The 57,671-nt window shown below is 38.9% G+C and carries 49 protein-coding genes, 1 other RNA gene and 5 pseudogenes (1 of these 55 cut by a window edge); 17 read left to right on the forward strand and 38 right to left on the reverse strand.

Annotated features, from left to right (window positions below):
- Positions 1-1,623, reverse strand: partial view of a sigma 54-interacting transcriptional regulator gene (locus ACFX4H_RS06405; RefSeq protein ID WP_377434618.1) — the 5' portion only. The gene continues 219 nt to the left of window position 1, outside the view; the window shows 1,623 of its 1,842 coding nt (coding positions 1-1,623); the start codon lies at positions 1,621-1,623; its stop codon lies off the left edge, out of view.
- A 395-nt stretch (positions 1,624-2,018) separates the two neighbouring features.
- On the opposite strand from ACFX4H_RS06405, the pseudogene ACFX4H_RS06410 reads away from it, so the two are divergent.
- Positions 2,019-2,135 (forward strand): annotated as a pseudogene (locus ACFX4H_RS06410) (formylglycine-generating enzyme family protein); the annotation flags it as partial.
- Positions 2,136-2,647: 512 nt separating this feature from the next.
- Here ACFX4H_RS06410 and ACFX4H_RS06415 read toward each other — a convergent pair.
- From ACFX4H_RS06415 to ACFX4H_RS06470, 12 genes are all read right to left on the reverse strand, one after another.
- Entirely contained in the window at positions 2,648-4,198 is a 1,551-nt protein-coding gene (locus tag ACFX4H_RS06415; RefSeq protein ID WP_377434621.1) for a histidine kinase N-terminal 7TM domain-containing diguanylate cyclase, read from the reverse strand.
- A 219-nt stretch (positions 4,199-4,417) separates the two neighbouring features.
- Entirely contained in the window at positions 4,418-6,217 is a 1,800-nt protein-coding gene (locus ACFX4H_RS06420) for a S9 family peptidase (protein ID WP_377434760.1), read from the reverse strand.
- Between the two features lie 303 nt (positions 6,218-6,520).
- Positions 6,521-7,522, reverse strand: coding sequence for a C40 family peptidase (locus ACFX4H_RS06425; RefSeq protein WP_241636043.1), 1,002 nt, complete (start codon positions 7,520-7,522; stop codon positions 6,521-6,523).
- Positions 7,523-7,546: 24 nt separating this feature from the next.
- Positions 7,547-8,629, reverse strand: a complete 1,083-nt coding sequence (locus ACFX4H_RS06430; protein ID WP_377434624.1) for a dipeptide epimerase — start codon at positions 8,627-8,629, stop codon at positions 7,547-7,549.
- 15 nt (positions 8,630-8,644) lie between these two features.
- Entirely contained in the window at positions 8,645-9,805 is a 1,161-nt protein-coding gene (locus ACFX4H_RS06435) for a DUF819 family protein (protein ID WP_377434627.1), read from the reverse strand.
- Positions 9,806-9,966: 161 nt separating this feature from the next.
- Entirely contained in the window at positions 9,967-10,284 is a 318-nt protein-coding gene (locus tag ACFX4H_RS06440) for a DUF3870 domain-containing protein (protein ID WP_034312026.1), read from the reverse strand.
- Positions 10,285-10,603: 319 nt separating this feature from the next.
- Entirely contained in the window at positions 10,604-11,470 is an 867-nt protein-coding gene (locus ACFX4H_RS06445) for a carbon-nitrogen hydrolase family protein (protein ID WP_057277690.1), read from the reverse strand.
- 52 nt (positions 11,471-11,522) lie between these two features.
- Positions 11,523-13,007 carry a sodium:solute symporter family protein gene (locus ACFX4H_RS06450; protein WP_377434630.1) on the reverse strand — a complete coding sequence of 495 codons (1,485 nt, stop codon included), beginning with the start codon at positions 13,005-13,007 and terminating at the stop codon, positions 11,523-11,525.
- A complete protein-coding gene (locus ACFX4H_RS06455) occupies positions 13,004-13,204 on the reverse strand; it encodes a DUF3311 domain-containing protein (protein ID WP_377434633.1) in 201 nt (66 codons plus the stop codon). The genes ACFX4H_RS06450 and ACFX4H_RS06455 overlap by 4 nt, the downstream gene beginning before the upstream one ends.
- A gap of 130 nt (positions 13,205-13,334) precedes the next feature.
- A complete protein-coding gene (locus ACFX4H_RS06460) occupies positions 13,335-14,567 on the reverse strand; it encodes a Zn-dependent hydrolase (protein ID WP_377434636.1) in 1,233 nt (410 codons plus the stop codon).
- A 101-nt stretch (positions 14,568-14,668) separates the two neighbouring features.
- Positions 14,669-16,288 (reverse strand): amidohydrolase, encoded by a 1,620-nt coding sequence (locus ACFX4H_RS06465; RefSeq protein ID WP_377434639.1) that lies wholly within the window; start codon positions 16,286-16,288, stop codon positions 14,669-14,671.
- Positions 16,289-16,586: 298 nt separating this feature from the next.
- Positions 16,587-17,471, reverse strand: a complete 885-nt coding sequence (locus tag ACFX4H_RS06470; protein ID WP_098936486.1) for a hypothetical protein — start codon at positions 17,469-17,471, stop codon at positions 16,587-16,589.
- Between the two features lie 192 nt (positions 17,472-17,663).
- Here ACFX4H_RS06470 and ACFX4H_RS06475 point away from each other — a divergent pair, with 192 nt between their 5' ends.
- From ACFX4H_RS06475 to ACFX4H_RS06485, 3 genes are all read left to right on the forward strand, one after another.
- Entirely contained in the window at positions 17,664-18,395 is a 732-nt protein-coding gene (locus ACFX4H_RS06475; RefSeq protein WP_377434641.1) for a hypothetical protein, read from the forward strand.
- A gap of 556 nt (positions 18,396-18,951) precedes the next feature.
- The gene (rocF, locus tag ACFX4H_RS06480) at positions 18,952-19,902 is read left to right on the forward strand and encodes an arginase (protein ID WP_034312048.1); all 951 of its coding nucleotides are present in this window, start codon (positions 18,952-18,954) and stop codon (positions 19,900-19,902) included.
- 372 nt (positions 19,903-20,274) lie between these two features.
- On the forward strand, positions 20,275-21,711 hold the full coding sequence (locus ACFX4H_RS06485; RefSeq protein ID WP_241636026.1) for an amino acid permease: 1,437 nt from the start codon (positions 20,275-20,277) through the stop codon (positions 21,709-21,711).
- Positions 21,712-21,973: 262 nt separating this feature from the next.
- Here ACFX4H_RS06485 and ACFX4H_RS06490 read toward each other — a convergent pair whose 3' ends face one another.
- Positions 21,974-22,252, reverse strand: coding sequence for a hypothetical protein (locus ACFX4H_RS06490; protein ID WP_034312053.1), 279 nt, complete (start codon positions 22,250-22,252; stop codon positions 21,974-21,976).
- 383 nt (positions 22,253-22,635) lie between these two features.
- Here ACFX4H_RS06490 and ACFX4H_RS06495 point away from each other — a divergent pair, with 383 nt between their 5' ends.
- Both ACFX4H_RS06495 and ACFX4H_RS06500 read left to right on the forward strand, forming a co-directional pair.
- Positions 22,636-23,967 (forward strand): oligosaccharide flippase family protein, encoded by a 1,332-nt coding sequence (locus ACFX4H_RS06495; protein WP_241636024.1) that lies wholly within the window; start codon positions 22,636-22,638, stop codon positions 23,965-23,967.
- A 180-nt stretch (positions 23,968-24,147) separates the two neighbouring features.
- Positions 24,148-24,339, forward strand: coding sequence for a DUF3934 family protein (locus ACFX4H_RS06500; RefSeq protein WP_241636022.1), 192 nt, complete (start codon positions 24,148-24,150; stop codon positions 24,337-24,339).
- A gap of 224 nt (positions 24,340-24,563) precedes the next feature.
- Here ACFX4H_RS06500 and ACFX4H_RS06505 read toward each other — a convergent pair whose 3' ends face one another.
- Together ACFX4H_RS06505 and ACFX4H_RS06510 are read right to left on the reverse strand one after the other, a co-directional pair.
- The gene (locus ACFX4H_RS06505) at positions 24,564-24,929 is read right to left on the reverse strand and encodes a DUF948 domain-containing protein (protein ID WP_034312062.1); all 366 of its coding nucleotides are present in this window, start codon (positions 24,927-24,929) and stop codon (positions 24,564-24,566) included.
- Positions 24,930-25,024: 95 nt separating this feature from the next.
- The gene (locus ACFX4H_RS06510; RefSeq protein ID WP_052137419.1) at positions 25,025-25,414 is read right to left on the reverse strand and encodes a DUF948 domain-containing protein; all 390 of its coding nucleotides are present in this window, start codon (positions 25,412-25,414) and stop codon (positions 25,025-25,027) included.
- Between the two features lie 130 nt (positions 25,415-25,544).
- Between ACFX4H_RS06510 and ACFX4H_RS06515 the strand changes: the two are divergent.
- Both ACFX4H_RS06515 and ACFX4H_RS06520 read left to right on the forward strand, forming a co-directional pair.
- Positions 25,545-25,799, forward strand: a pseudogene (locus ACFX4H_RS06515) (four-helix bundle copper-binding protein).
- Positions 25,800-26,042: 243 nt separating this feature from the next.
- Positions 26,043-26,354 (forward strand): hypothetical protein, encoded by a 312-nt coding sequence (locus ACFX4H_RS06520; protein ID WP_034312065.1) that lies wholly within the window; start codon positions 26,043-26,045, stop codon positions 26,352-26,354.
- 386 nt (positions 26,355-26,740) lie between these two features.
- On the opposite strand, the gene ACFX4H_RS06525 is transcribed toward ACFX4H_RS06520, so the two are convergent.
- Entirely contained in the window at positions 26,741-27,412 is a 672-nt protein-coding gene (locus tag ACFX4H_RS06525; protein WP_249597959.1) for a hypothetical protein, read from the reverse strand.
- A gap of 314 nt (positions 27,413-27,726) precedes the next feature.
- Between ACFX4H_RS06525 and ACFX4H_RS06530 the strand changes: the two genes are divergently transcribed.
- Positions 27,727-27,936, forward strand: coding sequence for a YqaE/Pmp3 family membrane protein (locus ACFX4H_RS06530; RefSeq protein WP_377434763.1), 210 nt, complete (start codon positions 27,727-27,729; stop codon positions 27,934-27,936).
- Positions 27,937-27,996: 60 nt separating this feature from the next.
- Here ACFX4H_RS06530 and ACFX4H_RS06535 read toward each other — a convergent pair whose 3' ends face one another.
- On the reverse strand, positions 27,997-30,567 hold the full coding sequence (locus tag ACFX4H_RS06535; RefSeq protein WP_377434648.1) for a helicase-related protein: 2,571 nt from the start codon (positions 30,565-30,567) through the stop codon (positions 27,997-27,999).
- Between the two features lie 531 nt (positions 30,568-31,098).
- Between ACFX4H_RS06535 and ACFX4H_RS06540 the strand changes: the two genes are divergently transcribed.
- On the forward strand, positions 31,099-32,058 hold the full coding sequence (locus ACFX4H_RS06540) for a sensor domain-containing diguanylate cyclase (protein WP_377434650.1): 960 nt from the start codon (positions 31,099-31,101) through the stop codon (positions 32,056-32,058).
- A gap of 278 nt (positions 32,059-32,336) precedes the next feature.
- On the opposite strand, the gene ACFX4H_RS06545 is transcribed toward ACFX4H_RS06540, so the two are convergent.
- On the reverse strand, positions 32,337-32,516 hold the full coding sequence (locus ACFX4H_RS06545; RefSeq protein ID WP_034312075.1) for a hypothetical protein: 180 nt from the start codon (positions 32,514-32,516) through the stop codon (positions 32,337-32,339).
- The gene (locus tag ACFX4H_RS06550; protein ID WP_223255799.1) at positions 32,517-33,260 is read right to left on the reverse strand and encodes a type II toxin-antitoxin system SpoIISA family toxin; all 744 of its coding nucleotides are present in this window, start codon (positions 33,258-33,260) and stop codon (positions 32,517-32,519) included.
- Positions 33,261-33,520: 260 nt separating this feature from the next.
- On the opposite strand from ACFX4H_RS06550, the gene ACFX4H_RS06555 reads away from it, so the two are divergent.
- A complete protein-coding gene (locus ACFX4H_RS06555) occupies positions 33,521-34,606 on the forward strand; it encodes an MBL fold metallo-hydrolase (RefSeq protein WP_377434652.1) in 1,086 nt (361 codons plus the stop codon).
- A gap of 336 nt (positions 34,607-34,942) precedes the next feature.
- Here the strand turns inward: ACFX4H_RS06555 and ACFX4H_RS06560 are convergent, their stop codons facing one another.
- From ACFX4H_RS06560 to ACFX4H_RS06575, 4 genes are all read right to left on the reverse strand, one after another.
- Positions 34,943-35,890 (reverse strand): DMT family transporter, encoded by a 948-nt coding sequence (locus tag ACFX4H_RS06560; RefSeq protein ID WP_098184880.1) that lies wholly within the window; start codon positions 35,888-35,890, stop codon positions 34,943-34,945.
- 182 nt (positions 35,891-36,072) lie between these two features.
- Positions 36,073-37,539 (reverse strand): sodium:solute symporter family protein, encoded by a 1,467-nt coding sequence (locus ACFX4H_RS06565; RefSeq protein WP_377434655.1) that lies wholly within the window; start codon positions 37,537-37,539, stop codon positions 36,073-36,075.
- A 17-nt stretch (positions 37,540-37,556) separates the two neighbouring features.
- Positions 37,557-37,778: a DUF3311 domain-containing protein gene (locus tag ACFX4H_RS06570; protein WP_034312093.1), complete on the reverse strand. Its 222-nt coding sequence runs from the start codon at positions 37,776-37,778 to the stop codon at positions 37,557-37,559.
- A gap of 77 nt (positions 37,779-37,855) precedes the next feature.
- Positions 37,856-39,520 carry an amidohydrolase gene (locus ACFX4H_RS06575; RefSeq protein ID WP_063591188.1) on the reverse strand — a complete coding sequence of 555 codons (1,665 nt, stop codon included), beginning with the start codon at positions 39,518-39,520 and terminating at the stop codon, positions 37,856-37,858.
- 482 nt (positions 39,521-40,002) lie between these two features.
- Between ACFX4H_RS06575 and ACFX4H_RS06580 the strand changes: the two genes are divergently transcribed.
- Entirely contained in the window at positions 40,003-40,329 is a 327-nt protein-coding gene (locus ACFX4H_RS06580) for a YnfA family protein (RefSeq protein ID WP_377434658.1), read from the forward strand.
- Between the two features lie 77 nt (positions 40,330-40,406).
- Here ACFX4H_RS06580 and ACFX4H_RS06585 read toward each other — a convergent pair.
- The 5 genes and pseudogenes from ACFX4H_RS06585 to ssrS form a co-directional block, all read right to left on the reverse strand.
- Positions 40,407-41,754: pseudogene (locus ACFX4H_RS06585) on the reverse strand (IS3 family transposase).
- A gap of 109 nt (positions 41,755-41,863) precedes the next feature.
- Positions 41,864-42,052, reverse strand: a complete 189-nt coding sequence (locus ACFX4H_RS06590; RefSeq protein ID WP_034312104.1) for a hypothetical protein — start codon at positions 42,050-42,052, stop codon at positions 41,864-41,866.
- A 298-nt stretch (positions 42,053-42,350) separates the two neighbouring features.
- Positions 42,351-43,553 (reverse strand): MFS transporter, encoded by a 1,203-nt coding sequence (locus ACFX4H_RS06595; RefSeq protein ID WP_377434766.1) that lies wholly within the window; start codon positions 43,551-43,553, stop codon positions 42,351-42,353.
- 23 nt (positions 43,554-43,576) lie between these two features.
- On the reverse strand, positions 43,577-43,717 hold the full coding sequence (locus tag ACFX4H_RS06600) for a hypothetical protein (protein ID WP_377434661.1): 141 nt from the start codon (positions 43,715-43,717) through the stop codon (positions 43,577-43,579).
- A gap of 325 nt (positions 43,718-44,042) precedes the next feature.
- Positions 44,043-44,230, reverse strand: a non-coding RNA gene (gene ssrS / locus ACFX4H_RS06605) — 6S RNA.
- Positions 44,231-44,591: 361 nt separating this feature from the next.
- On the opposite strand from ssrS, the gene tatA reads away from it, so the two are divergent.
- Positions 44,592-44,798, forward strand: coding sequence for a twin-arginine translocase TatA/TatE family subunit (gene tatA, locus ACFX4H_RS06610; RefSeq protein ID WP_034312109.1), 207 nt, complete (start codon positions 44,592-44,594; stop codon positions 44,796-44,798).
- A gap of 326 nt (positions 44,799-45,124) precedes the next feature.
- Here the strand turns inward: tatA and ACFX4H_RS06615 are convergent, their stop codons facing one another.
- Positions 45,125-46,423, reverse strand: coding sequence for a protoglobin domain-containing protein (locus ACFX4H_RS06615; protein ID WP_377434664.1), 1,299 nt, complete (start codon positions 46,421-46,423; stop codon positions 45,125-45,127).
- 517 nt (positions 46,424-46,940) lie between these two features.
- Entirely contained in the window at positions 46,941-48,353 is a 1,413-nt protein-coding gene (bcaP, locus tag ACFX4H_RS06620; RefSeq protein WP_377434667.1) for a branched-chain amino acid transporter BcaP, read from the reverse strand.
- A 504-nt stretch (positions 48,354-48,857) separates the two neighbouring features.
- On the opposite strand from bcaP, the gene ACFX4H_RS06625 reads away from it, so the two are divergent.
- Positions 48,858-49,919: a DUF3900 domain-containing protein gene (locus ACFX4H_RS06625; protein WP_063593481.1), complete on the forward strand. Its 1,062-nt coding sequence runs from the start codon at positions 48,858-48,860 to the stop codon at positions 49,917-49,919.
- Positions 49,920-50,482: 563 nt separating this feature from the next.
- On the opposite strand, the gene ACFX4H_RS06630 is transcribed toward ACFX4H_RS06625, so the two are convergent.
- Positions 50,483-51,358, reverse strand: coding sequence for an acyltransferase (locus ACFX4H_RS06630; RefSeq protein WP_034312123.1), 876 nt, complete (start codon positions 51,356-51,358; stop codon positions 50,483-50,485).
- Positions 51,359-51,510: 152 nt separating this feature from the next.
- Between ACFX4H_RS06630 and ACFX4H_RS06635 the strand changes: the two are divergent.
- A pseudogene (locus tag ACFX4H_RS06635) lies at positions 51,511-51,618 on the forward strand (Rha family transcriptional regulator); the annotation flags it as partial.
- Here ACFX4H_RS06635 and ACFX4H_RS06640 read toward each other — a convergent pair.
- The gene (locus ACFX4H_RS06640; protein WP_152607985.1) at positions 51,616-51,666 is read right to left on the reverse strand and encodes a hypothetical protein; all 51 of its coding nucleotides are present in this window, start codon (positions 51,664-51,666) and stop codon (positions 51,616-51,618) included. The pseudogene ACFX4H_RS06635 and the gene ACFX4H_RS06640 overlap by 3 nt on opposite strands.
- Positions 51,667-51,925: 259 nt before the next feature.
- On the opposite strand from ACFX4H_RS06640, the pseudogene ACFX4H_RS06645 reads away from it, so the two are divergent.
- Positions 51,926-52,390, forward strand: a pseudogene (locus ACFX4H_RS06645) (DUF3898 domain-containing protein); the annotation flags it as partial.
- Positions 52,391-52,729: 339 nt separating this feature from the next.
- On the opposite strand, the gene ACFX4H_RS06650 reads toward ACFX4H_RS06645, so the two are convergent.
- The 3 genes from ACFX4H_RS06650 to ACFX4H_RS06660 form a co-directional block, all read right to left on the reverse strand.
- Positions 52,730-52,900 (reverse strand): hypothetical protein, encoded by a 171-nt coding sequence (locus ACFX4H_RS06650; protein ID WP_156319538.1) that lies wholly within the window; start codon positions 52,898-52,900, stop codon positions 52,730-52,732.
- Between the two features lie 242 nt (positions 52,901-53,142).
- Positions 53,143-53,346, reverse strand: coding sequence for a hypothetical protein (locus tag ACFX4H_RS06655; protein WP_377434671.1), 204 nt, complete (start codon positions 53,344-53,346; stop codon positions 53,143-53,145).
- 308 nt (positions 53,347-53,654) lie between these two features.
- Entirely contained in the window at positions 53,655-54,503 is an 849-nt protein-coding gene (locus ACFX4H_RS06660) for a pyridoxamine kinase (protein WP_377434674.1), read from the reverse strand.
- 205 nt (positions 54,504-54,708) lie between these two features.
- Here ACFX4H_RS06660 and ACFX4H_RS06665 point away from each other — a divergent pair, with 205 nt between their 5' ends.
- Positions 54,709-55,248, forward strand: a complete 540-nt coding sequence (locus tag ACFX4H_RS06665) for an ECF transporter S component (protein WP_328138858.1) — start codon at positions 54,709-54,711, stop codon at positions 55,246-55,248.
- A gap of 339 nt (positions 55,249-55,587) precedes the next feature.
- Here the strand turns inward: ACFX4H_RS06665 and ACFX4H_RS06670 are convergent, their stop codons facing one another.
- Both ACFX4H_RS06670 and ACFX4H_RS06675 read right to left on the reverse strand, forming a co-directional pair.
- On the reverse strand, positions 55,588-56,859 hold the full coding sequence (locus tag ACFX4H_RS06670; RefSeq protein WP_377434677.1) for an Ig-like domain-containing protein: 1,272 nt from the start codon (positions 56,857-56,859) through the stop codon (positions 55,588-55,590).
- Between the two features lie 127 nt (positions 56,860-56,986).
- Positions 56,987-57,619, reverse strand: a complete 633-nt coding sequence (locus ACFX4H_RS06675; RefSeq protein ID WP_323599650.1) for a type 1 glutamine amidotransferase family protein — start codon at positions 57,617-57,619, stop codon at positions 56,987-56,989.
- Positions 57,620-57,671: the final 52 nt, after the last annotated feature.

Here is a 57,671-nt window from a genome sequence, read left to right on the forward strand (position 1 = left end):
CTCTTCAAGTAGTACCATTCGTTCAACTATATTTCTGAGCTCCCTTATATTTCCTGGCCAGTCATATGCCTTAAATAATGTGTATACCTCTTGGTCAATACTAACGATTTGCGTTTCGCGTTTTTCGTTAAATTGATTGACTATTGCCCCCAATAGGTCAGGAATATCGATTAATCGATCGCGCAATGGTGGTAACTCAACATTCAAAACGTTAATTCGGTAATATAAGTCCGTTCGAAACCTTTTTTCTCTAATTTCTTCCTCTAATTTTCGATTTGTTGCAGCAATGATTCTAACATCTACTGGCACAACACGATCGCCCCCAACCCTTCGCACTGTTCTTTCCTGAAGAACACGCAATAATAGAGCTTGGATATGTAGAGGCATTTCACCTATTTCATCTAAAAATAAAGTGCCACCATGAGCAAGTTCAAATAGACCTGCTTTTCCTCCCTTATTCGCCCCTGTAAATGCACCCTCTTCATAGCCGAATAATTCACTTTCCAACAGGCTTTCTGGTAATGCAGAACAGTTTACAGCAACAAAAGGACCTAGTACACGTGGACTTGCCAAATGAATACCTTGTGCGAATAATTCTTTGCCAGTTCCAGATTCACCTGTAATTAACACAGTTGCATCAGTTCGAGCAAATCGTTGGGCTAAATCTTTAGCCTTTACCAATTCCGAGGATCGGCCAACTATATCACTCAGTCTATGTTTTGCTTCGAGTCCGCTTTGATGTAACATCTTTCTAAGTTTAAGCTCCATTTTTTGAATATTAGTGATTTCTTTAAAACTTGAAACTACCCCGACTATTTTACCTTTTACAATCACAGGGAATCGGTTTATGACAATTTGCCTCCCCATGACTGTTGCAATATCCCCCATTTCAATTTTTCCGGTTGCAAGAATGCGCATCAAATCGGAATGAGGGATAAATTCTGTAATCTTATGTCCTTTAACTCCATCTTGTAGACCTAATAATTTTTTCGCATGTTCGTTAGCTACTGTAATTCTTCCCTCATGGTCTACTGCCACAACTCCATCGTGAGCAGATTTAACAATAGCTTCTACCTGATACCTTTCCATAGCCATGCTTGCAGTTAATTTGTCTATGGAAATTGCCATTTGTATAGTAGAAATCAAAGAAGAAAGGGAGGGGTTGATAAGATGTACGGTTCCTGTATGTGAATGAGTGAGTAAATCTTTCATCCAATCTGGAGCTACATACACCGTATCCGGCTGTATACCAGCTGAAAAAAACTCTTCTTTACTTACAAAATGTAATGGGATTGGTGGATTCTCATCAAATTCTTTTTTTAGCCATTCAATTTCTTCATTCGATGCAACAACACAACATTTTTTGCTAGAATCATTCATTAGACCTTTTTTTTCTTTCGTTCTCTCAATATCATCCAGACGGATGGAAATCGGTAGTATTGGAACTTGAAGAGCTTCTAATTCTTTTTGGTAGATAGCCGGCGTTATAATGACCATCGGGTTCATAATCTGCTCTAACAAAGCATTCACAGAATAAAAACGAGCCGTATTGTATCCTACTCCTTGAAACAGCTTTCCAATTTGATTTTCCAATGAGTCACTCATTTTATATAAAGCAATCATTACACTTCTCCTTGTTACACAGATTTGGGAATCAACCCATTATTTTCATTACAATTATACACTCACATACAATATATGGCATTCTAACTTCATGTCCAACTATATATTTCAAAGGTTTTTTGGTGCTTTTCTTCCTCCATAAAGAAGACTGAAATGAAAAAATATGGCTTCTTTTAAGAATAAAGCTTAAGGCTAATGACATTTTTGTTTTTATTTAAGTGGTGTTTGAGTCTAAATATACTCTGTTTGAAACCAAAAACAGTTTTAGTACTTATTTAACTCCCTGAAGATATCTGTAAATATAAACATAATATTTATATTTATTTAAATGTTCTTATAGTGGTGAAATTTGCAAATCAGGTCGATAGGAGGAAGGTAGATTGTTAAAGGAATTAATGAGTTACATTGATTATCCAATGGTGAAAGTTCCAGGGGGAGAAATAGAATTAAGAGACGATAGAATTAAAAGCAAATGGAAAGCTGAAATCAGACCGTTTCTTCTTTCCTGTTACTGAGGATTTCTACTATGCCGAATCAACGACTGCATTCACTGATATACAAAAATCACTCAGTGAATTTTACAGGGTCCTTAAACTAAAAGGAACTTTGTTATCCATTGATATGACAGCGGAAACCAGCCTTGATTCTGCCTCAAAAAAGGAAATCATGAAATTTTATCATTTAAGAGAATTATTAAAATGCAACCCGAATGGTTGAATTCTTCCGACAAAACGGGTTTTTAGAGGTAAATATCTTGAGATCGAGTACCGCCTTAGAGCAATTAATGAATTCTTAAGTTTCAAATAGCCCCTTCAGCCTTTGAATGAATCTTTGAAACGAGTCATGGACGAACATTATCGCCTCATTTTTTCTTACGGAAACAGCCTCGGTTATAGAGTATACAGAGCTAGTAAAAAATAGGGCACTCATCATGAATAACGCAGCTTAAGGTGTGTCTGGAATCTTGAACACAATGAAAAAAACCTAGAACAAGTTCAAGGTTTAAAAGAAAGGCAATATAGTCTTAGGCTATGATCTGTACACAATTTCGGCCATTCTTCTTTGCGGCATATAAGGCTTGGTCGGCCCGTGGCATCAATGTTTGGATGGAATGGCCTCGATCACCAGCTTCAATTGATGCATGAGTCACACCGAAACTGCAGGTAACGGAAATCTTCTCTCCATTAACCTCTGCAATACTTTCAGAAACCTTACCCCTTATAACATCGGCCAACTCATATGCAGTGGGTAAATCGGTATTCGGCAAACATACGATAAATTCTTCACCACCATAGCGCCCTAATAGATCTCCTTCCCGAATATATTCTTTTGCAGTATTTGCAACAAGCATTATGACAGCATCCCCTGCTTCATGTCCAAAAGTATCATTAACATTTTTAAAATGATCGATATCAAACATGATGACTGAAACACTGCCGCCTTCCCTGCTTAGAGCATCGAATAAAATTTCCGATTTTTTGATGAAAAATGTTCTATTCAATATTTGGGTTAACCCGTCCAAGCTGGCAAGTTGTTTCAACTTTTCCTGCATGAGCACTCTTTCAGTTACGTCGGCGAAGGTAATGATCTGTCCGATAGGTTGGTTGCTTTTGTTGAACACGGGTGAAAAACCAATATGGTAATGTACCATATCACCATTTATGCTGCGTGTAAAATCCCTGTCTTGCTTAAGGTCGATTATTTCCCTAAGATGATGATTCCCATTTAGCACACTTGTAATCGATTTACCTATAGTATGTTCATCCAACAAAGGTATGACTTTGCGCATTCCATGGTTATAATCAACAATCAAACCATGTTGATTTAAAACGATGACACCCTCTTTCATACTTTCAAAAACAGTATCCCTGGCGATCGGTGCTATATTGAACATTTGAAAAGTCAATAGTGCCGCACCATGAAAGATAAACGTGATACTCATGGATACAGGACCAAGATCGATTCCATATGAGCTTAATCCGTTTATATAATAGTAATTTGCTATTATAGGAATAAGCAGACCTGCCACCATCATTGATATTTGCATCCTGAATCTGAATGAAGAATTTTTCAACTGCCTTAGCAATATTATTATACTTATCATCACACATAAAAAAAGAAACAGGGAGTGAACGTAAAACCAAGGGCCGCCCACCAGTTTAATTATTGGAAAAGGACTATCGCCTCTCAATCGCATTGATTTGTAATATAAGTGATGAGAATCATTTGTATAATGCATGAAAATGGTGATGAACGGTATGATGAAGAGTGCATATTTCCATACCTTCTTGAGGCTATGCCCTATATATTCGATACACATCAACAAAAGGAAGACTGGGATGAATGGCAAGGCCAAGTACTCGACCCTTAACCAAAATAAGATTTGTTCCAAAGATGTACTGGAAAGTTCGAAAGCATAGGAAAAAGTAAAAATGGAAGACAATAATGTCACGATAATATACGGTTTTGCTCCAGGTGCATCCTTGACCTTTAATAGTGCAAATAAACACAGGAACAAACTTAAAGCACCTGCCAATATAACTACGAGTAAGTATATCGATAATTCCCGTGGCATTGCGAATCAACTCCGTTAAACAAAAAATACTTTTTCCGTATATTATATAGCACTTTATAACTAGGTGACTAGCGTTTATTCGGGGAATTCCGAATTTTAAAGGAATGATTTTTTTAAACGCCATATTGGTAGCTATTTACTAACTCCCAAAACTTAAAAACCCCTGCTTCATCACTTTGAACGTGAGCGGCAGGGGTTCTTAAGTTGTAAAAATATAGATTATACCTTCTCTGTTACTGCTGTGAATCGATTTAAGAAGGAGAGTATTTTTTGATAGACGGCAATCTCATTTTCTTTTTTGGAAAATCCATGTCCTTCATTTTCTAGAAGCATATAATCGACATCCCTTCCTTTATCCTTCAACGCTTGAACGATTTGATCCGATTCCTCTTTGACGACACGGGGATCGTTTGCTCCTTGAATGACAAGCATTGGCTTTATCATGGATTCTAGATAAGTGATAGGCGAATACTCGATTAGTTTTTCTTTATCTTTTTCCGGATTTCCTACCCACTGGTCCATGACTGGCTTCCAGTCTTCAGGTACGGAATTGATAAATGAGAATAGGTTGGATGGGCCGAAAATATCGACAACCGCCTTAAAATAATCCGCATGTCGCCCGTGCAGCAGAAGGGCCATATAGCCTCCGAAGCTTCCGCCCATCAAAAGAATGTTGCCTTTTTGTGCATGCCCTTGGTCTATCAGCCAATCAAGGCCGGCTACATTATCAAGTCGCGGTCCATTTCCCCAATCTCCCTCTACCATTTTCATGAATTCCAAACCATAACCAGTAGAACCGCGGAAGTTTGGCGCGAAAATACTGTAACCGTTATTCAGGAAAAATTGAAATGAAGCTCTAAAAAACTTCCGTTCTGCCGCTTGAGGTCCTCCATGAGGCCAAAAAATGACTTCACCATTGTCATTTTCCTTTTTTGCCCTAAAAAATAACGATTCGATTTCCCGGCCATCAAAGGAAGGGTAGGTAATGATGTCCGGTTCAACCAATTCATTGGAATCGACGCCAGGAACAGTATATTTAGTTAATGATACCCACTCATCACCTGTATTTTTATAGATATTATGAGGCTTGGTTGCACTCATGCCAAATAGGTAAAGCGTGCCTGATGCAGCAACTTCAAGTTTATTAATGACACTGCATGGCACGGGGATGTTTCTCCAATTTTCATTTTGCAGATTGATTTCATATAATTGATCCTCTACACCCTTTTGACTGGTTATATATAATAATTGATTCTCTTTACTATAAGTAATGGCAGTAAAACTCTCATTCTCCAATTCTTTAACTTTACAGAACTTGTTTGTTTCAAGGTTGTATGAAGCCAAATAGGTAAAGTCCGAATCATAATCAGTCAATAAATATATCATCGAATCCGAAACAAAAACCCCATCATTCACTGTGTGTTGCTTCTCTGTCGGCGGAGTGAGCAGGATATCTTCGTTCCCTTTTTTTGCATAGAGAAGAGTATATGTATTAGCAAAGTGTTTATAGTAAAGTAAGGTTTCTTCATCAGGGCTGAAGCCAAATAAATAGGTCGCTGCATCTTTCCCCTCCAGTACCAGCCTTTCCTGTCCTGATTCTAAATCCAAACAATAGGAATTAAGAAAGGACGGATTTCCTCTGGATGTCGTGTAATAGAGCTTTTTACTGTCATTCGATAATTTTGGCATGAAATTACGTGTATTTTCATGATTAACGATTTCCTTCATTGTACCTCCATTCAAAAGAACTCCGTAAAACTGGGTATTTTCATTACCGTCTTGATCGAAACCAGCAATGATAAACCGGCTCTTCTTATCATATATAAGCCCTTGGCAGCTTTGATCGATGGATGTAAGCGGATAAGGAAAGGAGTTTGGCAAATCCATTCCCCATAAATTATACTTGCCGCTCAAATTGGTACTGAAAACCAGATGTTTTTCATCTGGACTTACAGCAAAATCAGCAATGGAAAACGTTCGTAAAAATTGCTCAACATCAGGTTTTGGAAAAGTGATCATCATTGGCATCCCCTTACTTTTATAATATTAAGAAATATCTGCAACTAATTATACCATATTTTTCCTCATCGTGGAATTCGCAACCTAAGGAAGTAGTGAAGTCAAGTTTCACTCACCAAAAAATGGATAATAATCATCCCTGAATATTTAGTCTCATTTAATCTTAACTAAACACTCTATAGGCCACCGGAACAACTTATTCAAAACGATTCCTCTTTAAAGACATCGGAGCATATTCTGAGAGAAGATCTGTTTACATATGAAAAAAGCTTAAGAGCACTGGGCTCTTAAGCTTTTTAGGCATCAATCGATATATCTTCTTGCTCCGGCATATTCCTCTCCGTATCCCGATGTTTTTATTTCATCAATCCTTACATGTGTTGAGCTGTTAGGCGAATGGATCATTTTGCCGTCACCAATATACATTCCGACATGATGGACCTTTCCTTTCCCTTTATCATGGGCAAAAAATAGTAAGTCACCTGGCTGAAGATTTTCTTGTTCAACCTTTTTGCCATGCTGGGCCTGAATGGAAGAGTCCCTTGGGATCGTTATTCCGTTAGCATGGTACATCGTATACGTAAATCCAGAACAGTCAAATCCAAAACCGGACATTCCAGCCCATAGGTAAGGTAGCCCCAAAAAACCTTTTCCTGATTCAACGATGTCCTTACCGGTTGGAGCCGGTATTTGATTTTCATTTTGATAGACTGACACGTCTTGCTTTTCCATCCATTTTGCCCCATTACCCGGTGTCATCACCTTCACTTTATCTTTTTTCACCTGCAATAGCGGAAGGCGGGTATTGAAGCTGACTTCAATGAATTTGGACCGAAGTTTCGAATCCGAATAAAGCCAGGTCTTTGGGGCATTTACAAGGGCAAATCCTCGTTTAAATTGCTTCTCAAAAGAATGTCCGTCTTTTAATTGTGCCTTTGGCATCCAACCTGGGTAACCAATATCATTGCGGGGTGTAGGTTGATTGGCAACGGCTACTTTCACCCATTCGCCACGTTCTTCAAGAATCGTCACTTTAGAACCATATAAAGCTTGTGTTTCCAGGTTACCTACAAGCCACAGCTTGTCTTCATATTTCATCGAGCCGATCCATTCATTCAAATCAGCGGGATTCGATGCAGAAGGGGCATCGATTTCCCTTAATAATCCCGGCTCAGTCCAAAGAGTGGCCACGTTCACATCAACATAGGCAATTCTCTGCTTCTCCCTGGAACTAGCTTCATTGGGACTGAATACTAAAATACCAAAAGCAAATAAAGATAACACAAAAACGGTTAACCTTTTCAAATCATTCACCCTTTCGAAATTTTTTTATTGAGCAAAAGAGGATTTCCTCTTGACTCCCAGTCCAGGTTTATCGGAAATGAGAAGTTGATCTTTCATAAATTGAATGCCTTCAAATGGCTCATTCTTAATCCATAATGGGGCATCTAAATCAATCTTCGTTATATTTGGATGGGCGGTTGCCAGATGAGCCGCGGCCGCTACACTAACGGATGATTCCATCATACTCCCGATCATGCATTCCACCCCGGCTGCTTCTGCCATATCGGCGATTTGGAGTGCACGTCGAATTCCGCCAGTTTTCATTAATTTGATATTAAGGAAATCAACGGCATGTTCATTCAGGAGCCTCATGGCATCACGTGGGGAAAACAAACTTTCATCGGCCATGATCGGCACTTGGACAGAGCGTTTTATTTCTTTCAATCCTTCGATATCATGGGCTTGCACGGGCTGTTCCACCAAATCAACGTTCAGCTTTCTTTCTTCGATTTCATGAATGATGGAAATCGCTTGTTTTGTTGTCCACCCTTGATTTGCGTCAATCCTGATCATAGCCTGTTCGCCAACAGCAGCACGAATGCAGGCAACTCGCTCCACGTCACTCTTCCAATCCTTCCCCAGTTTTATCTTCATCGTAGAGAATCCGCTTTCGATAAGGGACAATGCCGCCTTTGCCATTTCTTCAGGTTCATCAACGCTGATTGTCATATCATTTTTCAGGACATTAGATTTACCGCCAAGATATTGATATAATGGAAGCTGCCATCGTTTGCTGACTGCGTCGTACAAAGCGATTTCAACAGCAGCTTTTGCACTTGTGTTACCTACACAGGATCGTTGGATCAGCTGAGACAATGCATTGATATTCTCGATGTCGCGGCCAATTAGATGTGGTGTGATTACTTCTTCAATGACCGACATGATTCCTTTTGTAGAATCACCTGTGATGGCAACCGTAGGGGCTGCAGCCCCCAAACCTTCCGTTCCATCCTCCAATTTTACGGAAACCATGATGTTTTCAATTTCCATTGCAGTGCGTAATGCAGTCTTGAATGGCTTGATAAGTGGCAAGGTTTCCACTGATACTTGTAAACTTTCAATCTTCATATTAACAACCCTTCCTTAAAAGCTTGAGAGTATATATGATGTAAGAATTCCAAAATAGGTGCCCAGAAGACTGCCAAGTACTGCCATCAATATCCCGACCGGTATTAGCGCCCGGTTGAATGCACCTGCCAATATGGGGGCTGATGCCACGCCCCCTATGTTGGCCAAAGAGGCAACTCCCATTGTAAATAGATCCAACTTAAAGATTTTGGCCAAGATGACCATGATCAATCCATGAAAGAATAGAATCATAAAGCCGGAAATAATATAGACAGGTGCTTGAAACAGCTGTGAAAAATCGGCATGGGAAGCAATTAAACCAATGACGATATAAAGCATGACTTTGGAAATTTCCATGGAACCGGCAATACGTCCAACCTTCGTGACAGCCAGAATTAATCCTACGGTCGAAGCGATGATGATCGTCCAAGTGGTTCCATTCACAGCGGCACCGAGTACCGGCAGTCTCTCCCCAATTTGGGTTGCACCTGCTGAAACAATTAAAGCCAGCGCCAAGAAACCGATCAATTCAACGAATCCGAATTCCGTCTTGGCGGTTTCCCCCGCTTCAAGCTCGGAAGTCATCTGATCAATGAAAGATGTATCCGCTTTCGTCCAAATATTGAATTTACCAGCAAGAGGCACCAGCCAAAACAAGAACATGACCCAAATGGAATAATTAACAGTATCCATGATCAACGCATAGCCAAAAATATTTTCAGGCACATCGAGTATGCCTTGCAAGATCACCATATTGGCAGAGCCCCCTGTCCAGCTTGCGCTCAAGGCCGAGAATGCCTTCCAAGTTCCTTCCGCATAAAAGCCATTCATTAAAACGTAAGTAAGAGTGAACCCTCCAATAATACTGAATGAAGCCGCAAAAAAAGTTAACAGCATCTTTGGTCCAAGCCTGATGATTTTCCGCATATCGCATTGCAAAAGCATAAGCATCAACATGGCAGGCAAGAGGAGCCCCCGTATGGTGCTATATGCACTTTCGACTGACTCACTATCTGAAAAGACCCCGAATGTTTTCATCAGAGCCGCTCCAATATAAATAAGGACAATACCAGGAACATACTTGAAGAACTTTCCTCCTATCTTTTTTTCCACAACCGCAATCACGGCAGTAAATGCCAATAAAAAGCAGACAAACATTACACCATCTTGAATCATATTCCATACCTCCTTAAATTTTATAACAAAAGGTAATTTCCATTTTTTTCACACTCTTCTATTAATTATTGCATGGCACTACATAGAAAAATCCAGCTGCCAAAGAGCGCGTACGCACTCTTTAACAGCTGGATTTCAATTGCGACTGACAAAAGAAGCAGCTATAACTTATAAAGTTGCTGATATTTGATGCTGGCATTTCTTAGGGCGACGGTCAGTGCTTTCTGAGATGAACCAAAATACCGTTGCTCAATTTCTGTCTCCAATTCATCGGGCCGAAGAATGGATTTACCAACTAACATGGATTGAATGAAGCGTGATGTAATCGATATCGTGGTCGAGCATTCCGCATCCACTATTTCATGCGTATCACGATCAATGACAAACCCGATAAAAAAGCAGTTGAATTGCTGTGTAATTGGATTATTGGACGGTGCCTTCGATTCGCCAACTATATATACTGTATTCTGTTGAAACATGATTGTTGTGCCTCCTGCCATTACAGACATCATAACAGGTATAAATAGGGTGACTATCTATATTATTACAATATGAAATGGTTATATATATTTTAATATATATAGCAAGAATTGACAATATATTTTGTATATTTAGTCAATTACCGATTCCTTCGGCCAGAGAATAGATAAGTTCTATAACTAATACGCCAATCAAACTGAAGAATCACGAAGAATAACCAGGTATTGTTAAAGAACTCGTTTCAGGGGTCATTTTTTGACCTACCACCGCACTTTATTGGACCTTCATTCGGACGACAACGGTTCGGGATCCAACACATCATTTCAGCCCTTCGTATGGTTCATATTTCGCATACATATCTTTTCGGCGATTACGATCCTTGAAGGTGGTTGCTGCACCACTTTTTCGATTCTCATAAAGTTCGTCCATATCCACTGTACCGGTAATGATGGTATGTTCATTCATTACCGCCTCGGCCACTATTCCATTAGCAGGCCAAGCGCTGTCACAGGGGCTAAGGATACTGGCACGGCCATATCCGTTCGGCAAGGGTGATCCTGGTTCACCAACTGTGGGGCAATGAACAAAATATACCTGATTTTCTATTGCACGTGCATGTGCGCAATGGCGAACTCGCCAAAAACCAGCCTCTGTAAATGTGTATGATGGGCAAAAAATGATGTCGGCACCGTTCACTGATAATATCCTTGAAATTTCAGGTATCTCCGCTTCATAACATACCGCTATCCCTATCTTAACCGGACCCACGGAATAAACCTCCAGTTCATCGCCTTCAGAAGTATGCCAATTCGCTTCAGCAGGAAAGATATGAGTCTTTTTATGCTCAACGACTGATCCGTCTTCATCAAAAATATAAGCAATATTGTAGTATTCATTTTCGCGGCGTTCCAGATGAGTGCCTGCAATGATGACCTGTTTTCTTTTTCTTGAAATTGACCTGAAAAGATCTTTGTATTGATTGGTATATTCATCGATCCTGATAACGGACGAAGCATCCTGTTCTCCAAAGGCCGCTGATAACCCGATAGTTAACAGTTCAGGAAAAATGATATAATCCGAGTTTTCGGGAACTTGGGTGATCAAGTCTTCTACTTGTTCCTGAAATTCAAGGAAATTTGACACTTTTTCTACACGAAATTGGCAAGCCGTTATTTTAATTTTCACAAAAGCCCTCCCATATCATGTTTTATCAGTTCTTCCTGACTTTTAAAAGAAATCAGGATATCTTGTCCAGATCATTCATCTCGGTCTGTTGCAAGGAGATATGTTTAGTCAGGGCACTTACAAGGAATGTTACTAGTATATTAATCAACAAAGCTATGACGCCTGTACTGATATCGTTAATTACATGTGGGGTATTTGGCAGGAATGTAGCAACCTTCACATCTGCAATTGTCGCATATAAAACAATCAGGACACCTGCCAATATTCCAGCCATCGCACCATACTTATTGATTATATTGGTTTTTGGCAAACTGAAAAACAAGGACGGGGCCAGTTGCGTAATTAAACTGTATGACATGATATTCAGGATGGCCAAAGCCTCGCCGCCTGTAACCGTTACAATTAAAGCAATGATTGAGATACCAATAATGATTATCCTTGAGACAATCAATTGATGTGTTTCAGTCGCAGCAGGGACCAGGACTTTGAAAAAGCTATTTGTCAGACCTACCGATGCAGCCATTAGCATGACTGAAGCCGGTACTAGGGCCGTCAATAAACCTGCAGCTCCGATAACCCCTATCACCCAAGGATCGAATGTTTGTATCGCCAGCCTTAAAAGTGAGAGATCACCATCAGCTCCTTGCAAACCCGGGATTTGCATGATGGCTGTAAATCCAATGAAAAAAACGAACAGCAGCAACAATGTGTATAAAGGTAACGCAATCGCATTTTTGCGAAGGGTCCTTTCCCCATTGGACGATAAAACGACCATGAAAGTTTGTGGCAGCAAATAAAATCCTAGTGCATTCAGCAAAACGGTGGACACAAACCAGGACTGACTCAATCCCTGATCTGCCAAAACGAGCATTTCAGGTTTGGCAGCTTGCACGGTCTCGAACATTGGCTGTATGCCTCCGAAGTAATGAACTGGAATGTAAATCCCTAAAAAGATGACGACCACCAAAATCATGAAATCTTTCAGTATGGCAGTCCATGCCGAACCATGAATGCCTGAAATCATTACATAGGTAGTTACAACCACAGCACCGATCACACTTGCAGCAACTGGTGAAATGGCTCCGTATGATGCTTCTGAAACAATGATACCCAATCCTTTAAGCTGTATGACTATGTACGGGACGAGGGCTAAGCTTCCCAATACAGCAACGATCATCCCCATTGACCTGCTTTTATATTTAGATGCAAAATACTCTGGCTGAGAGATAATGGAATGTCGTTTTGAATATCTCCATATTTTAGGGACGAGCCAATATGATAGGACATAAGCTAAGAAAATATAGGCGGGAACATAATAAGCAGCGGCACCTTTTGAGTATGCCCACCCACTTCCGCCCAGGAATGTAAAAGTTGTATAAATTTCACCTGCTATCAAGAGAAAAATGAAGAATGTACCGAAGCCCCTGCCCCCTACGGCAAATTGCTCCATATCCATATCCTTCCCTTTTCTTGCTTTAATCCCTAAATAAAGTGCTAGAACCAAGAAGATGGCAATGATGAGCAATGAGATATTCAATCAGATTCACTCCCTTTATTATCAGGATCGAACTTATAGACGATCATTAAGATAATCGATGCCAGCACCATCCAAGATGCAACCCAAAATAACAAAAAAGGCATTCCCAATATGTACGGTTCTATTTTATTTGCATAGGGCAATAAACCTAAAAATCCTATAAATGGAACAAAAAGCAATAGCTTAATAGCATTCAAATTATACCCTCCCCCAAATTAGTTTCCTTACACGGGTGCATAACCACCAGTCAAGCCGACTTTCATGCTGAACTGATGGTTTGATGGCACCCTTCGGTCACTGGCTGTATACAATCAACCATATTTCCGCTTAAGATGACTGGATGGCAAGGACCGTTTCCAATATTACATTGACGCCTTTTTCACAATCTTCCCATGTAGTAAGTTCCTCTTCACAATGGCTTTTCCCGTTGATGCTTGGGACGAAAACCATGGCAGTAGGTATATAACTGGCTATAAACTGTGCATCATGTCCTGCACCGCTTACCATTCTTTTATATGGTAGTCCTAATGAATTGCTCGATTGCTCGAGCAAATTGCAAATGGATTTGTCGAACCACACGGTATCCCTGTCCCACAATTTTTTCGCTTGGATGTCGCAGCCGTCTTCTGAACCTGCAGTTATAAGGCTTTTTATGACTTCCTCCACCTTTTCGATGACTTTGGAATCCTTATGTCTCGCTTCAAGCGAAAAAACCACTTTATTAGGGATGACCGTATGGATATTCGGAAACACATTCACCCTTCCCATCGTAAAAACCAAATCGTCATCAAGCATGCCTAGCTTCTGACGGGCTTCCATGATTAAGCTATTCGCGGTGAAGAAAGCATCTTTTCTCATATTCATCGGGGTGGTTCCTGCATGATCGGATTCTCCTGTAATTTCTATCTCATAGCAAACCATACCTAGGACACATTCAACGACACCGATCGTTAGTGATTCCCGTTCAAGAATGGGCCCTTGTTCAATATGCAACTCTAGAAATGCAGTTGCTTCTTTTAAACGAGACTCTTGATCCCCTGCATATCCAATGGCACTCAAGGCACTTTCGAAAGTGGTTCCTTCACTATCCGTCTTTTGCAGCATGACGGATTTTTCAAATTTACCCGAAAGAACTCCCGAAGACATCATGGAAGGTTCGAATCTGGCTCCCTCTTCGTTCGTAAAATTGACGATCATTACCGGAATTTTAGGCTGGATATTATTATCGACCAGAGTACGCACGACTTCCAAGCCTGCAGCTACACCCAAGATACCATCAAACCGCCCGCCCTTTTTTACGGTATCCATATGCGATCCCATTACAATGGGTGGTTTGTTTTCAAGTCCCGCTAAAGTGGCGTAAATATTCCCCATATCATCAATCTTAATGGTCATACCCAATTCTTTGCAGCAAGCGCAAAAATAATCACGGACTAATCGATCTTCGTCGGAAAGGGATAGCCGTGTGACCCCGTTGTTTTCTGTGCGTCCAAAATCAGCAAATTTCTCTAGCGTACGACTCAGCCTCTCACCATTAATTAATAATTTTTGCTTTTTCATAGCAAATATCCCCCTTTTAGATAACCTGCTAAATCCTCTTCGTTCGCTTAAGCCAAAAAATTGTAAGTGAAGGTCTTGTTGTTTTAGAATAGTCACGTAGATTATATTTCCACCATTGTTTCCCTATGATAAAGAATCTCCCCATTCAGAATCGTCGATTCAACTTTCAAATCCTTGATATTTTGGGAATCCACTTTCAATATACTATCATTCAATACTACTAGATCGGCCAGCTTTCCTGCCTCCAGGCTGCCTTTGACATCTTCATCGAAACTAGCAAACGCGCCATTCCATGTATATAGTTTAATGGCTTCCAATACGCTAATCGATTGAATCGCACCTATTTTCATACCAGACCTGCTTGTTCTATTAACAGCAACGTGTATGCCTAATATAGGGTCGTGATCAGTAACGGGAGCATCTGAACCGGCTGCGGCCAGGATGCCATTATCAATAAAATCACGGGCAGCGTACATATGGTTGACCCTATTGCCGTAATGTTCAATATATATATCACCGAATTCATAAGGAAATGGGGGGTTGGGGATTGGGATGACCCCAAGTTCTTTCATCCTTTTTTGTAAATCTGGTGAAGATATTCCAGCATGCTCAATTCTATGTCTATGATCTTTTCTGGGCGATTCATTCAAAGCCTTTTCCACGCAATTTAAATACATCTCTATTGCCCTGTCTCCTTGGGCATGGACTGTGATTTGAAAGCCTCTTTTATGTGCCTGACCTAATACTTGATGGATCTCCTCTTCTTTATAATAAAGAATCCCGGAATAACCAGGATCACTCGTATAAGGCTCACGGGTGGCAATTGTCGGACCGGTACTGCTGCCATCCGTAAACAATTTGGCTGGTCCGATTTTGAATCTTTCGTCCCCAGTTCCGGTTATCACTCCCGAATCTATCATTTTATTCACAAATTCATGAGAATTATTCAATGAACCGACCATCGCATAGACACGGACACGAATGTCCTTATTTTTTATGGCCTGCTGCATTAAACGGAAACTGTCAGGACCATGAGCACCAGCTTCATGAATGCTTGTAATGCCTGCTTTAATGAAATGTCCCGATGCTATTTTGACCGCCTTCAACAGTTCACTTTCTGAATAGCTTGCTCTGTCGGCCATTATCATATTTGCTGTTTCAATGAGTTTTCCTGTAAGTCTCCCCGCTCCATCCTTTTCAATGATCCCTCCAGTTGGATTCTCTGAGTTTTCATCAATTCTAGCAATCTCAAGCGCCCTGCTATTCACCACGCTTATATGGCTGCATGTGCGATTCACGATAATGGGATGGTCTGTTGAAATAGCATCCAATTCCGCTATTGTTGGATAACGTTTTTCTTTCACTGCGGTCTCATTGAAGCCCCAAGCCCGAATCCACTCACCTTTAGGGATCGTCGAAGCTTTCTTCTTCAGATCGATTAACAAATCTTCTATAGATTTGATATGTTCAGCTTTACAGCTCACTGCCAATTGATTGACACCATACAAGATAAGATGAATATGAGAATCTATAAACCCGGGAAGTAAGGACTTTCCCTGCAAATCAATCACATTTGTTTCTTCTCCGATAAATACCTTGATTTCCTGATTCGTTCCGACTGCCGAGATACGATCACCGTTAATTGCCAGGGCTTCCGTGACTTCATTTTTTTGATTTACGGTTATGACTTCGCCGTTTATGAACACGATATCAGCTTTCAACCAACACACCCCTTCCTTATTTTTCCCCCTCAGTTCTGTCACCTCTTCATTTGCTGTCCCTGCCGCCACTTACCGGAATATTCTGTTTTCAACAGATTCATTATATCCACACCAAATTGTGAAATCATTAGACAAATAGTCAAAAATATCATCGTTTTTTTATACCTTTTATATAATTGCGTCTTAATTCCCATGGTTTGTTGGCCCCAGCCCCCCTCTATTCCTAAGGAGACTATAACCAATCAAAAAAAGGATAGATCGAGCTGCTTATTTGCTTATCTATCCCGCCATTATTCAATTACAACCCATTGTTTCTCCCGATAATGCCAATGGTCAAATACTGTTTATTTTCTTGAAAATCCCATGGCCAGTATCGAAGGGTTAATTCGCTTTTATCCAATTTTTCAATAAACGTTTTTACCCCTATCAAGGCTGCCCCATATCCAACGTTCGAGGCCAATGCAAAGATGGCATTCAGCCCTTCGTTAATGGTATCCATATACTCAGGTTCGATTTTTAAGATATCAGTCCATGTAATACAGAATCCATTTTGCTTGGTACATTTAGATATAGAGTGATTCACTGTACGAACGATTTCATCCCTTACATCCAAAATTCCATTCTTCATCTCTTCTGCATCTTTTTTCTGATAGTGGTTTGCATGATCGGAAAGAAGTTCCATGGCCCAATTATAAAATAGTTGAGTATAAATGGCAGAAGTTGCCACGATATCAAAATCATTATAATAATTAGCAAAAACACGTTCAGAAAGCTGACCTAACCGATTCTCGGTATCCTTTAAATACCGAATAATTCCCTTTGCCGTTTCACCACGATTCAGCATGGAAGATAGGTGGTGATCAAAATCCACTTTATCGAGGCCTGTTACATCAATTTCAATAAGTTGAATTTTCTCCCGGGTCCGTTCAGGCAAATTTGCCGTACCCTTTTCCATGCTTTCCATATCAATATCAAATAGGTATATGGAGTTGCATTTAGTTGCCAGATACTCTATATCCAAATCATCGCAATTGCCTGCTCCGACGATAGCGACTTTATCTACGAACGCTTTTTTCGAAAAAACGGCATCGAATAAACCTGTAACTTGTATACGATGCTGTTTCCACCTTAACTTTCTGTATTCATCCCGATTATGGTTCATTTTTCTTTGATAGGTTTCCAAGTCAATCTCTCCCTTTAGGGTACTAAGGATTTATTTATTGTAACAAAGTATCCCGATCTTTTGGAGGGCAGGTAATTTAGATTTCGCACTGGGGAAAAGATAGGCTCAATTTCCATAGTAAAATGAGCGATAATGATGTTAGAATAATATGGGAATTGTTTTAAAGTAGCAGTGATTACAGGAGGGTGTCCCTTGAGCAAAACAAAGAAGATTTTACTTACTTTATTAGGTGTTTTTTCAATCATCTTGGTCGGTGTGGTAATCCTTTTGTTTTCATTCACACAGAGCATGAAAGCAGATCCCGATGAAGAAAAGAAGATCCGGGATAAAGCTGAAAGATACTTAGAGGAAACTTTTGATGAAGGAACCGAAATATATGATGTCCTATACGACAATATGGGAAACCGGGGCTATTTTGAATACGCAGCTAAAGTGAAACATGAAAAATATGGTACGCATTTTCTTGTTTTCCTTAATGATGAAACAGGGGAAATGGAGGATACATTCCTATCTGATAAATGGCAAGATGATGCAGAGAAGGAAATCAGGCCATATGTTGAAAAAGAACTGGGTGACGTGTTGATATCCAAGGAAATGGAAGATATTGCAGAAAGCGAAGATTGGGAGAAGATTCAAGAAGAAATAGGCGATAATAATCAATTACTCTTGGTCTTTGATGAGGGGATCGGTAAAGAATTGAACATTGATCCGAATAAGCCAGCCAGCTATAAAGATCACGAAGTTTCCCCTACCATCCGGATTACCCTTTCACGTAAGAAACAGGATACAGATGAAGACCGCTTTAACGAAATGATCAATGGCCTTAAAAAAGATAAAGTTCTTGAACATGGAAATATGATTGTAGAATATATTAGTACCAAAGGTGTGCCACTTGAAGATGAGGAATGGCATAAAAGATTTTAAAACCAACATATAGTTTAACAGGAAGGTAAAGGGCAGCCGTTCTTTACCTTTTTGTATATGTGAAACACAAACCCTTCGAAATGGCACTTTCCTCTAGTAATCTATCCTATTTTTTGTAATGAATCGTTTCTCGAGGTTAACCACATTAGAGAAAAAGTTCTTTATTCTCACGTCAAAAAAATTTTTTTAATATAAAAATGAAAAATCCTTCCATGCATTTTAGGTGAAACCGCTCATTTTGATGAATAAATGTAACCAGTATAATATATTCAATATCTTCAGAATCTTCCTTCTACCACCGATTCCGATTGGTAACGCTATCACTTCCATTCCTGGAATAAAAATCTTAACAATCGCAGATTTCAAAGGAATTCAGCCAATCCCCTTCATACCCCACACGGTAATGTATCCAATTCATAAATAATCAATAATAGGAAATTTAACCCAGGACTTTTACCCTTTTTTCAATCGTATAAATATTCAAAAAAATGTCGAGTTGAGTCATCTATCCTTTTACCCTTATACTAGGGTAGAAAAATCGAAGGAGGAATTACATATGAAAAAGGAAATTTCAATCATTGGTGTGCCAATGGATCTTGGTCAAACTAGAAGAGGAGTGGATATGGGGCCAAGTGCCATCAGATATGCAGGATTAAGTGAAAGACTTGAAAACATTGGCTATACTGTCCGTGATGAAGGTGATATTAAAGTAGAAATACAGGAAAGAGCACAAAGTGATAGTGACACAAATTTAAAGAATCTGCAGGATGTAGCAGAAGGTAATGAAAAATTGAGTCAAAAAGTGGATGAAGTCATCCAAGCAAATCGTTTTCCTTTAGTTTTAGGAGGAGATCACAGCATTGCTATCGGTACATTAGCCGGTTTAGCGAAGCATACTGAAAACTTAGGGGTAATATGGTATGATGCACATGGGGATTTAAATACTGCCGAAACTTCCCCATCAGGAAACATACACGGTATGTCCCTAGCCGTAAGTTTGGGTCTTGGCCACCCTGCACTGACTAACATCGGCGGATATTCTCCAAAGGTCAAACCAGAGAACATTGTCATCATTGGTGCCCGTTCTTTAGACCAAGGTGAGAAAGAGTTAATCAGGGAAAAAGGAATTAAAGTCTATACGATGCATGAGATTGATAGAATGGGTATGACAAAAGTGATGGAAGAATCGATCGCCTATCTGAAAGAACGTACGGATCTTGTACATTTATCACTTGACCTTGATGGTCTTGATCCAGATGATGCACCTGGGGTCGGTACACCTGTAATGGGAGGCATTAGTTACCGTGAAAGCCATCTTGCCATGGAAATGCTGGCTGAAGCTAATATCATTACATCGGCAGAGTTTGTTGAGATAAACCCAATATTGGACGAGCATAATAAAACGGCTGAAGTTGCTGTCGCATTAATGGGCTCATTGCTTGGGGAAAAATTACTTTATGGAGCGGAAGAACATATCACTCCTGATTTATTGGCTCAAGTTAAATAATCGGACACTTTGTTTTTGATAGAAAGATAGAGAGTTCTTTAAAGTGATACTCCATAGGAAAAAGCCCATACTTCGTTTATGAGCTTCTTCCTCCATTGGCGGATGATCGATTTGAATCAATTTACATCCCTAGTTTCCTGACGCTTGGCTTCTCTTTCTTTATTAAGCGGCGCTTTCGAAATTAATTCTGCATAGTTACCTATGTTCCTTGAATCATGCTTCTTTAATGCAGAAGTAATCTCTTTTCGGAGGGAATTCGACATCATCTAAGAATCAGATTCTAAGCTATTAGACTTGTAAGAACACAAATTCCCTAACAACGTCCCAACATAAATGAAACCGTTTGCACCCATCAGGTAAAGGAGTTTTTCAATGAAAACAGCAGAAAATCAACCAAATGAATTAAAACGGAGCATGAAAGCAAGACATTTATTTATGATTTCAATAGGGGGATGTATTGGTACGGGCTTTTTCATCGGTTCGGGCTATACCATTCATGAAGCAGGAGCTTTCGGCGCTATCCTCTCTTACATAGTCGGCGGCTTCATCATGTATTTAACGATGCTATGTCTAGGTGAACTATCCGTTGCGATGCCTGTTTCCGGTTCGTTTCAGACATATGCGACAAAGTTCATCGGTCCTGGCACCGGGTTTGCCATTGGATGGCTTTACTGGTTAGGTTGGGCAGTTACAGTTGCCTTGGAGTTTCTGGCGGCAGGCCAGCTTATGCAAAGATGGTTCCCTGAATCACCCGTTTGGATGTGGTGTGCAATCTTTGCTTTTCTCATCTTTGCACTAAACGCCTTATCAGCAAAGGCATTTGGCGAATCGGAATTTGTTTTTTCCAGCATAAAAGTATTGGCCATCATTCTGTTCATCATTGTTGGCGGTGCTGCTATGTTTGGTTTGATTGATATGAAAGGTGGACAAGAGACTCCATTTTTCTCAAACTTTTTCGCTGAGGGTCTTTTCCCTAATGGGATATCGGCCCTGCTAATCACAATGATTACAGTGAACTTTTCCTTCCAGGGCACAGAGTTAATCGGAATTGCCGCTGGAGAAAGTGAAAACCCGGAAAAGGTCATACCAAAATCCATCAAACAAACGGTGTGGAGAACCCTCTTCTTCTTTGTTCTTTCGGTCACTGTACTTTCGGCGATGATTCCAAGGGAAAAAGCAGGTATCTCAGAAAGTCCATTCGTTGTTGTACTGGATAGTATCGGGGTTCCGTATGCAGCTGACATCATGAACTTCATCATTCTTACAGCACTATTGTCAGTGGCGAACTCCGGCCTTTATGCTGCGACACGTATGCTCTACTCGCTTTCAAGGGAAGGCATGGCAAGTCCGAAGCTCGGTTTGGTGAATAAGAGAGGAATTCCGCTTAATGCCCTGCTCATCACACTGGCGATTGCCGGTTTGTCTTTACTTTCTAGTGTAGTGGCTGCTGACACAGTATTTGTCTTTCTTCTCTCCCTTGCAGGATTAGGTGCACAAATTGGCTGGATTGCCATATCTGCTAGTCTTCTTGCTTTTAGAAGATCATATACCCGCCAAGGTGGAAAGATAGAAAATCTGAAATTCAAAGTTCCGCTATACCCATTCATCCCCATTCTTGCTTTAGCAACAAACTGCATCGTCATGATCAGTTTAGCATTTGTTCCTGAGCAGCGAATGGCCCTGTATTGCGGGGGAGCATTCTTCCTTGGATGTTATGCGGTTTATCACTTTAGAGTGAAGAAAAACAAGACCATAGAAACGCCTAAGCAGGAAGTTGAATTAAATGCCGGTAAAAAAATGGTCATTTAATCCAGAACGCTGCGAAGTATAGTAAGTGGTGAAAAGCGATTTTTACAATCCATCAAGATTGCTTTTCAAAGAAGAAATACCCTGGATGTTTACACACCCAGGGTATTTCTTTTATTTATTCACCATTCCTGCCAGCTACCCAATGGTAAACCTCTTTCCAGCTTTTTTAGTTCCCCTAACCACCCCTGTATATAAATAGGAAGTTAAATTTCAAGCTCCATCTGGGCAATAAAAACCAAATGTCAAAACAAAAAAAATCATCTTAATCGATGATTTTATATTGTGCAAATTCCTTTAATTTAGGCAGGATTGGCTCTAAAATTTCCTTGGCTATGTAATCGGTGTCCAATCCAATGAAGCGTTCACTTTCCATGTCGACCGATCTCGCATTTTCCGGGTCATCACAAAAAATAAACGATATGATTCCGTTATCCTCCATCATATCTACATATTTAAATGTAATGTCATGTTTCGTAAGACAACTTTCAAACGCAATGCACAATTCATCTATATTTGATTGACTAATAGATGTGAATTTCATATTGATCATCCCCTCTGCTAAAGGATAGCAAAATAAAGCATGAATTTCAAAGCGAAATTCGTGTCCCGCTCTTATGTTCTTCTGACACTTTCGACCAAAGGAACCATGGCAACAAAAAAGCCCTCGATTGGAATATCACTGTATGAAGCCTTTTGATCAGTCTCATGGCTAATGATTTTCCCATTAGAAATGATCGTAACCAAATCGATTTCATTCCATTTCCCGAGCTTACCCTTATTTAATTTTTTATCTTTCAACAGCGATTAATAAGGATTGCCATAGGCATAATCGCATTTTGTATAGCCGTGATCTGCAGTTCCTCATGAATATTCCATGGCATGTCTCATATCTTTATACAAACACCTTGTTAGGAGTGGACCAACATGAAATCTTTTTATAAAGGAACGCTCATCTTGATTGTCGCAGCGTTTTTTGGTGAATGTATCGAATTTTTAGTGAACATGCTCCTAGCCAGGGAATTACACGAAGAGGGCATGGGGCTTTATATGTCCATATTGCCAATTTTCTTTTTGATATATGTGATCGCCAGCCTTGAATTACATATTTCCATCTCAAAATTCGTTGCGGAAAATAAACAGGCCATGCATTATAATCTTATCATTCATGCACTTAAGATGGCTGCAGTCGTCGTATTGGTAATGTGTGTAGTCATGCCTTTCATACTTTCCTTCTCATCCATAATGGACAAATACCATCCCTATATTAAATGGCTGCTCATCACACTGATTCCAATAGTTGCCTTTTCGTCGATTGCAAGAGGCTATTTCATGGGTGTCCAGCAAATGGGGAAGATTGCCTTTTCCAACTTTTTAAAAGATATCATACAATTCGGCTTGCTTTTCCTCATCTTTACCTTATTTCATTTTAACCAGGAAAAGTCATTATTGATGGCCTTTTTTGTTTTGATTGGCAGTGAGTTCCTCGTTTTTCTTTACTTGATCAACCTTTTGATTCTTCAAATGCGGATCATGAGGCGCGGTACGAACTCACGGACAACCGGTAAACTTGCACGGCGAAAGTTATTGGCGGTTTCTCTGCCCACCATGGGGTTAAGGATCTTTCATGCGATAACGAATGCCATCCAACCTTTTTTGATCCACACTGCCCTTCTCTCGGCAGGATTCGGTGCGGTAGTGGCTACAGAGCATTTTGGGATGCTTACTGGAGTTGCAATGACGATCGGCTTCTTTCCAGCCTTTATCGCGCATTCCTTAATGATCATGCTCATTCCGAATGTTTCGAATGCATACAAGAGGCAGGATAAAGAAAAATTGAGGGTACTTTTGCAAAAATCGATGTCTTTCACCGTATTGTATGGAGTTCCGGCCGTGTTTTTCATTTATTTCTTTGCGGAACCTTTGACCTCCCTCTTTTTTTCTTCAACTTCTGCCGCATACTATTTAAAATTATTATGTCCTTACTTCCTTTTTCATTTTTTTGTCATTCCCATGCAAGCCTATCTCATCGGCCTGGGTTTAGTGAAAGATGCTTTCATCCATACCGTATGGTCCCATATTGTTGCCTTTTTAATGATGTATATCCTAGGGTCACAGGCTTCTCTTAATATGGGAGGAATCATTTTAGGAATGAACACTGGTGCGGTATTATTAACCTTCATGCACTACTTGACCATTTGCAAAAAAATCGGCATAAGCATCTTACTGACGAAATCAAGATCGATATCGATAAAGTGAAGCCAAAAGCAAGTTCCGCACGGCAAAAACCTTGCTGTTATTGGTTTATAAAGATTTAGATTAAAAATATTGAGCCTTTCCCTGTACATATCACCTTCGTTACTGTATATTTCAACATACTTGGGTAATAATCAAGTAAAATGGTTTAAACTAACCATACAATAGTAATGGAGTGATTTCATGAGTAAAGCTAAGGCTAAGAGCGGAACGGGTAAAGGTACGGGCACTGGAACGGGCAAGAAGGGCTGGAATCGTTGGAAAACAAGTGCCAACAAGAAAAAAAGCGCCAAACCATATGTTAGTAAAGGCGTCAAGCATTCCAGTGATTCAAAAACATCCGGTCACTCTACAGGTGACAAGACAGAAAGATAATTGCTTGTTCTACAATCCATACAAAACATACAAAATTTATGTTTGTTCCATATTCTCATACAGGGTGTTAAGAGATCTGTATGAGAGAAATGGGTCTTATAGATATAAACCACTAACAATATCCATATGAGGCATAAGAGTAGGGCTATTATACATACCATCAAAAAAGACACTCCAAAACCCGGCAGTGTCTTTCATTTTTATTTTTTTCATTTTTTTCTTTTTTATCTAATTTGGCTTTTGGGTTTGATAGCATTGATTTTTTTCGGGGAAAACTCTGTACGGAAGCCGTTAGTGGCTTTTTTAACAGAGTTTGTAACTGAATGTATCGCTTCACCAACGTCCTGAGCAGAATCCAATAATGGTTCAACCGTTTTCATTTTAGTTTTTACATCGTCGGTGATTTCATTTGCAGTTTGCAATAGTTGTTTCGATTCGCCGGATAAATCGTGGATGGCATTCCGCACCTCAGCCAATGTGTGATTGGCTTCCCCTATCGTGACCATTCCCTTTTGAAGTGTACTTATCAAAAATACGACCAACCAAATGAAGGCTAAAGCGATTGCAGCCACACTATATTGAATAATCAAGATAAAGCTCCCCCTCTGAATTAAATAGTAGAAACGATTGCTTTTAATAGGTTAGTGAATCCCGGGGTGCCTGTTTTTAAAGATAAATGATGATACTATTTGAGTTTTATTTGAACCCCCCCAGCTTTAGTTCGAGTTGAAGGAGCTGACTGTGTGGATAAATCCTTTGGGCGGCCTTCCAAACTGGCTTCTTTCATGGTATTGGTTACATTATGAATCATTTCCCCAACATCTTGAGCGGATTCCAGCAAAGGATCTACATTTTCCATCTTCCCTTTTACATCCGCAGTAATTTGATTGGCAGAGTGGATCAGTTGTTTGGACTCTTGCGTCAATCCATGGACGGCATTTCTTACCTCTTCCAGTGTCTTATTTGTCTCTTCGAGCGTTCCCATTCCTTTACGCAGCGTCTGGTTGACATTATATATCAAATACACGACGGCTCCGGAGACACTGGCAACACTTAATTTAATGAACATTTTCATATATCCACTCCTTTCATTTAAATTTATGCATTGTCCCTTTCATTCATTCCCTATAGTCCATTACTTGTCCGATCAGTTTTAAAGAACCATTTACCTTTCCCCAAAAGAAGTTTAAAGGGTAGTTTAATGGATAATAGTAAAGGCGTGTAATCATTGTTACGACGCATGCTTAAAAGAAGAACATGTAAACATGATGCTGGAATGCATTCGCTTGGATCGGGAATGTGCGGATATTTGCTCTTTTTTAGCATAGGCGATAGGGAGAGGAACCCCGTTTATTTCAGAGTTGGCTAAAGTTTGTGTCAAGATTTGTGAAAGCTGCGGAAATGAATGCAAAAAACACGATCATGAACAGTGTCAAAAATGTGCCGAGGCTTGTTTGTGATGCGCAGAAGAATGCAGAAAAATAGTCGCTTGATGTAAGGATAGCATTAGCTATTCCTTTTATTATCCTTCCCCCTTACCAACTGACTACTTTTTGAACCTATTAAAGGATGATGATATTTCTTATATATTCTAACGAGGTATTTGTTGAAATTTATTTACCAAGAAATTTTCAAAAATACGAAAAACATCTATTGAAAATCGCCCTTTTTAGGCACACTAGTATTAAAAACAGGAGGATATTATGACACCTCGGAATGTTCCTGCTAAAGATGATTTAGAAGTGAAAGATACCCCCGCTTCACCTGATAAGGAAAGTGAAGCAGCTAAACTCAATCGATTATTAGGTGCAGTCATGCGATATTTATCAGATGATGAGCAAGAAGAAATAGATATAGAGTATCTTCTCGAAAACACCGAAGGGCTGCGAGATTGGTGGAGCGAATATAGGGAGCTTGACCGAAAACGGGTCGAAGAAGAAATTAAAAATTCACTGACGGATCTATCCCTCGAAGAACTAGAAAACATCCGAGAACAAATCCGTACAAAGGCATAAAAAAATCCCTGCATAGGGATTTCAGTTTGTAGAATGGGGTTCTGCATATATAATAAGACTAAATTATCCTTCATCATGTTTTATATTATAATCCTTATTGGATTGAACAAATTTGCGACACTCCTGTAGAATTACTGGCTAGCCGGGACACCGCAGCCGCTTTGATGCGGCTTGGCAGACAGTGGCGGAAAGGGAATGGATTTCTGATATCAACTGAAACGGTTTTTAAATAAAAAACGGCAGTCAAACTCGCTTTTCTTTAGAGCTTGTCGTCTGAAATCCCTGCATTGTGATTTAACCAGATCATTCATGAATTTTTTTCATACCCAAAGACATTTTTTGAGTTTAACAATCATTCCGTTCATGGTCACCATACATCCTCGTATTCAAACGCCACTCAAGGAACTTAGTTCTAGTTGATCGATCATGGAATCAACCAATGCATGCAATGGATTCAAAACTGTCTGTCCTGTCTGAAGTTCATATCTCCTTGCCGCTTCGACCATTGATAGCTGAGCTACAGACAGCCGTCTATTTTCGTTTTTAAATTGGGATAGGTAATTCATGATTTCCTGATTATATCTTTCTCCCAATCCCTGCATAATGAATTCAAAGGCATCGTCGATAATGATGACTTCAAAATCCACAGTCCCATATTTTTCAGCATGTGCAGTTAAACGTTTGACTGTTCCTTCAACAGTGGCAGGGTTCGTGAATAATATCATTTGCGGTTGCTGCAATTGGCAAATTTGCTCAAAATATGGTTCATCGATTTTAATGATGGGCATGGGTAAAGATAGTTGTTCTTCGTTTAATAAAGCAATATAGTTTGTACAAGTTATCAGAATGGCATCCACTTTACATTCAGCAATCCATTCGACCTGTTGTTTAACCTTTTTTTGAGCATCCGAATAATTAAAATTTTCATCCGTTGACACCCGTTGCATCAATCCCGGATCTACAAAATGAAGCCATTCAATATCGAATTTCGAGAATGCGTTTTCTATGTATTCTATATTTGTATAGTGTGCATGCAAACAGCCTATCTTTTTTTTCATAAATCTCCCGCTTTCGTAAGTTAGTATTCTGATTATTCTAACACAAAAACGCGACACATTGACCGATGGCAGCAAAAACGATGAATAACCATGTCCCTCCTGTTATATCGGGGTAAAAGACTGCTTCTTTGAGCCAGATATAACAGGAGGTATGAATTGGGCCCTTGAGCATATATTTATCAAGGCGATAACAAGGGGAATCATCAGGAAAATGGAACATCAGTAACCAAATTGCTGCTCATTTAAAGTAAAGTAACCATTAAGAGAAACAAACCGAAGTCAGTTAAAAAACATTATATTGGAGAGTGTTCACCATTCTTTATTTAATTGCGATTCTTTTCCCTCCATTAGCAGTTTTATTGGCTGGTAAACCCATTCAGGCTGTGCTTAATTTGGTCCTCACACTATTTTTTTATGTCCCTGGATTAATTCATGCAATCCTAGTGGTGCATGACAAGAAAGTGGATAAACGAATGAAGCGGCAAGCAGCGTTTATTGCTAAACTGAAACGAACGACTAAGTGATTTATGCAAACACCAATAACCCGAATGCAATGTATTCGGGTTATTATCAAAAGAATTCGTTTAATTGAATCTGTGCGTCTTTCTAATCCCTCTATGATAACAAGCGTCACATATTTGAAAACGTGAGTCATCAGGCAGCCTTTTTCCACAGCGCTTGCATTTTTTTTGATAATTCAACATTTCATCTTTTAACTGATCATGAACACCATCACTGATTTCTTCACGGATACGCTCCCAATAAACAGCTTCCGTACGCTTACCCATCCGATATAAAAATAATAAATGAAGACCTATCGCTTTATAAGATAGCTCCAATTCCTCAAGATTCCTTGTCTTTATGATCGGTTCAGGAAGGTCACTGTTCTCGGCAATCGCTTCGACCGTTTCCAGCCACTGTCTGATCAGACTTGGTTCTTTTGCCGAAAAAGGAATATGCAGAAAACCATATAAATCCATTAAAGAAAAACGAGCTTCGATTTCTGTATCCCGTATCAGTTCGTAAAGCTCCCTTTCTTCCGATAGCGAAGCCTTTTTCGTGCCTTTAGGAGGCTCAAACCTCTCCCACATTTCGAAAAATGTCCCCAGGTTCCGGTAATATTTTTGAAAACGTTCAAATACAGCAGAGGTTGGGGCGATTGTGAAGGTTTGAACTGGCTCATCTACCTGTTCCAGCAACTTATTCATGATTTTGATTTCTGCTGTAAATGCTACCTTCCCCGTGTCATAAATCCCTTTTCTACCCGCTCGGCCTGCGATTTGCTTGATTTCTTGAGAAGTCAATCTTCTTCTTCGTGTCCCGTCGAATTTTTCATTTTCAAGAAAGACGATGCGGCGTATTGGCAAGTTCAATCCCATTCCAATCGCATCGGTGGCAACGACAACTGATGTTTCACCGCGATTGAATAATTCTATTTGCCGTTTTCTATTTTCAGGAGGCATACTGCCGTATATCATGCTGACATTATGTCCACTCTCTTTAAGCCGGGATGCTGTTTCCAGTACCTGCCTTCTAGAAAAACAAATGAGGGCATCCCCTTTTTTGGTATACTTCAGTCCAAACTCCCTTTGTTCCACCTCAAGCGGTATTTCCCGTCTGTATTCGTGAAGTTCTAAATCGGCTTCATTCAGAAGGTTCAGAAGCATCTTTTTGATATTATTGCTCCCGATTATGTGTACTTCATTCGCATTAGCTTGCGTAATTGCCCTAAACCAAGAAAAGCCTCGATCTTTATCGGCAATCATTTGGGCTTCATCTATGACGATTACTTCATGGTAGTCTTTTTCATGAAACATTTCAACGGTACTGGAGACATGTTTCGCACCCTCAATAGCCTTTTCTTCTTCACCGGTTTTTAATGAGCAAGGTACACCATCCGCATTTAATTTATCAAACACTTCCAGTGCAAGGAGTCTAAGTGGAGCCAGGTACATGCCGCTTTCCGCTTGTTTCATTTTTTCCAGGGCCTTATGCGTCTTCCCTGTATTGGTCTCACCTATATGCAAAACATATTTAACTTTTTTTCCCAATGATGGAGTATAGGCCTTACCGATGATGTCATCGATCATCCTTTGCTCTTCTGCCCGCTTCCTGGCTTCTTCCGCCAATACTTCAGCTTTTCTTCTTTCTCTGTTCTCCACGTCTTTTTCAAATATTTCTTCGTGCAATATTTCATTAAAAGGAATTCCTTCAAGCTTCAGTAAATCAGAAAGGTATTCTTCCTGAAGCTCATCAAAACAGGACTGAGACAAATCGGCCAATTCATCGCTTAGTATACCTTGAAGGGCATCGTCCGTCAGCCTTTCCCCATATAACTCCAAAAAATCATGATGCAGGTCGGCAGATAGATGGTTCAAGTATTTGTCAGGGGCTAATTTCATTATGAAATCCGAAACTAACCTTTCATACCTGTAGTAGTAATTTTCATATTCATAACGGTTCCGGCCCCAACCGATTAACGAATGGATATCGCCTGTCAGCTCTTCGAAAAAGTCAGTGACCATTAGGTATTCGGCAGCTTGAAAACCGCCCTCTTCAACTAATTGTTCTTCAAGCAAGTACGGATCGACATATTGGAATTTAGGCTTATTCTTCAGATCTTTTGCCATAATACCGGCAATATAGTACCTGACATGCAAATATAAAAGAAGTGAGTTATTTTCGAAAAATGAATTGGCTTCTTCTTGCAGCCTTGTGCGTATTTTCCAACGCTGTTTGGCAAGCCGCTGTTCTTCTTGTCGCCTAAAGAATTTCTCCCTTGCATTTTTATATCTCTTCTCCCAATCCTCTTGACTGTCGGCAAAGGTTTTTTTAATCCACGTTAAGCCATCAAATGGGCGATACTTCTTTAATTCGTTCCGGAACATGCTATTGATCAGCTTATGGTCTGAACCTTCCGTTACAAATCCCCTTTCGCTTAAAAAAGCCTTTTTTTCCTTTCTGGGCACATCATTTGATGCTTTATTTATCCAAACATTAATCCAAATTTGCTCAATAAAAGTCGTCCTGTCTGATATATATGCTGAATAAGAAGGCATTGTCTCTTGATTCTCTAAATAAAAATCAATATCCTGGATGATTTTTTCTTTTGTATTCTCTATAGCAATAGGATATATACTTTCTAATTTTCCCATAGTGATCCCCTTTTGAATTATCCAATATGTACTTTATTACTTCCTTTTATCCTCCCCAAATTTTTGTTTAAAATGAGCTTGGTACATTCGTTTTATCATTTAAATTCATGAGCTCCGTTATCATGAGAGGATGCAAAAATGCCCGGTTGCTTTACTTTCCAAGGTAAATATCAAAAATATGCCAAATATGCACATTAAAGTTACTCTCACCATTTCATTTACAGTATAATGCTATAAATACTGATTAGAATTTATGGATTATGAAGAGATACCCAGCCTTGGCCAGAATCGTTTTATAATCAGGAGAATTTAATGATAATAAAAAAAGCCGAAAATAAAGTAAAGGTCCATTTTTCAACTTTCGCGATTACATGATTCATCCATAATACAATTCCAACCCCTTAATTGAGTTTAGAGGAAATCCGTGCAACTGTCACGATATTCAGATTACGCTTTTGTGTCTTTGCTTTGTGTATAAGGAATATCATCAGAAAACCTAAAAAGAATATAGATAAAAAAAGGAGCCTGGGAATGATTCAGCAAGATATCAACTATTATAAAAATTTTGATTCCATCGCTAAAGAAGTATTAGCACTATTAGCTCAAACCATTGAGGTCAATACATTTTTCCTTTCTATAGTGAATCCCATCCAGAGTTTCATGATCAAGTCCTTCAATAGAAATGCAAAGTTAATTTGTGAAGGTGACATCCTTCCTTATAATATGGCTTATTGTAAATTAGTTGTTGAGAATGGCTTGGAACCACTCGTTATCCCGAATTTGGGGAAACATGAATTGACTAGTGACCACCCTGCAACGAGGTTTATCGGGAATGGGTGTTTTATGGGAGCTCCCCTTATAAATGAGGGTGAAATCATTGGTACATTATGTGCATTCGACATTAATCCTCATGTTTTTAAAGAATATGACCTAACCCTCATTAAGTCTATGGCAGCTTTGATTAGTCATGCCATTAATCTTGAAAAAGGGATTATCAGGGATCCTTTATCAGGTCTTTATAATCGGAACTTCATTTATAATTATTTTGATTATCATCAAGATAAAACGAACGATGAAATGGCCCTTCTTTACATCGATCTTGACCATTTTAAATTTTTTAATGATTCCTTTGGACATGATACTGGTGACGGCGTCATCAAAAAGGCTGCCGAATGTTTTTTGCAAACCGTCCCCGAAGGCAGTCAGGTGGCTCGAATCGGTGGTGATGAATTCATTGTATTATTAAATCCTTCGCATTGTGAGGATTTAATGAAAAGCACTCAGCAAAACGCTGAATTATTATTGAACCGTTTATCCACCATGCCCATTACCATTAATGGAATTGATCATTTTATATCAGCTAGCATAGGGATTAGCTTTTATCCTCATCATGGTACGGAAATGGACTCACTTTTGAAAAAAGCGGACCGTTCCATGTATATGGCCAAAGAGGCTGGACGGAAAAATATTCAATACTTCCACCCTGAGTGATCATGTAAAAAATAAAAAAACCAGTTCTCCTTAGGAGACTGGCCTTCTTTCACCTTAAAAAAATCCAACGTTTCGCTTTCAGCCTTTGCAAAAGCTTGAGCAGGTCGGCATTTGCCTTATGTATCCGTTTCTCGGATGGTGAAGCGGAGGGGACCGGGATGTTAACTCTCTCGGGCTTTTTGTTCATATTCTGAAAGACCCTTCCTATTCTTTGATTTTGAATAGTATATGCGGGTTAACCATTAAATATCATAAGGAAAGGAAAAACCCCTTCCTTTTCATAAAACACTTTTTAACCGGCTGAAGCGTGCAGCTTTTTCTTTTTGTTTCAGAATGATGCGTTCGTTCTGTTTCATCACTTTTTTAGTGTGGGGACTTAAACCTACATCGGGTATTTTAACCTGTGGTTTGATTACGGCAACCGACACGTCGTTGCCAGCTTTATCATAAATGCTCATTTATCCTTCACCACCTGGTTTTTGTTTTATGACCATATCGAACATCATGATTAATAATGCTATCAATAAACAATCGACTTCTGAAACGAAGCTTTCTGATTTAACGTCAAGGATATAGGGTTCCATCAAAATACTAACAGGCTGCAGAGCCATTTTTTCTTCATCATTATAATACGTATCTTCTCTTTCCAATGTAGCACGAATGGTACTGCCATTCAAGTTCGGAACCCCATTTATCACCGACTGCTTGTCCTGTTCGGTTTTGAAAGGAAGAATTTTCACGTTCATCCCTTCCTTTGCTGCATATGCTTGAAGGAGAATGCTCAAATAAGCCAAGTATTCCTTATTCGTTTGATAATACTCAGGTATTCCTTCTTTCTTTAGGAGATGGAACATATTCTTGACCTTTTCCCTATTATCCGTTAATAGTTTATCACTTTCCGCAACGGCTTTTGTTGCATAGGATAGCTCGTTATCGCCAATCTTCGATATATACATGCTCAAGAACACAAACATATCAATCAGGATGAATACGATAGCCATTATCAAGAAATTTTCCCACTCATTAAAAATGCTCATCGGATAGAAATTCCAATAAATCAGTGCTCCCAGTATAAAAATGATATACCAGGTTTTTCGAATCGCTTCAATCCTTTTACTAACCTTCTCTTTATATTTCCAAGAAAGAATGACATAGGCTAATAATGCAATAAATACTACCCATACAAAGACTCTGAAAAACATTAACAATCGATTTATCCCCCTACCATTCAGCTGCTACATTCCTTATCCCGTCCTCTATATTATTCATTATATATACCTCTATTCCCTGCCTGAGACGGGTGAAACTTAAACATTTGCCACAAGAAAAAACACTCCACCCAATGTGATTTTACAGATATCTTTATCATTTATCTTATGGGACATCATAGTAAATAACCGTATAAATTCTATGATATGATATGTATAAATAAAAGCTATGATTACTATTGGAGGAAGCTATCATGATGAAAATTATTAAGATCCTCATTTCTACTTTTATACTCTTGTTACTTTTCCTTAACCTCTATCCTCCGCTTGGAAGACGGACAAACAAAGAAAAAGTAAGAAGTTTCACTACTAAAGAGAATTTTGCCAAAGGGAAATTCCAAAATCAGATTCCTGCCAGTCAAGCGATGAGTCTTAAGCATACTGGTTCCATTTTACGTGATTTCATAAAACCTAATCCAAAGAGGAGGCCCGACAGTCCCATTGTAATTGGAACAAAAGAACCCGCTTCTAAGAATTCCAATAAAATCACCTGGTTTGGTCATTCTGCATTCATGTTGGAGTTAGATGGGAAAACCATTTTAGTGGATCCCATGTTTGGCAAAGCACCCACTCCCTTTCCATGGTTCGGGAACAAGCGCTTTAGCGGGGAGCTGCCTTTTGATATCGATATGCTTCCTCCTATCGATGCCGTCCTGCTTTCACATGATCACTACGATCATTTGGATTATTTCTCGATAAAGAAATTAAAAGATAAGGTCAACAAGTTCATTGTCCCACTCGGTGTCGGTGGACATCTAGAAAGATGGGGCGTTAAACAAGAACTGATTCAGGAACATAATTGGTGGGATGAAGCTTCATTCAAGGACTTGCAATTTATTTGTACACCTGCAAGGCATTTTTCTGGTAGAAGTTTAGGCGATGGCAATACGACACTTTGGTGTTCTTGGATAATTAAAGGAAAACAAGAAAAGGTATATTTCAGCGGCGATAGTGGTTATGGCAGCCATTTTAAAGAAATCGGCGAAAAATACGGTCCATTTGATTTAACTTTAATGGAATGCGGCCAATATGATGAACGTTGGTCAACCATCCATATGATTCCGGAAGAAACTGTTCAAGCACACATCGATGTACAAGGAAAACGTATGATCCCCATTCATTGGGCAGGTTTCACATTGTCTTTTCATGACTGGACAGATCCGATAGAACGGGTAACAAAAGCGGCCAATGACCTGGGTCTCCAGGTCTGCACACCTCAAATAGGCGAACCGGTAGTGCTTGGTTCGACGGATTTCCCTCAAACAAGATGGTGGAAATGAAAAATGGGGTTCGGAAAACGTATCATTCATCAAATGATGTTCCCGAACCAAATGACCCAAGCAATACCTTCCCCCTTCAGGTCTGGTTTCTATCTAAATGTTATATCTAAGTTGATTGGAGCGGGTGTACGAGACTCCTGCGTGAAAAGCGCGTCTAGGGGATAACCCGCAGGCGAAAGCCGAGGAGGCTCCCTGACCGCCCGCGGAAAGCGAGTGCCCTACGTTCCAATCAACGTCCAAATTTATACAAGCCAAAAAAACTGTAGACAAACTCGATTTTCATCGAGTTTGTCTACAGTCGAAAGGTCCAACCATATTGGGATGGACCTTTTTCATTTACATTTTCCCTTCATTATACTCAAGATTCACTTTTATTGAATGCTCTTTCTTCACGCCAAAATAATTGGTGCCTATTACACCTAAAATGATTAGTATCGAACCCAATATATCATAGATCGTAAGCTTTTCATTTAGAATGAGAGCTCCTGCCGCAATCGTGACAACAGTGGAAAGATTGGCAAACACACTCATTTGCGACGCTTTTATTTTTGATAAAATCGTATTGGATAATAATGAAGTGACCAATGAAGCCAATATTCCCAAATACAAAATGGAACTGATGAATTCCATGCTCGACCATGGTGTAAAGAATTCCGCCATCGTACCTTGTTTTAAATGGGTAACGAGTGCAGCTGCATTAAAAATGACAAAGCCTGTTCCCATCATGAAAAAGGACATTTCACCTGGTGTATGGTTCCTGGCAAGTGAACGGGTCATCGTTGTATAACAAGCAGTTGCAATACAGGATAGCAGGATCAATACCATCCCAAGCATGTCAGAAAAATTGATGCTGCTCCCTTTCATCACAAAAATAAAAATGACCCCAACTACCGACAAGACAATCGAAAGTTTTTGATATAAAGATGTTTTCTCCTTAAGGAAGTATCCAGCTATCATCAATGTTAGAATTGGAGTGACGGCTGACAGAATTCCAGCATCGGTGGATTGCGAATACTTAAGTCCGAAAGTTTGAAAGGCAAAGAAAAGAGTTGGGAATAATAGGGAAAGCGGTACAAGATTTTTAACCGACTCCCAAGAATAGTTCACCTTTATGACTTTTACGGCGACCAGGAATAAAATGATGGCGAAAGAAATCGTGAACCGGAACGCCAAAGTATCAAGCGGATTCGATTCAGCAATCGCCATTTTCGTGAATAAAAAAGATAGGCCGACAATACTTGAATGAAATAGCGCTAACATGTATGCAAATGATCGGGATTTCATGGCTGCAACTCCTCAACTAGATTACTATATTCCTATTTAGGTATAGTACCCTTTGCATCTGTATTGCAACCCAAGTTAGAGGTAAAAAAACTGGTCTTTTTTTCTGGATATTTAACGGATTTAAGCCTATTACAATAATGTATGGTTGAATTAAATCTGAATGCACCTTATCGTAAGAAATATTAATCGACAATAACAGAGTTTTTTGGATAGGTTTCTTCTAATTCAATACTATTGCAGGCAATTGGTTCTTCAAAAGCGGTCTGGGCTTTCTGTTTTCTTTTCAAATACATACTGATGGCATAAGCAACTGTGAAGTTTATCAATAAAGCAATTAAGCCTATATTAATATTCAAGAAATTCATCTGAGCAAGATGCATTCCTATGGCGAACAGATCCCCTGTAATGAGGCCCGCTGCAATACCTGCAGGTCTTATGGAGCGGAAAAAGAAAATCGATAATAATCCAGGCAGGAATTGCCCAAAACCATAATACGCTGTGTTGATCAAGTTCAGCATCAAGCTCGGCGCCAGCAATGTTAACCCCATCGAACACAACAGATAGAGAAGAACAATAATTTGGACCCATTTTCTTTGAGATTTTTCAGGAACATTACTTAATAAATTCCTGGAAACTAAACCTCCAACCGCCAAACTAGTTACGGCAAGTACTAAAATGCCCGAGAGAGCTGCCCCAGCAGCCACTAAACCAACTGCCCAAGGAGGAAGGATGCTTGTCACTGTTGCCATGAAGGCATGGTTTGGATTGTCTAAATCAGGGATTGAAACAAGAGCAAAATATGAAGCTAGTATGAGAAAGGGATACATCAACATGTACAAGGGCATAAATCTTTGCGTTCGCTTAATCGTACCTTCTGACTTACTAGTGAATACGACAGCAACGATGATCGGCATGCAATAGAAGGCTAATGCTTGAAAAAATATAGTGGTCATGCTGAAAACGACATCTTCCGATTTATCTATCGTAACCATCGCTCCATGTTGCTTAGCCAAATTGAATAGGTTTGACACTCCGTTAATTTCTTTTATAACCACTAACCCGGTGATTATGATCGCTAGAAGCATGATTATATCTTTAAGGACAGAAATGAGTGCTGGAGCTTTCACACCTGATATCGATATATAAATAAAGGCTAAACACCCTGAAACAATGACTGACAGTGTCGGCGATAAATTAAACCCCAAGGCGTTAAGCGCAACGACAAGTCCCTCAAATTGCAGCTGTCCCCAAGGAATCATGAAGAGCAATGCGGAAATTGCCACTACCAGTTCCAATCCTCTATGGGAATAATGCCCTTTGAAAATATCCGGCAGTGTCATTGCCCCGTATTTTTTCCCGGCTCTCCACATTAAAGGGCCCAAATAATATCCAATGGGGTAAGCAAGAAGTATATAACCTAGAAACCAGATGCCATATCCCGGACCTTTGGCGTATATTCCTCCTGGAAATCCAATCATTGTCCCTATACTATAAATTTCACCTACTGCGAGGAAGAATAGTAATATTCCACTGAATGATCGGCCCCCGACTAAATATTCCTCAACATCAACTTTCCCTTTACCACCCCGACTGTTCAATGCTATTCCAATTGATAAGAGTATAATAGATCCAAACACAATCGCCGCCATTATCCATTCCTCCTCATCTACCCCATCTTTTCATTTTTATATTGATGACGATCATAAATATGCCAAGATATACAAAGACAAAGGCTAGTTAGCGGAAACCATAAAAACACCCAAAAATAAAGGATAGGTATTCCCATTACACTGAAATCAAGTTTCGCAATAAAAGGGATGATACCAACAATGGCTATAAATGGAATGATCACACCTATGAATATACCAGCTAATTTTCGGCGGGACATAATTCTCCACCTTTCCTTTTATAAGGTTATTAATGATGCGTTCCTATCGCATAATTTCCTAAGTTTAACAACAATTTTCAATATATTAAACTCCAATCCTTCTGGTATACAACCTGACCATTCACGATAGTGGCAAGAACTGGAATATCCTTAATTTCCAATGGGTCGACCTTCAATGGATCTTCTGAAAGAATAACGAAGTCCGCTCTCTTTCCGATTTCGATACTTCCGGTATTCTTTTCGTCAAAATTAAGTTCTGCCCCCCATATCGTCATTGAGCGCAGTGCACTCTCAACGTCTATCCTTTGTTCAGGCCCTAATACTTCCCCTCCCATCGTCATGCGATTAACTGCAGCCCAAACTGAAAATAACGGTGAGATAGGTGTTACTGGACAATCGGAATGCACAGTAAATAGCAAGTTATTTAGAAGTGCGTCTCTTAAGGGGTTTATACTGTTGGCTCTTTCAGGCCCAAGAAAAAGTTTTTTATGCCTGTCCCCCCAATAATAAACATGATTAATGAAAAATGAACCTGCTACGCCAAGCTTTTTCATTCGTTCTAAATCGGATTTAGTCACGGTTTGCAAATGTTCAATTCGGTGGCGGTGATCGATGCGAGGATTTTTTTTCAGTGCAAATTCATAAGCATCTAATATGGAGCCAATGGCCCTATCCCCGTTTCCATGCGTTGTTATGCGAAACCCCCTTTTGTTTAAATCAAGAATTTCTTCATTAAATTCATTTTGTTCGTGTAATAAGTCTCCGGAAACACCAGGATTACAATGGTATGGCTGCCGCAATGCCGCTGTTAATCCTTGAATTGACCCATCTTGAAACAACTTAGCACTATCAAGACGAGCACGACCGCAGGACTTTTCAATAATTTCCAGATTAAGTTCAGTAGCAGTATATTTTCCTAATTCATTTCCTTCCCGCAGGAGATTGTGCATGACCATTAAGCGCATTCGCAATGGATTTTTTCTTTCCGCGATTGCTTTAAGATGGGCTTCCAGTTCAACTATGCCCATATTCAACCCTACACCGGCGTCAGTATTTGTAGTGATCCCTGTTTCTAAGTAATCCTTCGAGCCCTCGCTTAATAATGAAACCAATAAATCCAAAGACGGTGCCGGAATCTTCTTTTCAACCATATTCATGGCAGGCAGCTCATATAAAATACCATTCAGTTGCCCTGAACCATCCCTGCCTAGATGTCCACCTGGAGGGTCCAAAACAGTTTCATCCATTCCTGCCATTTTAAGGGCTGCAGAATTAACCACTCCGAAGTGTGCGGATACATGCCTGATGAAAACGGGATGATCAGGTACAACTGCATCCAATTCAGCACGGGTTGGATGCCTTTTTTCTTTTAAAAGAGTATCATCATACCCAAAACCCAAAATCCAATTCTCTTTTTCAGTTTGTTTAGCCATGGAAAGAAGGCGGGCTTGTATATCTTCAATGGTTTGGTTTAGGGGCGAGCTACAGTTTGCTTGCTTTCGAAACTGGGAGTACATCAATAAATGGTTGTGGGTGTCGATAAAGCCCGGAAGCAATGTTGCGCCTTTTAAATCGATAACTTGTGTCCGGCTGTTATATTCAATGGACGTGCGAGGTGGTTCCGCTTCAGGCCAGATTCCGATGATGATTCCATTACTTACTGCTACAGAACCTCCAATGCGACTTTTTTCATCTAATGTCAAAACGTTTGCGTTCGTTATCAAGAGATCCACCTGAACCATAAAAATGCCTCCTTTAATGAGTTATTCAAAAATTAAAATAGTGATTAAGAAGTACTAACGTTTCTACACTATTAACATATTTACACGCAAAATTTTCTCTTGTCTCTTTCGAACAATAGTTTATTAACGTCATCGGAAATCAGTTGTATGTTTTACCAATCCTCTATACGTAATGACACTTCCGCTATTTATTTACCTCCTTCTATTAGATTGAAGTTGTTTTTATTGCCTTTACACCAACTCATCACAACGTCAGTACCACTTAATAGAGAATGATACACACAGCGTTTTAAAAAGTCAATAATAAGTCAGAATATTCAGCAATATTTTTCAACCTCATCATACTAAAACGAAATTAAATGAACAATCATATTCATGCATTAACGGTGATGCCCAGTTAATTTACTAACAACACTGTAAAGTATGATCATTTACCGTTTCATCTATGATAAAATTTCAACGAGGAAGCGAGGTATACATATATGTTGGTTACTATTGTAATTTTCGTTATGGCTGGTCTGGCGGAAATTGGCGGCGGTTACCTTATTTGGCTTTGGTTAAGAGAAGGTAAATCCGTTTTTCTAGGTTTAGTCGGAGGTTTCGGGTTGGTGTTATACGGCATCATTGCAACATTTCAAACGTTCCCTACCTTTGGCCGTGTATATGCTGCATATGGCGGGGTATTCATTGTTCTTTCTGTTTTATGGGGGTGGGGCATCGATAAGAAAACCCCTGATTTATATGATTGGATTGGAGCTGTAATCTGTTTGATCGGTGTTTCAGTGATTATATGGGGCCCTAGACAGTAAAAGAATTAAAGGGCATAAGACCCTTTAATCAGACTGTAGACAAACTTGATCTGACCCAATAAAGTTAGACATATAATTTAAGCAGCTTCTAAGACCTGAGTTCGGTATTCTATCGGACTCAGGTCTTTTAATTTTACCTTCATTCGTTTGTGGTTATAGTAATGAATATAATCATCTAATTCCTTTTCAAAGTGCTCCATACTTTCAAACTCTTGGAGATAAAGCAATTCAGACTTTAACAAGCCAAAAAAGTTTTCAATGACTGCGTTATCTAAACAATTTCCCTTACGGGGCATGCTTTGTATAATGCGGGAATCTTTTAAGGTTTTTTGATGCTTCTTCATTTGATAATGCCACCCTTGATCCGAATGGAGGATGACCGTATCTTCTGGTTTTAGGTGTTTAATCGCCTCATCTAACATATCTCCAACAAGTTTATAAACAGGGTGTTTCATCACTTTGTAGGCAATAATTTCAACATTACATAAATCAAGGATAGGGATAGGTAACGTTTCTCCCCAAATAAATGAAATTCCGTTACGTCTGTTACCCATTTTTGATTTATTTTCTCGGCTTGAAAATCACGTTGTAAAATATGGGGGGCAATTCGACCAACACGCCCCTTATACGAACGATACTTTTTCATACGGACTAAACATTTTACGGCCATTTCATTCATGAGGCGGTTGATGGTCTTTGGATTGTGAGAAACCCCATATTTTTTTAACTCTTTTGTGATACGACGATAACCGTAACGTCCTTTATGTTCATGATAGATAGACTGATTAGTGCCTTTTACCTTCGAATACTTATCTTCTCGATTCAAGCGTTTTTCCCAATAATAGTACGTGCTACGTGGAATATCAGCGACTTTAATTAAGGCCACAACCTCATAAAAGGACTTTAGTTCATAAATTACTTGCGCTTTGATTTGGGTTGTAATTTTTCCTGCATTTGAACTAAAGTATTTAACTTTTTTAAATACGCATTCTCCATTTCTAGTTGTTTAATTCGTTCTTCAAGCTCTTTAACCGAACCTTCAATTTGTTTGGATGGATTGATATCTTTTTTCATGGATGGTCTCCCCTTTTTCTTAGAAATTAGGGCATCTAATTCATAGGCATTAACATTTATTCTCCACGTCCGAATTAGCGCTGGAGATGAAATATTAAACCTTGCGGCTGCGTCGTAAGAAGATATACCCGTTTCATTCATATAATTAAGTACATCCATTTTAAACTCCGTAGAATAACTTATATAGGATTTCTTAAATCCATCGGCTCCTTGAATTTGGTATAAACGAACCCATCCTTGAATCATTTGATACGAAACTTCAAATATTTTTTGAAGATCCATATAGCTGTGCTTTCCTTCAAGGTAAAGTCGTGTAATGAATATTTTCTGTTCGGCAGAAAAATTAGCCATAAAAAACACCCCGTAAATGTTAGTTTGGTGTCTAACATTTACGGGGCAGTTCGAGTTTGACTACAGTCTGAGCCCTCTAAGCAAAAGAGGGCTTTTACCTAATATAGTTTTAAGCTTCCAAGGCATCTTTACGCTTTCTTTTCCTTGATTCTGTTATTAGATCATAACCAAGATAAAGGATGATGGCTCCGCCTAACAATTTAACATATAACGGAATGTCCGCTACAAAGAAATAAATCATAGAGAATAAAGTCCCTATAATGCATAACCAAAAAATTACATGTTTTAAAATTTTCAAAGTATTGACTCCTCACAAAAGATGAGATTAATTTCTAGTTCGCTCCACTTCAAGGGAGTATTAATTATCCGTACCATCATTCTAACATTTATTCTTTAAAGTAAGAGTGACTCATATTGCGAAATTATGAACATTTAAGCAACTTTTCTCAAAAGTAGGTCACGCCAAACAATTTCTGGAAAACCTTTACGCTATTCTTGTCAATTTTCCATTTCATTTATGGCAAAAAAGACTAAAAAAACAAATAGGCATGAAATGACAGCATAGGTATCCAAGCACTGCATTTCATGCATGTAGTTCACAAGACTTTCATTTTATTGGCTTCTACGCCCATTTCTTCAGTTGGTTCCGAGTGATCATGTTTATAATAAGCCATTTTCACTGGAACGAATGATAAGGCAACTGCAGCAATGAGACCCGGAATGGCGAAGGCGATGAAATTCAATTGGATGGGCAGCGAGATGGATAATAAAAATCCGCCGAGTATGGGCCCGAGCATACCGCCAATCCTTCCGATACCAGATGCCACCCCTAGTGCAGTCGATCTAATATTCGGCGGATAGTACTGGGAAACATAGGCTTGTACAAGGTTTTGGGCACCAATGGTACAGGCTCCTGCAATCGCTACCAATGTGTAAATCAGAAATGAGCTTCCTCCCATTCCCAATAGCGTCAAACTTACAGCACCAAGCGCATACAACGGCACAAGCATTTTCTTGGAACCATAACGATCACAAAGTTTAGCGATGATAAGCGTGCCTACGATAGCGCCGCCTTGAAGGACGATCAAGAAACCTAAGCTTGAATTCAACGCATACCCTGCCTCGATCATTAGCTTTGGAAGCCATGTATTCAATCCATATACCATCAATAAGCACATGAAAAAGGCGATCCAAAACATCAATGTGCTAAGAGTACGGGAATCCTTAAACAATCCAACAATCGGCATATTGGCTTCTGTTTTTTTCACTTCCACAAGTTCGTCCTTGATGTCGAATTCACTTTCCGGACTTACCTTGGATAATATTCTGATCAGTTCTTCCTTTTTGTTGATTCTGATAAGATGGGTCGAAGCCTCTGGTAAACGTTTCATCATGAAGGGTAAAAATAACAATGGTATTCCGGCAAACCAGAATATTGATTCCCAACCCAGCGTCGGCATAACCAGGATGCCCAGTATCGGCGCAAGCATCCCTCCGAATGAGTAACCGCACAAAACGATTGAAACGACCATGCTCCGCATCGTTTTCGGTGCATAATCCGTCAATAAGGCAATGACGTTCGGCATGATGCCCCCAAGCCCTAATCCCGCCAGGAACCGGAAAGTCGAAAACATCGTAGGCGTATCCGCAAATCCACATAAAAGCGTAAATAAACTAAATAAAATAAGTGTAATCGCGATTACGTTTTTCCTGCCAATCCGATCTGCTAATGTACCAAAGAAGATGGCCCCGAACAACATTCCAAATAGACCGTAGCTGCCCATAGCCCCAGCTTCCACGGAAGTAAGGTTCCATTCCTCTGTCAATAACGGGACGACTGTTCCGTAAACGACAAGGCATAGCCGTCAAAAAGGATAATGATAAAACACCATGCCAGCAATCCTAAATGAAAGCGGTTAAATTTACTATTGCTAATTACCTCGGTCGTATTAATTTTAGCCATAAAATCTTTCTCCTCTCTAGGTGACTGCAATAATTCCATCCAAATGATAGCGCTTACGTAATCATTCAAAAAATATTCGACTCACATTTTTTATACAAATAGTGAACTGAGTTATCTAATTGTTATTATAAATGCTAATTATCTGATATTTCAATAAAAACTTTCACATATTATTCATAATTCTTGAAGCCTTCACATAACCCCGTTACTAACATTGTATTCGCAATTTCTGGATATCATCTTTTTTTATACGGATCTTCAACGTTCCAAACCATAAAACAACAAAAAACCAGTCCCTTATCGGACTGGTTTTTAATTATTAAAGTAGTAAGCCGCTATTGCCGTATTCAAGTAAGAAAGTTTTAAACCACCACTCCTCAAAGTGGGTGTTTGCAGAAGCAATCCTGTTGTCCAAGTCAGTGACGAGGCATAACATTCCTGTTTCAATATAAAACTCCCTATTACAGCTTAAAGGTTAAAACTTAATTATCATTACGAACAACGCAGCTTGTATAGTTATAATACCGAAATATCTTCAAACTTGCAAGTTTAATCATTCCCATGCAACAAAAAAATTTCATGCCGGACATTAAGCTGGTCCAGCCAAATTAGTTTCATGCCCAAAACGTTAAATGGCACTCTGATTACACTATCCGTCCCCCACTTTCATTGATATCTTTTTAGGGAATATCATACTTGGGTAAGTAAATATTTTAAGATAGAATGTGCAAGATAAAATGGAGACGGAATTGAAAGCGTTTGTCTTCCAAAGATCATCGGATGTTCAACACTATAATATATTCTAAATACCATTTGCAAATACATGGAAGGAGTCTATAATATTAACTAATAGATTTGATTGGAGTGACTGATTATGCTATCAAACATTGGTTTTCCCGGTTTAATTTTAATCCTTCTTTTAGCTTTAATTGTTTTTGGACCGAACAAACTGCCTCAAATCGGACGGGCAGTCGGCACCTCACTTAGGGAATTTAAAGATGCAACCAAGGGAATAACAGAAGAAATACAAGAGGAATTCAAAGATGACGTACAAGCTGCAAAAAAAGAAACGATAAAATGAAAAAGACGCCTGCACGCAGCAGGCGTCTTTGATGCGTTTGTGGCGCAGAACCGTCAGGCCACATCCCGACGTTTAGCTAAAAGCTTGTTCTTCGACTTACACAAATTAGCTCATCGCTTTATTAATATAACATTAAACTTATATTTTATCAAGTGATTTATTGAGCAGCCTGTTAACGGCATCCATTGGGAAGTGATTTAAATCCCTATTTATAGTTTGTTCATATTTTATAGACCGCTTTGGGGGTTTTTAGAAATATTCTATCGAGTTGTTTATTAAAATACAAATGAGCCCCAAAAACGGTTCTGTAAAACCGTTCAACTTCATTACAAGTTCATTGTCAATTGAGTCAATTGATCCGAGGAAACGGCCACTTGATTGAACGCTTCATTAATTTCATCGAATATATCATTCAACTCTGTCATTTCCTTGGTGATCTTAATATTCTGCTCTTTAACTGAAAGCATGGCCTTTGCTATATCAGTAAAAAATATGCCCGTTTCTTTTCCTTGTTTCGTGCCTTTAGTAATTTCCCCGCTAACCATGGAAATTGACGTGTTCATGACGTTGGTAAAATGAGCGATTCCATTAACCAATTTCACTACTTCAGATACCGAGTCCTTGGTATTTTCCGATAGCTTCCTTACCTCACCAGCCACAACCGCAAATCCTTTACCATTTTCACCAGCTCTTGCCGCTTCGATCGCTGCGTTCAACGCCAACAAATTCGTTTGCTCGGCAATTGAAGTGATGATCGTGACAATTCGTTCAATTTCCTTTGAAGTATTGGAAAGCTGCTCCATATCTTTTGAAATGATCGTCATTTGCTCCTGCGTTTTCACCAATCTTTTCTCTAATCCCTGTAACAGTTCGACTCCCTCATTTGACTTTCCCTCTGCATGTATGGCGATCTCGGACCCCTTTTGGGTGAAATCATGAATTTCCCCTACCTTATTTGCCATTAATTGAGTTGCTGAACTGGTCTCTTGACTGATTGCTGCCAATTCCTCTGCATTATGATTGACCTGTAGTTTCATCGTCTCTTTTTCTGCTAAGTCTTTTTGGCGAATCTTCTCATTTTCAAGTTCATATGCCTCTAAAACTATTTGCTGCTCTAAATTAAAAATTTTAGTGACAGCCAGAATGTTATCTTGATATTGCTCAATATTTTTTATGTTGGAAATCACATGAATGATCAATGATTGCAATAAATCCTGAAATGCACTCATATACCACTTTGGCTGAAGTCCAATTCGCACATGTACTTGTGCGATAATATAACGCTGTTTAATATACGCATCATCAATGGTTCCGCTAAACATTTCGAACATATGACGATGCAGTGTCTTTTTCAACCTATCAACAGAACCATTGTCCTTAATGATTTTCATTAAAGAGGGTTCATTTTCTAGATTTTTATAAAAGTTCCCTACAATTTTTGTCAAATGTCCCTTCACTTGTTCCTGTAAAGAACGAATTATGCACAAATCCTCGATGGTCAAATGAATCATGTCCACTTGATTCAATACACTCGAATATTCCCTGATATTGATACCGACGTGTTCTTTATATTGCATATAGTCTATAGAATCTATCTTTTGTTTATTTCTCCATATTCTTTTCATGATTGAATTGCCCCCCCATTTTTTAACCCATATATACTATTTCGACATAAAGTTTGTTAATCTTAATTCACTTTGAGAAATTTTCTTCCTTCACTCAAGACTTATGAACGATTTATGTCCAAACAAAAAAGACACTCCAGAGAGTGTCTCAGACCGTATACTTTTTTTGAGAGAGTGTAGAATATGAACGTTGATTGGAACGTAGGGCACTCGCTTTACGCGGGCGGTCCGCCCTCGGCGCTCTTGGCGCCTGTGGGGTCTTAATTGGACGCTCTTTTCCCGTAGGAGTCTCGTACCTTCCGTTCCAATAAACTGGAATATATTTTTAAGAAAAAACTATAGGTTGGACTCAATTCGAACACTTGAATAAGCTAGTGACACTCCTGCTGAATAACTGGCTAGCGAAAAACAAAAAAACATGAATGATAACCAAGTTTTCATTTAAAATCTTGGTTCGGGGAGATAGCCTTCCTAACTCCCTTAGTCGTTAAACTGAAACGCTCAAAAAGTGTCTTTTTCAATGATCTTTTTCCTGCTGGTTAAGATTGGAATGCTTACGGGAATAAGCGAAGTAAATGACTACTCCGATAGCCATCCAGATTAAAAACCTTATCCACGTATGACTCCCTAGCTGAATCATCAAGAATACACAAAAAACGATTGCCAGGCCAGGAACGAGCGGTACTGCCGGACAATAAAAAGCTCGTTTCATATCCGGTCTTGTTTTACGTAAAACGATAACCGCTACGGAAATCATCGTAAAAGCAGTCAATGTTCCCATGTTGACCAACTCTGCCAATTCACCAAGAGGTATGAATGCTCCCAATAGGGCCGCTATCATACCAAATATCCATGAAGCTGCATAAGGTGTTTTATATTTTTTATGAAGTTTTGATAAGGATTTTGGCATCAGCCCATCACGTGACATCGCAAACATAATTCGCGTTTGGCCATACAACATTACCAAAATCACCGTTGTCATCCCGAGGAATGCACCTAGATCGATGATTCCTGCAACCCAATTTTGTCCTGCGCTTTGCAAGACCAAAGAGATCGGATGGTCAAGAGCCTGGCTGAATTGTGCATACGGTACTACACCAGTCATTATCAAACTTACCGCCATATAAAGCACCACACAAATGACTAATGAACCGAGAATTCCCCGTGGTAAATTCCTACCTGGATTTCTTGTTTCTTCAGCCGCAGATGCAACTGCATCAAAGCCGATGAAGGCAAAGAACATTAAGGCGGCAGTTGAAAATACTCCATCGATACCAAATGGCATGAATGGCTGCCAGTTTTCCGGTTTCACATAATAAATAGAAGAAACGATGAACAACAACACTACCAACACTTTAATAACGACCATGATATTATTGATTCTAGTCGTTTGTTTCGTACCTATGGAAATCAAAAAGGTTATCGCCATGACGATCAAAAAGGCCGGCAAGTTCATATAAGTCGTGACACCTTCGACCGAACCCGGTGCCGCCGTCAATTTCTCTGGAAAGTTAATTCCGAATCCACTTAAAAATGATTGGAAATAGCCCGACCACCCGGCCGATACGGCACTAACAGCCAATAAGTATTCAAGAATCAAATCCCATCCGATTATCCAAGCGGCGAATTCGCCTAAAGTTGCATAAGCATACGTATAAGTCGAACCGGATACCGGCACGGAAGCTGCAAATTCTGCATAAGAAAGTGCAGCGAATAAACAGGCAAGCCCAGCAATGACGAAAGATAATGAAAGTGCAGGACCAGCATTCACTGCACCAGTACCTGTTAATACAAATATGCCTGTCCCAATAATCGCTCCGATTCCTAGCATCGTTAAATCCCAAGCCCCTAGTTCCCGTTTCAATCCCTTACCGCCGGAACCTGCGTTTTTCAACAAGTCCTCAATGGACTTCTTCCTAAAAATACTCATGTTTTTTCCCCCGTAAATTTTATAAACTATTCTGAAAACTACAGACAAATAAATTCACTTACCATTTATATCGAAGAAATTTCGACAAATTTCTACAATTCCTGAATTGTCTGACTTTCAAATTATACGTATTACCCCTTCCTTCGTCAATGATTTATTATTGTAAAATTCTGTTTTTTGAATTTTTTTTGGAAGGGAATCCTTAATATTCAACAGGAATATCAATATTTAACAAATAAGGATTAATAATTTATTATTTTAATATCAATAAAGTAAGCTATTAGAGTATTTCGATTAATTTTTTCTTGTAAAAGTTCTAATATTTTTAATCCAATATTGGATCATTCGTTATTTTTGTGTATGTATTATTATGAAATAATACTCCAATATTATTCTGATCATTCATGCACCAATAGTTTGACGGAATCAAAGTACATCACTATACTTATTAAGTCTTAAAAAAAGTACGGGAATTATGCTTAATAATTGAAGAAGGTGACATTCATGGATTTTGCAATTACCTATCTGTCTTTTTACTTAATCCAAGTCGAAGGAAAAGGCGATCAGGCTGATAAGCGTTTTAAACATTTCCAAACTCTTGATACTGAAGAATACGAAGAAAGTCCTCTAAAGGATTTTTTGGATGGGGAATTGATGAAGATTTCCAAACGAAAAGTCGACCGTCATCCAAAAACTGAACAAATACCGACCAAAATTGGTTCTTTTATTGTCGAAGAAGGACATGCACTTGATTCCAACCCTAATTACAATGTATTTAACCGTGTTCGATATGCAAAAACAAAACAGGAATTCCAAGAGGAAAATGAACAATTCACACGGTCTTATATTGATACAAGTGCCGTCCGTGGCGGTGTCTTCATAATCGCATCCGCAAAATTAACGAAATATCTTGATGAACCATTCGTTTTCTTATTAAAATGTGATTTCGAGCCGAAAGTTGCTTCCATTTCGGATGAACGGACCTTGATTAGGCACGTTGAAATGGCAATCACCACTAAAAATATGAAATCCATCCAATACCCATACATGCCCGAAGAAGGTATGGTCGAAGAAGGCGAACTTAAAATCCACCAGGCCTCACATGCCCGCTACTTCGAGGACTTCTTGAAGTTCGTCGAATATGGCGAATCGATGCCTGAAATCATGAAAAACCAGGTTATCCATATGGTTCATGAACATGTATCCGCTCAATTCGAAGAAAACAGTGACGAATTGCACAAATTCGAACAGGACCTGGAAATCTGGGAAACCAGTGAAAAGCGGGAAATCCAGGAACGCCTTGAAACCCATCAGGTCGTCGAAGCCACAGCCCAGATTGTCGAGCATACACCTGAAGCCGAAATGCGAATGAAGCTTGGCAGTACATCCGTCAAAGGACTATTAGCCGATTTTGGCGAAAGCATTCATTTAGGAAAGATTAATGGGAAGTATGTATTGATGATAGAATCCAATACAATAGAGTTCGATAAAGGCGTTTCGCCGATTGAATTTCATAAGCCGGATGATTTGATGGAGATTGTGGAGAAGATTAGTAGGAAGGTTTAAAGGAATGGTGATGATTTGTGATCAGAGTTGTGATCATTGAAACAGTGCCATTAAACCGTTTGTAATAGTTTGTGTGATCATATTTGTGATTAAATTTATGCTCTAAAACATGTTAATAAGGGTTTCCTTAATGAAGTATACTTAAAAATTAAAAAGACAGTAAGCTTATCTTTGCTTACTGTCTTTTCGTTTATAACTAAACAATAAGTTATTCAGTTGTTCCTTCTTCAACGTTGTTCCCATTGCTAATTCTCCTTTGTAGAAAAGGAACAACCCTAAAAAAGACAATAAGAAACTAACCCCCTTGAAATGCATTTTAAAAATTCTTACAATTATTCCTGTATCCATCATTCTTAGCTACCATTTGGGATTTTCTACTTTTAATCTTTTCTTCTATTTGTTTTACATACTCTGCTACCTTATTATCATTGCCCAAAAATTTTAATACAAATAATTTTCTGTGGCTTTAAAAGAAAGTCCCAACGTTTATAAAAAAGAATAACGAAAGCAACTCAGAGTTTTGATTTATTTTTTGAGATAAATTCATTCATTTACTTCTTACTTCATTTGCGAAACGCTCGATCGAGAAATGTTTTCTTTTTCTCAGGAGGCACAGGAAGAAAGAAACGATTCTTACTTGTTACATCAAGATAAGGCGTTAATATGTCAGTCTTCTCCTCTACAGAAGTTGCGGTATTTAGCTGTTCTTCAATTTTTGCAAAATGTTTTGCTGTTGAGCCTTTTAGCGTATAGACAAAACGCCCATCTGGGAATTTTTGTGATTTTTCCGTTTCTTTTTCAGTATATGCATGGACAGACGGACGTGCCCAAAAAACATTTTTCCGCACCACACGTGCAGGACTTCCTGCAGCTGATACATTTGATGGGAGCGATTTTGTCACGAGTGACTTTGCACCTAAAATTGAACCTGTTCCAACTTCTACTCCTTTTAGAATCATGACGTCCTGCCCAATCCAAATGTGGTCACCTAAGTACACACTCTTTGTTGTGTTAATCCGTTTTCGAGTTGTTCCATCGTAAATCAAATGTGGATCTGCCAAACGAACGACTACATTACTTGAAAACATATTATCATCACCGATGAATAGATTCTTTTGCTCAGAGAGAATAAATCTCGCTGCTCCATTAAATGAATAGTTGCGACCTAGGAAAAATGTATTGTCATTCCAAACATTGACTCTCATCGTTGCATTGTGATTGGATTTCCCAATGATTATGAGCGAGTTATTGCCATTAAAATTTAGCGTTGCATTTTTAAATTCGGCCCCACGTTCAATAATTACCCGATTTCCTTCACCCAAAAATTTGATTTTACTATTCACAAACAAAATCTCATCTTCGGTATTTCCTATAAAGAGTATTTCATTATCCGTTTCCGGTTTCTGTAATATATCGGAAATAGTTTCCATGATTTTCATACCCTCTTTTTCAAAGTGTTAAAAACGTGTTCATTATACATCATTATTTGCTTAACACAAAGTCCGCCTAAGAAAACCTGAGGAGATGTAAAGCTGAAGCCTTCGGATTTACGAAAAAAAGGGAAATGGTAATGGTAAATGAATGATGGGCTATAAATCAAAATGGACAATTGCTGGTAGATAGTAGTGAATTTGCAGAAATGGTTGGGAAACGTCATGACCATTTAATTATAGATATTAAAGGATACGTAAAGGTTTTAGAGGAGTCCGTCAGCAACTAACCCTTTTCGCTTCTGATAAGCTTCCACTGCTGCTTTTGTTTCCTCACCTTAATATCTATCATCAGCTTCGATTTTTAACGCATGCTGAATACGCCCTACATTTTTTCCTTTTGATTCCAATCTTTATCACTTTACCTGGATAAGGTACAATAGCAGCATTAGAGGTGTTTTTATCAGAACCACTTGCCTTTGTAGCAGTTGATTCGCTAGGTACAACCCAATCTTTCGTTACTTCGAAATGCGGAACTATATGTTAGTTTACGCTATTTCTAACGTTTCTCCCTTACATGCCCGCTACTTCGAGGACTTTTTGAAGTTCGTCGAATATGGCGAATCGATGCCGGAAATCATGAAAAACCAGGTCATCCACATGGTCCATGAGCATGTATCCGCTCAATTCGAAGAAAACAGTGACGAACTGCAGAAATTCGAACAGGACCTGGAAATCTGGGAAACCAGTGAAAAGCGGGAAATCCAGGAACGCCTTGAAACGCACCAAGTCGTCGAAGCCACAACCCAGATTGTCGAGCATACACCTGAAGCCGAAATGCGAATGAAGCTTGGCAGTACATCCGTCAAAGGACTGCTAGCCGATTTTGGCGAAAGCATCCATTTAGGAAAGATTAATGGGAAATATGTATTGATGATAGAATCCAATACATTAGAATTCGATAAAGGCGTTTCGCCGATTGAGTTTCATAAGCCGGATGATTTGCAAATACTAATCGAAAAAATCATAAATAAAAGTTGATAATAGCCAGAGTTTTGTGAGCAAAAATGTGAGCAGTATGTGATCAATTTTAGACCTTAAAATACTATTAATACTCTTAAATCTAACTACTAACTTTTGTTAGTAGTTTCTACAGTTTGTTTATTTTTTCTAATTCCTATTTTCAATTAAGAAGTTAAATATATTTTTTAGAAATGCATGCTTATCATGAGCCTAAGTAAATACTGCTACTTAGGCTCTTTTCTTATAGAACTTGTTTTCATACAACTTCACGTTCTGGTATTCCAAAGTTATGAATTTCCCCTTGCCTGCCACGTTTAGGAAGATTCTTTTGCATTTTCTCATAATATGTTAGCTTCCTCATTGTAGCGAATAACACTTCCACCGTGACTTTTGCAGCTTCTTTATTACCTTTCCTATCGTATTTATCAAGTGCTTCTTTAACTCGGTAATCTCTAACTCAGTGGCTGTGATAATTTCTTGGAGGACATCATTGGCGAGAGTAATGGAAGGAAGATATCTGTTATTCATTAGTTGATCACCCTGTATTCACAGATGTAGTCAACTGGAGTTTTAATATCCAGAGCATTAGATATATCTATAGAAGATTTATTTGAAATTGAATTAGTTCAAACTGAAGAAAACCACCAATAGCAATTACTGGCGGTCTTTTGTATAAACAGGAAATTTATTGTAAAAAATATTATTATCACTAGCTTTTCTTTCTTTATTAATTCCCCTTAACTGAGCTGAGGTATATTCCTTAGCTTTTTTCATTCCTCTTCAAGCCAAGGTTTATCGTTAAGTTTACCCTTTTTAAATAGTTCATAATATAGGTGAGTGAATGCTTTAGCCATTAATTCCATATTAGGCTCATTAGCATAAGTAATTTTACAAGGCGGTCTATCTTCTTTATTTGTTTTTGCACTCCATGGAATTTTTGCGTTTTTTAATTCTAAGCAACCTAATTGACGCATTTTCTTTATAATTTCTGATCTATTCTTATCAGGAAATAGAGCTTCTAATTCCTCGATTGTAGATAATATTGTTTTTTCTTCAAGTAATTTTTCTTAATCTTTGTAAAGGTCTATGGAAGTTAAATATTTTCAAACTTTAACGAACATAAAAACTGGCTGTTGTAAGGTAAATAGAAAGTTTCCTTATTATTTAAGTGATTTTTTACAATATTCGGCAAAAACATAAGTACTATTTGATTTATACAAAAAGCTCGGTTAGTCAAAAAGCCCAGCTTTTGTTACTCTATTTTTTCCATTTTTTAAAGGATTCATAATAACATTCGTAAATATTTTTCGAAGTTAACTCCTTCTACTTTAGGAATTTGCTCCAAGGAGGAATCATTGATAGCCTCTGTCAGGAATGCCACTGCGAGCTGTACGGATTTTTCTAGGTTCTCTCCACGCATCATGCTTCCCATAATCACAGATGCAAATAAATCACCAGTACCTGAATAGCTTTCACCGTTATACTGCGTCGCACTATAAAAGGTTCTACTTCCGTCCAAATACATATTTCCGATAAACTGCTTCTCTGAATCTGCTGACGGTGGATTCATTCCAGTGATGATAACCTGAGCTCCCGTTTCTTGCTGCAACATATTCCCTGCTTCTTCTATCGCTTTAATATAGTCCTCTTCGTTAGAATAGCTATGCAGCTTTTCATAAGGCAATCCGGTTAATAAACAGCACTCTGTAACATTTGGTGTAATGACATCTGCACGCTTCACCAGTTCTCTCATAAGTACCAGTAATTCATCGGTAAAAAGTTTATAGACTTCCCCTATATCCCCCATTACTGGATCAACAAGTAAAATGGTTTCTTTTGTATAAAATTTATCTAAAAAATGGAAAATATTATTAATTTGCTCTTCACCAGTAACGAAGCCGGTATAGATTCCATCAAAGGTTACATTAAGCTTGCTCCATTCTTCTATGAAGTTTTTCATTTTGGATGTAAAATCTTCACAAAAAAAACTTGGATATCCGGTTTGCGCAGTCAATATGGCCGTTGGTAAAGGGCATGCCTGCACGCCCATGACCGAAAGAACCGGAATTGCAGCTGTTAATGAACATTTTCCAAAAGATGATAAATCCTGTAGTACAGCAATTTTTTTCATAATAACCTCCATATGGCCTATCCACTTTAAACTTTATTTATCTTATCATAAATCAGCTAAAAACAGTCATCTCCTCTCTCTTTTCAATACGTATAATATCTGTTTTATCAACTGACCTCATAGTTTTTTAATAAATTGACACTTTTATAGACACCAGTCTTTTGCTAAAATCAGAGGAAAATTCTAGTTAGGAAGGTTTACAGATATGCAAAATACACAAAGTTATTCAAGGTCAAGTCAAAAAACTATGGATTTAATTATTACCGCAATGTTGATTGCTCTTGTGTTCCTATCTACATTCTTTTTGAATATTAAACTGCCAATTGCCGCAAATGGAGGGTTAGTTCATCTAGGAACAGCTATGCTTTTTATTGCATCTATTTTATTTGGTCCTAAAAAAGCAGCTCTTGCTGGTGCGATAGGAATGGGGTTATTTGATATAGTTGGAGGGTGGACATTGTGGGCACCTATCACCATTGTGGCGCGTGGTTTGCAAGGATATATAGTTGGTAAAATCGCTTGGTCAAAGGGTCGCAACGGTACTAGCAATGCTTTCAATGTAATAGCAGCAATCGTTTCAATTCCATTTATGATAGCTGTTTATTATATTGGTGAAGGGATTCTATACGGTAATTGGATTGCACCTTTAGCTTCGATACCTGGAGATCTCGTTCAAAATATATTAGGAATTATCGTTGCCGTTCCAGTTTGTGTGGCTTTGAAAAAGGTTCCTTATTTTAAGTAAATTCGCTATAAAGGTAAACGTCAAGTAGCCCCTAAATACCACATGGATGGTGTATTTGGGGGCTATGCTTTGTTTGCTTCCCTTTTTATCGGTACTCTGCATGCAGAGGGTAAACTAGATGACCACGACAAGACTTTATCTATTTGAATATAGATGTCTTCTTTCGTTTCACACGTTTCTCCATAAGCAGTCGTATAAAGTGAGAAGAACAATATCATGAATAGGGATACGATTCCCACTTTGCTGTAAATAGGGTGCATATAGGTCTCCGATCTTTCTCATTTATGAACTCATGTATGGCCAAGGAGAGTATGCCCCTTGGCCATACATCTCTTCGTATTATTGAACTGTTGTCGCATTTTTATTTGACGTGTATTGTCCATTAATTTGGACGTCTTCATCAATCGTTACGACATCTCCCTTTTGAAGACGGCGTACGTCTCCTGACTTCGTGACAACAAAACAACTATAGACGCGATATGTTCCGTCTTTTTCAATTTTTCCAGCCCCAGCCTGTTTAGGTGTAATCACACGTTGAGGGATTCCATTGACCACAAGACGCAACGTTTGTGTCCCTTTTTCGGCTGTACCAGTGACATAGTCCGCCTTTGATTCAACGGTGTTAACCCTTATTGGAGATGTAATGGTCCACCCCACCTTCATATGAGCTTGTAAATGTTCTGGGGTCCGCAGTCCATAATCCACTGTAATCTGATCGGCATTCCGTATAGGGCGGCTTATCGTATCCGTTACTTTAATGAAACGAGTTGGAATCGTGAAATACCCGTCTTCCTCCACCGTTGCAATTCGTTGAGGAACCCCATTTACGAGTAAGCGGACGGTCTTGTGCCCATCGATGACGTAGCCAGTAACAGCTTGAAGACGTTCGGTAACAGCATTCAGTTTAGGAGCTACTCCATCAACAACTGTAATATGCGTAGGATCGCTCTCAACTCCCCTTGCATCAGCAACCCTTACTTCTACTTTAGTACCTTGGTATAGGGATGGGACTGGTATCGAAAAATGACCTTCCGAATCTGCTGTCCCCGTATACGATTTCCCCTCAACCATTGCATGAACGGTATATCCAGGTTTGGTTGTACCTGTAATAGACGTATTCAGAATGGAAAGGGGCTGTAAGTTTGGTGGTTCAGGTAAATCGACAACCTCGACTGATACCGTTTTTATATATCCTGGAACTGGTTCAATGGTTACTTGGTATGTTCCAGCTTCTTGACCTGTTAATGACACCTTTTGGATGGATGCAGAATCAATCTGAAGTCCAGATTCAGAGGTTGTAACCACAGGTTTAACTTGGCTAAAGTGAGTCTTAGAGAGGTCGGTTAGCGTTAAGCCGTCGTGAGTCCATGACAAGGGAACGTCTAGACTGGTCCCTAGTGCAATACAGATTGATTCAGGAACAGACACCTGGTATTGATTAGCTGTATCTGATAAAAAATTTTGATCTGCTATAAACTTTTCAATATTGAGTGGATTTTCCACTATGTAGTTTTGAGTCAGATTCACAGTGTGTAATTTAGATAATGTGTTTATTGATGATACGTCATTGATTTGATTACCAGCTAGATTTAATGTTTCAATATTTGACAAATCACTGAGGGCTTTTTCATTACTCCATAAGCATTTTTAAGTTATATTCAAAAACCATGCTTTGACATTGTCTAAAGCATGGTAATTATTTAAACTAATATAAATCTGCTAAGTTGATTTTTTTAGCTCATCTATTTATTGAATTCATTAACTGGAAGAAGTATTCAGGTTTGTGAGTCTTATTTAGGTTATACCATGAATGTAATGTATCTGGTGCAAATACATCTAATTTTTTCAGTACTTCCATCGCAAATTCCAGAGGAGCTACTCCTGATGCAGTAACCAAATTCTCACCAGATACCGCAGGTCCCATCTCATAAAATTTTTCTCCTTTATAATTAGGACAAACCATTTTAATATACTCTAAGTTATTGCTTGTATGCTTTCTAGAATCTAGGTATCCCATATTCGCAAGGGCCTCAGTTGCACCACAAATTGCAGCAACAATAGTGCCAAGCTTTAAAGCTTCGCCAATTTTTTTCATGATTGGTTGATGAATAGCTTCTCCCCAAGTATTCCCTCCAGGCAAAACTAAAAGATCTTTACTCTCAAGAGTACACTCATCAAGGGGAATATCTGGTTTTATGCTCAGTCCCCCCATCGTAGTAATAATTTCTTTATTAGCTCCTACTGTAACTACTTTTAAAGGTGCTATATCTTTTTTGAAATATCTTCCTGTGTTTAGTTCGGCAATTAAATATCCATATTCCCAGTCTGACATTGTGTTAAATACATATAGATAAACTTTTTTTGTTTGCATCCAATAACACTCCCAATCACAATTGATATAGCCAATTATAATATAACTTCCC

Origin of the sequence: Peribacillus sp. YIM B13477 (genome assembly GCF_042787955.1) — a bacterium.
Classification (GTDB): domain Bacteria; phylum Bacillota; class Bacilli; order Bacillales; family DSM-1321; genus Peribacillus; species Peribacillus frigoritolerans.

What these genes read in the sequence shown, in the direction of transcription:
- ACFX4H_RS06415 (WP_377434621.1), bottom strand. Translation starts at nt 4,198, where the DNA reads ATGCCACGGGAATTATCGATATACTTACTCGTAGTTATATTGGCAGGT.
- ACFX4H_RS06420 (WP_377434760.1), bottom strand. Translation starts at nt 6,217, where the DNA reads ATGATCACTTTTCCAAAACCTGATGTTGAGCAATTTTTACGAACGTTT.
- ACFX4H_RS06430 (WP_377434624.1), bottom strand. Translation starts at nt 8,629, where the DNA reads ATGAAGATTGAAAGTTTACAAGTATCAGTGGAAACCTTGCCACTTATC.
- ACFX4H_RS06435 (WP_377434627.1), bottom strand. Translation starts at nt 9,805, where the DNA reads ATGATTCAAGATGGTGTAATGTTTGTCTGCTTTTTATTGGCATTTACT.
- ACFX4H_RS06440 (WP_034312026.1), bottom strand. Translation starts at nt 10,284, where the DNA reads ATGTTTCAACAGAATACAGTATATATAGTTGGCGAATCGAAGGCACCG.
- ACFX4H_RS06460 (WP_377434636.1), bottom strand. Translation starts at nt 14,567, where the DNA reads ATGAAAAAGCAAAAATTATTAATTAATGGTGAGAGGCTGAGTCGTACG.
- rocF (WP_034312048.1), top strand. Translation starts at nt 18,952, where the DNA reads ATGAAAAAGGAAATTTCAATCATTGGTGTGCCAATGGATCTTGGTCAA.
- ACFX4H_RS06485 (WP_241636026.1), top strand. Translation starts at nt 20,275, where the DNA reads ATGAAAACAGCAGAAAATCAACCAAATGAATTAAAACGGAGCATGAAA.
- ACFX4H_RS06490 (WP_034312053.1), bottom strand. Translation starts at nt 22,252, where the DNA reads ATGAAATTCACATCTATTAGTCAATCAAATATAGATGAATTGTGCATT.
- ACFX4H_RS06495 (WP_241636024.1), top strand. Translation starts at nt 22,636, where the DNA reads ATGAAATCTTTTTATAAAGGAACGCTCATCTTGATTGTCGCAGCGTTT.
- ACFX4H_RS06500 (WP_241636022.1), top strand. Translation starts at nt 24,148, where the DNA reads ATGAGTAAAGCTAAGGCTAAGAGCGGAACGGGTAAAGGTACGGGCACT.
- ACFX4H_RS06510 (WP_052137419.1), bottom strand. Translation starts at nt 25,414, where the DNA reads ATGAAAATGTTCATTAAATTAAGTGTTGCCAGTGTCTCCGGAGCCGTC.
- ACFX4H_RS06520 (WP_034312065.1), top strand. Translation starts at nt 26,043, where the DNA reads ATGACACCTCGGAATGTTCCTGCTAAAGATGATTTAGAAGTGAAAGAT.
- ACFX4H_RS06525 (WP_249597959.1), bottom strand. Translation starts at nt 27,412, where the DNA reads ATGAAAAAAAAGATAGGCTGTTTGCATGCACACTATACAAATATAGAA.
- ACFX4H_RS06535 (WP_377434648.1), bottom strand. Translation starts at nt 30,567, where the DNA reads ATGGGAAAATTAGAAAGTATATATCCTATTGCTATAGAGAATACAAAA.
- ACFX4H_RS06540 (WP_377434650.1), top strand. Translation starts at nt 31,099, where the DNA reads ATGATTCAGCAAGATATCAACTATTATAAAAATTTTGATTCCATCGCT.
- ACFX4H_RS06545 (WP_034312075.1), bottom strand. Translation starts at nt 32,516, where the DNA reads ATGAGCATTTATGATAAAGCTGGCAACGACGTGTCGGTTGCCGTAATC.
- ACFX4H_RS06550 (WP_223255799.1), bottom strand. Translation starts at nt 33,260, where the DNA reads ATGTTTTTCAGAGTCTTTGTATGGGTAGTATTTATTGCATTATTAGCC.
- ACFX4H_RS06555 (WP_377434652.1), top strand. Translation starts at nt 33,521, where the DNA reads ATGATGAAAATTATTAAGATCCTCATTTCTACTTTTATACTCTTGTTA.
- ACFX4H_RS06560 (WP_098184880.1), bottom strand. Translation starts at nt 35,890, where the DNA reads ATGAAATCCCGATCATTTGCATACATGTTAGCGCTATTTCATTCAAGT.
- ACFX4H_RS06565 (WP_377434655.1), bottom strand. Translation starts at nt 37,539, where the DNA reads ATGGCGGCGATTGTGTTTGGATCTATTATACTCTTATCAATTGGAATA.
- ACFX4H_RS06570 (WP_034312093.1), bottom strand. Translation starts at nt 37,778, where the DNA reads ATGTCCCGCCGAAAATTAGCTGGTATATTCATAGGTGTGATCATTCCA.
- ACFX4H_RS06575 (WP_063591188.1), bottom strand. Translation starts at nt 39,520, where the DNA reads ATGGTTCAGGTGGATCTCTTGATAACGAACGCAAACGTTTTGACATTA.
- ACFX4H_RS06580 (WP_377434658.1), top strand. Translation starts at nt 40,003, where the DNA reads ATGTTGGTTACTATTGTAATTTTCGTTATGGCTGGTCTGGCGGAAATT.
- ACFX4H_RS06600 (WP_377434661.1), bottom strand. Translation starts at nt 43,717, where the DNA reads ATGGCTAAAATTAATACGACCGAGGTAATTAGCAATAGTAAATTTAAC.
- tatA (WP_034312109.1), top strand. Translation starts at nt 44,592, where the DNA reads ATGCTATCAAACATTGGTTTTCCCGGTTTAATTTTAATCCTTCTTTTA.
- ACFX4H_RS06615 (WP_377434664.1), bottom strand. Translation starts at nt 46,423, where the DNA reads ATGAAAAGAATATGGAGAAATAAACAAAAGATAGATTCTATAGACTAT.
- bcaP (WP_377434667.1), bottom strand. Translation starts at nt 48,353, where the DNA reads ATGAGTATTTTTAGGAAGAAGTCCATTGAGGACTTGTTGAAAAACGCA.
- ACFX4H_RS06625 (WP_063593481.1), top strand. Translation starts at nt 48,858, where the DNA reads ATGGATTTTGCAATTACCTATCTGTCTTTTTACTTAATCCAAGTCGAA.
- ACFX4H_RS06630 (WP_034312123.1), bottom strand. Translation starts at nt 51,358, where the DNA reads ATGAAAATCATGGAAACTATTTCCGATATATTACAGAAACCGGAAACG.
- ACFX4H_RS06650 (WP_156319538.1), bottom strand. Translation starts at nt 52,900, where the DNA reads ATGAATAACAGATATCTTCCTTCCATTACTCTCGCCAATGATGTCCTC.
- ACFX4H_RS06655 (WP_377434671.1), bottom strand. Translation starts at nt 53,346, where the DNA reads ATGCGTCAATTAGGTTGCTTAGAATTAAAAAACGCAAAAATTCCATGG.
- ACFX4H_RS06660 (WP_377434674.1), bottom strand. Translation starts at nt 54,503, where the DNA reads ATGAAAAAAATTGCTGTACTACAGGATTTATCATCTTTTGGAAAATGT.
- ACFX4H_RS06665 (WP_328138858.1), top strand. Translation starts at nt 54,709, where the DNA reads ATGCAAAATACACAAAGTTATTCAAGGTCAAGTCAAAAAACTATGGAT.
- ACFX4H_RS06675 (WP_323599650.1), bottom strand. Translation starts at nt 57,619, where the DNA reads ATGCAAACAAAAAAAGTTTATCTATATGTATTTAACACAATGTCAGAC.